This window comes from uncultured Anaerofustis sp., assembly GCF_938029165.1.
Classification (GTDB): Bacteria; Bacillota; Clostridia; order Eubacteriales; family Anaerofustaceae; genus Anaerofustis.
Genome location: NZ_CALHFB010000004.1, coordinates 1 through 55,048, shown reverse-complemented (window position 1 = coordinate 55,048; position 55,048 = coordinate 1). Strand labels below are relative to the sequence as shown.

Below are 55,048 nucleotides of genomic sequence, written 5' to 3'. Positions count from 1 at the left end.
GCGTACAAGAAGGTAAAAAATACTTCTCAGTAGCAAGCGGTGGCGGTACAGGAAGAACACTTCATCCTGACAACATGGCTGCAGGTCCTGCTTCTTACGGTATGACTGATACAATGGGAAGAATGCATTCTGATGCTCAATTTGCCGGTTCTTCATCAGTTCCTGCTCACGTAGAAATGATGGGACTTATCGGTATGGGTAACAACCCTATGGTTGGTGCTACAGTTTCAGTTTCTGTTGCAATCGAAGAAGCTCATAAATAATCATTAAAAAATCAAAGACACCTTTTGGTGTCTTTTTTATTTAAATAAAAAACCTAATTGACATCTCAACTTTTCCTAGAAAATCAATAAAATTGAGATTTTGTTTTTAATAAAAAATTGATAAATACAATAATATTAAATAAATGTTTATTTATTATAAAATGATATATTTAATATAAAATTTTAAGAAAAGGAATGCTTAATCAGAGGATACAAAGAAGTTGTAAATAACATTAGAAAAATAATAGAGAAATATACATTGATTTGTTTCAATAGCAGAAGAAAATAAATTCAAGAATTATAAAATGAAATAAAAGAGCTCCTTTTATAGGAGCTTTTATTTTTTAATGAAACAATGTAAACTATAGTGACTTTTAATATTTATCAAGAAGCCTTTTATAAATAATTATCCCTACCACATACAAAAATACTAAAAGCCCTCCGAGATATAATACTATAAGTTTACCCTCTTTTATTATTTCAAGACTTGAAAGGATAGAAAAGACCATCATAGAAAGTGCTATTACGACAAGAGCTATGACATAAGCATAACGTCCGCTTTTATCTCTGAGTTTTTCCTTTAATTCATCGTGCATATCTATTCTTTCATTTTCAAGCATTTCAGCGTATCTTTCCTTATTCTTCGGACGAGTCCAGTATATATATTTATAAATCATAGAAAATCCCATACCCGCCATAGCTCCGGTAAGTCCCCAAAGAACACCGCTTAGTTTATTATCGTTATGTGATATGGCAATAATTAAAAATACACTTCCGAGAATAGCATACAATATCCCAAGCATAAGATTATTCTTTTTCATTATCATCATCTTTCCTTTCATGTATAAAAACATCTTCTATCCTTTTATCAAAGAAATCCGCAATTTCAAAAGCCAGTTCGAGAGAAGGATTGTACTTCCCGTTTTCTATGGAACTAATCGTCTGCCTGGACACTTTTAGCTGTTTCGCAAAATTCTCTTGATTCAATCCCATTTTCTTTCTTAATTCTTCTACTTTGTTTTCCAAATACAACATCTCCTTTTTGACAATGTTCCTTTACAATATTATATGCCTTTTAATGATTTTTGTCAATGTTCCTTTACATATTAATAAGAAATAATATTATAAAGTCATATATTATGATATAATTTTAATATATTACATATAAAAAGAGGAAATTAATATGAAAAAGAATTGCTTATCAGGGCTATTGCTTCTCCTATATGTTTTATTTTATAACGGATATGTTTATGCGAATTCTTCATGGGGCTGGGTGGATAAAAGACCTTTCGATTTATTGCCTATGGTTATGATTTTGACTTTAACTATAGAGGTCATTATGACAATAAACTCCCTTGATGAAAAGAAATGGCTAGTCGTGATATCGGTAATTACTCTGGCAAACTTGGCTTCTTTTGCAGCACCATATATTTACATTCAAGGATTTGGTGCTGAAGTAGGTTACACATTTAAAGAATGCCTTGATAACATTCCAACATATAATATCTGTTTTATATATTTACTTATGACTATATTAATCGAACTTCCTATTGTATATGGGATACTCAAAAGTTATACAAAAAACAAAGCTAAATTATTTAATATGATAATACTTGCAAATACTGTTACAACTATGCTCGTCTTTATAATAGAAAGGATATTTTGCAGCGGTTCATACTAAATAAAAAAGAGTGGTTCCCCACTCTTTTTCTATTTAAGAAAATCTATTATGATTTTTGAAAATTCTTTAGCATTGGATATTATGGCAGGATGTTTTCCTATTTCAAAAATATGGATATCCCCTGCTCCGATTTCAAAGATAATTTCTTCGTATTCTGTGATAAAATCCTTTTTTATCATCTCATCTTTCATGCTTCCCGTAAGAAGAAGCGGAACGGACAATTCCTTTATAGGTCTATAGAACAAAGGAACATCTTCCTCAGCCATTTTTATAAGCACTTCGGTATCTTTATCCACTGGATTTTCCCAGTCTTCGCCATGACACCATTTATAAAAGTATTTAGTAAAAATACTTTTCTTTGCACTTATTCTCTCTTCTATCAAATCCTCTTTAAATGTATCACCGAGTTTCCTTCCGTCAAAGCTATCAGCGACAACTTTGTTTATCAGCTCGGGACAATAAAGTGCCGCATTTATAGCTGCCCATGCACCTCCGCTGGTTCCTATAAGATTTACTTTATCGTACCCCAGATACTTTATAAGTTTAGTAACTTGCTTCCCCTGATCTATCCATAAATCAGTATCGAACGTTTCTACCCTATCCGATTTACCTGAGCCTAAAAAATCTATAAGAATGACCTTAAAATTATTTTTATACAGAGATAAAATAGGCTTAAACATCTTTGAAGATACCGCATTTCCGTGAAGGAACATCACTGGCTTTCCATTACCTATTTCGCAGTAATATGCATTCTCGTTTTTATATTTAAAATATGACATAACATGCCTCCAATTCATTTTTATTCCATTAAATGACTCGCAAGGCATTATAACATAAAGCCTCGCTTACTATTCAGTCCAGATACCCATCACTTTTCTCCTTTTCTCTTTTTAATATCAATATTATATCATATCCCTTTATAAATCATAGGCGTATATATAATCCCATTTATCGTTTGTTCCTTATCGGTATCGGTAAAACCAAGCTTATGATAAAACTTGACCGCATACGGCGAAGAGTTTACCGTGATATCCTCACTAACGATACATCTTACATAATCAAAGAGCTTTCTTCCTATCCCTTTTCTATGGTATTTATCATCTACAAAAAATAAACATATATGATTTTCCCTAATAGCAATTACACCTATAACGTCTTTATCCTTAAAATAACCATATATATTAAGCCTTGATATTTCTTCAATGTTATTTAAAAAACTTTTAAATTCCTCTATCCCCTCTTTTGAATAAGAGGGTGCTTCGTATTTTAAAAATACTTTCCATACCAAATCAAGAGCGGACAACAGCTCACTTTCTTTTATACTTCTTATCTCCATATGATATTCCTTATATTTTTTTATTATAATATAACACATTAATAGTCTTATAAAACAGTTAAAATCATATATAAGACTTATTTGGGGTTTTATTTAAAAAGATATTGACAAATAAAATAAAAAATGATATTCTATCATTGTTAGCAATAGCTAACACTTGTAATGAATATATATGTGTTACATATATTTTTTACCTATACATTAACAAGGATTAATGTAATATTTATCTCTTTTTTATATTTAATAGAATGAACGGTACTGCATAGTGTGCATACCCTTAAAAAAATAGCCATAACTTCCAAATATTTGTTTTATGCGGTACCATGACCATTCTATCAGCAATGCAAGGTGTACAATTTTGTTTTAGAAATATTACCCCTTAAACGTTCCCCTACTCTTTGAACTCTAATGACTTTATTTTCTTTAACTATTCTTTTAATTATAATTCCCGCTCAAAATCAACATAAAAAAGTAGAACAGAGAATGAAACGAGAACGGAATAAGCCTTGAAATAATCAAACAAAATACTGACAATGTTCTTATATATGTTTGCAGAGTAAAGAACAAGCATAGGAATATGCTTCTTTTTTTTATTCCACCATGCGTAGAGTTATAAACCATTTATATATGGTATAATATCATTCGAGGTAATAAAATGGATAGAGAAAAAAGAAAACAGATGATATATGAATATAAAAACAGGACTCCCGAAATGGGTATTTTATCATATAAGTGTATACATACAAATGAAATATTTTTAGGTACGGCAAATGATATAAAAGCTAAAATAAACAGTAACAAAGTAAAGCTGAACAGCGGTTCATATCCAAATAAATATTTACAGGAATTATGGAATAAATACGAAGCCGATAGCTTCGAAATTAAAATTTATAAAAGACTTGAATTAAAAACCAAAGAAGATAAAGAAAAAACATTAAAAAAACTTGATGAGCTTTTGGAAAACAGCCTTAAAGAAGTCCCCGAATCAAAGAGAATGAAGAAGAAAAAAAGGAAATAGAAAATGGATAATATAAAAATAGGTAATTTAATAAAAACTCTAAGAATAAAAAAGGATATGACACAAAAAGAAATCGGAGATAAGTTAAGTGTAAGCGACAAGACGATATCAAAATGGGAAACGGGAAACGGACTTCCGGATATAAGCATTTTAAGTGCTTTAGCCGAAGTACTCGACACTCAAATAGATTATTTGCTTACGGGAGAAGTAAAAATAAATGATAATAAAGGAGGAAATATGAAAAACACCAAGTTTTATGTCTGCGATAACTGCGACAATATAATAATAAGCACAAAGGAAATAAATGCTTCATGCTGTTCTTCACAGCTGAAGGAACTTAAAGTAAGCGATACTTTGGATAAAGGACTTATCAAAGTAGACTTTATCGATAATGAATTTTATGTCCACATGGATCATGCAATGACCAAAGAAAACTATATATCATTTATTGCATATGTAACATATGACAAAGTATATCTAAATAAACTATACCCCGAAGGTCATGCAGAAGCAAGGTTCAGATACTCGGGGCATGGTATATTCTATGCATATTCAAAAGCAGAAGGTCTATATATGAAGAAGTATTAAATCAAAGGCTTAAAAAGCCTTTTTTAATGTCAATCTTAAATTGACATTTATGAAATAACTTTATATCATAGTATAAAAGACTTCAAGGGATACTACTATGCTAATAGATTTAACAAGCGGAAATATAACAAAGAAAATGATGTTGTTTGCTGTCCCTATGATAATAGGAAATCTACTTCAGCAAATATATAATATTGCAGATACGATAATCGTTGGAAAATTTATAGGCTCCGATGCACTGGCTGCTGTTGGGTCTTCTTATACATTGATGATATTTTTAACTTCCATATTACTGGGACTTTGTATGGGCAGCGGCGCGGTCTTTTCTATCAGGTACGGAGAAAATGACAAGGAAAAATTAAAGAAAAGCATCGGGATTTCTTTTGTTATCATACTTTCTGTTACTATTATTTTGAATATAGCGGTCTTTGTATTCATTGACCCAATAATGGATTTTTTAAACATCCCTCCTTCGATTTATCCGATGATGAAGAGTTATTTATGGATAATATTCTTTGGGATAACCGCAACATTTTTATACAATTTTTATTCATCTGTACTCAGGTCTGTGGGTAACTCCTTTTCTCCTCTCATTTATCTTGGAGTATCCGTGGTTTTGAATATAGTCCTTGATTTGATATTTGTTTTATCTTTTAACATGGGAGTAAAGGGCGCTGCTATAGCAACGGTTATATCTCAGTTTGTATCGGGTATAGGAATAGCCTTATACACTTTGATTAAATTTCCCGAGTTTAGATTTAGTATTGCTGAATTAAAATTTGATAGAGATATTATAAAAGATATATTCAAGTTTTCCTTTCTTACATGTATCCAGCAGTCCATAATGAACTTTGGGATACTTTTGGTTCAGGGACTTATAAACTCATTTGGTACCATAGTAATGGCAGCCTTTGCCGCCGCCGTAAAGATAGATTCTTTTGCATATATGCCCGTTCAGGATTTCGGTAATGCATTTTCTACTTTTATTGCTCAAAACTACGGTGCGAAGAAAAAGTATAGGATAAAAGAAGGGATAAAAAACGCAGTCAAATATACTATTATATTCTGTTTTATCATATCTCTCATCGTTTTTATATTCGCAAAACAATTCATGCTTATATTCGTGGACGCTTCGAAAGCTGAGATTATAAATCATGGTATAACTTATTTAAGGATAGAGGGAGCTTTTTATTTCGGTATAGGGTGTCTGTTTTTACTCTACGGATTTTTCAGAGCCGTGGAAAAGCCTTTTATATCGGTAGTACTGACGGTAGTATCGCTGGGAACGAGAGTAGTCCTTGCATATACATTATCTAAAATTCCAAGCATAGGAGTTATTGGCATATGGATAAGCGTACCTATAGGCTGGATCTTAGCGGATATAATAGGATTAGTATATTATAAATCAAAAAAGAAAGAAATAAATGAAAAACTAATGACATAAAGATGTATTTGATAATATATCTGATTTTATACATTCAAATTCAAATATACAAAAGCTATTGTAATGATATCAAATTAAATAATCCGAACTAAAATAAATTTTATACATATATAAAAAACACTAACAAATTTTACAACATTAATAAGATTATTTAGAATATACCCCATCAAGCAATGGAATTATATTTTATCTTAATAATACTTCTATGATTTATGGAATTCTCTAATTAGCAGTTTGATACATAAAAAAGACCGCTTAGCGGTCTTTTTTAATACTTTATTACAGCTCCTGCGGGACATACGCTGTAGCAGTTCCCGCACTCCAAGCAATTATCTTCAGTTATTTTATATTTTTCCTCAGCTTCTTCTATTGCATTAAATGAGCATACCTTGATACACTTACCGCAGAGGATACAATCCTCGGTTATATCATAACCTCTTTTTTCGACATTTCCCCCTCCAAATGAAAATGTCCTCTTTACCATAGGTTTAACGGAGAGGTCCACATACTCCCCGACTCCCTGATAAATTTTGAATACCGAGAGTGCCATTTTGCTCTCTTCGCTAGAATAGATTTCATTCATATATGTATTCTTCTTAAATATCTCATCAAGCTTTTCGCTGTCTATACACTCAACTTTTCCCTTCACACTAATGGCTTTTGTAGACATAGTATCATGTCCTTTCATTCCGGACAGTGAAACAAATCCTCTTTTGATAAGTCTGCCATAAAAACCTTTGCCTTTGGCTGTAATGAAATAAAGGGCCTCATCATCGTAAAGCATAACATCTATTACGCAGGTTTCGGGAAGTCCGTTATCGTCCACAGTAGCAAATGTAGCGGAATGTATTTCTTCTACTAAAAATTTGAAGTAATCTTTAGCTTCTCTCATTGATTATTTTTCTCCTTTAAGTATAGGACTTACTCCTTTATAAATAAGCATTGTGAAAACTGAGATAATAAGTCCCTTTATAATATTTGCGGGAATTGCACTGAACAAGATTACATCCAGTTTTGTTTTTATAAATGGTATTATTTCTGAAAATGCAGCAATCACCTGCTCTAAAGGCATGAATACGCTGTACATCGGAAGAAGTACAAAATAGTTAAGAAGTCCGGCGACTACCGCCATAACTACGCTTGCTAATATACAAGCAACCAAAGCTGTTTTCTTGGTCTTTCTTCGTTTGTAAATAATCCCCGCGGTGAATACAAAAGACGCTCCCATAAAAAAGTTTGCAAGTTCTCCTATACCTCCGGTATTGGTAGAAAACATCTGAAGCCCGTTTTTAATAAGCTCTATTATTACTCCAGTTATGGGACCGAAGGCAAATGAGCCTATAAGAGCGGGTAAATCAGATAGATCCATCATCGCAAATGACGGCGACAGAGGCATCGGGATTTCCAAAAATGCCAGAAGGAATGATACCGCACTAAGCATTGCGGTAACTACCATAACTCTTACATTGATTTTTGACTTTGTCTTTTGTGTTGTTTTTTCATTAATGTTCTCCATAATTCTCCTTATAAACAGATATGAGGTGAATTTAAAAAACGCCCTTTGTACTAAAACAACAGGGCGGTTTCTTATCATATCTTCTTTCATCCGGACTTTACCGTCGGTCATGGAATTTCACCATGTCAGCTTTTCGCTCGCAGACTTTACTGCCGGTCAGGAATTGCACCTTGCCCTGAAGATAACTTTTAAAGTTATTTAATTTATGTAATCACGATTTAGCATAACTGGAGGATCAAGCTAAATCTTCGATTACTTTTTTATTATACATTTTTTTTACTTGGTTGTAAATATTTTACATTGATAAAATAAGTTTATAATTATTCCAAATTAAGATATAAGTATTTATCTATACTTTTATTTCTTTTATTGATATAACTTTTATCATATTTACTTCCTATTTTATAATCAATAGGATATTTAAATATCGGTCCGTCATAAACAAAAGAGTGATATTCTCCGTTCTCGCCGCAGATATCCGCATTTGAAGGGAAACTTGAAATAAAATCATCGTCGATGATTTTTCCTATAAAATTCTCATCTACTATTTCAGCATTTAATGAAGTTATGACAGCCTTAAATCCTAAGTCTATGAATTCTCTCATGATTTCTTTTGTATTCATACCCCAAAGAGGAAATACTGCATTTATCCCTGATTTTGTGCACTTTGCTTCTCTTGACTTTTTTAGTTCTTTCAGATGTATATCTCCAAAAACAGAAGTAAAAATATCCTTATCTTTAAATTTATTTATCTCAGTTTTCATTTTAGTGTTATAAGCCCTTTCGGTTTTGTAATCCGATAAATCTATCGTTGTGAGCGGGATACCTATGGAAGTCGATTGTTCTTTTAATAAGTTTAAATTTACTTCATGCATCGGTATTTTTTTATTATTAACAACAGTAAATAAAGATTTGATATCATATTCGTTTGATTTCATCATTTTATACAATGCCAATGAAGAATCTTTTCCGCTGCTCCAATTAAAAAATGCTTTTTCCATTTTACTATTCCTATATATGTTCATTTATTTTTAAATATTATATTATTAAAAGCAATTTAAGTAAATAAAGAGAAATGAATATTTAATACATAATCGAATGGGGATTAAAAACAAAAAAACAGCACAGTTTTCCTATGCTGTTTAATTATACTAAACATAATTCTTTAAGTTCGGGAATGCATCTTTTCCGATATATTTAGCCTTTTCTCCAAGATCTTCTTCTATCCTAAGGAGCCTGTTGTATTTACAAACCCTCTCTGTTCTGGACGGTGCCCCGGTTTTTATCTGTCCCGCATTAAATCCAACGGCTAAATCGGCGATAAAGGTATCTTCTGTCTCTCCCGATCTGTGAGAAACGATAGTGGTATAACCGTGTTCTCTCGCAAGCTTCATGGTACTTAGGGTTTCCGTAAGGGAACCGATTTGGTTTACTTTCACAAGTATCGAATTTCCCGCTCCCATTTCAATACCTTTTTTAAGTCTCTTTTCATTTGTAACGAATAAATCATCTCCAACAAGCTGAACTTTATTTCCTATTTTGTCAGTGAGAACTTTCCAGTGCTCAAAGTCATCTTCGAATAATCCGTCTTCGATTGAGATTATTGGATATTTTGTCGTAAGAATTTCATAATAGGTAGTCATTTCTCCGTATCTTCTGTTCTCGGTCTCATAGAAATACGATTCCTGATTTTTATCATATATCTCACTGCTAGCAACGTCTAAGGCAAGAGAAATATCCTCTCCCGCTTTATACCCTGCATTTTCTATCGCCTTTAATATAAGCATTATAGCTTCTTCCGCACATTTAAGGTTAGGTGCAAATCCACCTTCGTCACCTACGGAAGTACATAAATTCTGAAGCTTTAAGATATCTTTCAATTTATGATAAACTTCACTGCCCATTCTAAGAGCTTCTTTAAATGAAGAAGCACCGTGAGGAACTATCATGAATTCCTGGATATCTACGTTATTATCCGCATGCTTACCGCCGTTTAAAATATTCATCATAGGTACGGGAAGTACGCATGGGTCTTTTATATCTGCAAGTCTGCCTATATATTCATAAAGCGGTATATTTAGACTCTTTGCAGCAGCTCTTGCACAGGCAAGGGAAACGCCCAAAATAGAATTCGCTCCGAGCCTTTCTTTGTTTTCTGTTCCGTCAAGTTCAAGCATAGCCTCGTCTATTCCCTTTTGGTCGCTAGCGTCTCTTCCCAATAGTATATCCCTGATATCTTTATTTACGATAGCCACGGCTTTCAAAACACCATTGCCTAAGTATCTGTTTTCATCATTATCTCTAAGTTCAACGGCTTCAAATTCTCCCGTCGAAGCCCCTGAAGGTACACTTGCAATGGCACTTACACCATTTTCCAAACATACTTCGACTTCCACTGTCGGGTTTGCTCTCGAATCAAGAATTTCTCTCGCCTTTAAACTAACAATTTTTGTATTACTCAATTTAAAATCCTCCTTTTGCAATTTAGTTTTAGCAAAAACAGGGATAATATACACTTTGAACTAATGTATGATTTAATTACGATGATCGGTTATAATAAAATTTGGCACACTTTTCGTTAGTTATCACAAATATATTGTAAAAAAAAATTGATTTGCCACTAATTCTCTACCTTTTTACTGGATTATAATACAAATAAAGAAAAATGCACTAATTTAAATTTATTTTAGGGGATAAAAAATATATATTTCAATAACAGCAAAAAAACTACCCAACAAGGTAGTTTTATTTAATAAAACGTATTTGTAAATTTAAATTTATAAAATAATCGTTATTTAACCATATTATCTATTTCTCTTTACATACCAAAACACACTCCGAAAGCAGCTTTCCTTGAAGCAGATACTTTTCTTTTATTTTAAAACCATTATCCTCAATAAAATTCATATACTCTCGGGATTTCCATTTATGAAATGTATTAAAACCTGCTTTTTCCATAAACCATAGGCGGATTTTATCTACTTTTCCGTCATAGACAAATGTAGGTGCGATCAAAAGTCCGTCTTTTTTAAGTACACGTTTTATTTCATCAAGTGCCTTATTTGGATTTGGCATTATATGAAGTGCATTGGCAATAAGTACAACATCAAAAACATCATTTTTATAACTAAGAGATGTAGCATCCTGGACTTCATAAGTGATATTTTTATTATTAAGACGCTTTTCTGTTTCATAAAGCATTTTTTCGGAAAAATCCGTCGCAGTCCAGCTATCTGCTTCATCAGCAAGCAAACGAGTAAGCTGTCCCGTACCGCATGCCAACTCAAGGACACTTTGCTCTTTACTTAATAAAGGTCTTATTTTCTCACAAAGTGTGTTATATAATCCTTCGTTCCCTTTTTCCTGAAATGATGTATAAAGCTTTGCTGTTCTTTCCCAAAATTCTTTGTTCGATTTATCAGCCATAAAGCATAGTTCTCCGTTTCATAGTAATAAGTTAAAAATATATTACTTATTTATTATGATATTAGAATAACTCTTTGTCAAATAAATAGTTATTATTTAAAAAAATGTAAACATATTTATCAAAGAATAAAAATAACATATATTAGCCTAATGATTTAAATATTTACTGTTTCCGTAACCTAAAATCAGCATAAATATATTACTTAAGAAAATAAGTCCCAAAGTAAACGATTTGCTTTTATTAAACTTCTTTCCCAGTTTTATGTACATCATGATATATAAAACCAAATCAGCTATAGGTATAAAGAAAAGGAACATATACCACCCGAAGCCGAAGGTTATTTTACATAATGTAAAAGTACCATAAAAAGGTATTAAAGCTTTCCAGCCTTTCTCTCCTGCTTTCTCAAATACTTTCCACCTTGCGAGTATCGTTAATACTATTAAAATCAAAGGGAAAACAAAAGTTATCCAAGGAGAGATCCACTGTATATCAGCAGAAGCTTCCCATCCTGTGGCTAATGTATTTGAACTTATCCAGCCAACATCAATAGTTTTAAGGTTTAACCCCACCGTTTTATTTAACATCAACGTATAAATATCCTTAAGATAAATCCATACATAATTCACCGAAATATATGAAATTTCAAGAACACTTCTTATCAAGTAATATGGGATATTAAAAGATATCATATTTACCCTCTCTTTTAAAATATTTTTTAATTTACTGAAGAAATATGCTTGTCTTTTGAAACATCAGCACATGAATATTTACTCTTCCCAAATGCCAATATAAACAAAAATATTGGCGTAAATAAAATAAGACCTATAGTAAATAACTTGCCCTTACCAAACTTTTTACCTAATTTTATATATGTAATTATATACATTATCAAATTGATATAAGGAAGAAAGAAAAATAGAAAGTACCACCCCGAGCCTAAGGTTATTTTACAAAGTGTATATATACCATAAAAGGGTATTAAAGCTTTCCAGCCTGATTCCCCCGCTTTATCAAAGATTTTCCACCTGGAAATTAAAATTATCAAAAGAATGATTAAAGGCAAGATGATTGGGATAAATATAAAATCAAAAAACTTACCAAAGCCGGTAATATCAAACATAGACTCACTGCTCCAGCCTATATCTATCGATGTAAGCCCCATATCACCGCAAAATTTTATTAGATATAAGCTATAAAGCATATCCAAATATTCAAGAACCAGATTTCTTGCAGCATAAGCGTAGTCACAAATATAATAAACTGCGTTATTGATGATATTCATATACTCAAAATACATTTTTTAACCTCTTTTATATGATTTTTATTACTTCTTTAAGTCAAATCTGCTTTTACCAAACCCTAATATAAGAATAAATATAGGATTTAAAGTGATAAGCCCCAATGCAAATAATTTTCCTCTATTGAAAGCCTTTGCTAATCTTATGGATACAATTATATGTATAGCAAAATTTATAATCGGTATATAGTATAAAATAAAGGACCATTTCGGATAACTTAACATTTTACATAAAATATACTTATTATAAACGGGAACTACTGCTTTCCAGCCTTTTTGTCCTGATTTCTCAAATACCCGCCATCTCCCTGTCATTATCAAAGGAAGTGATAATATATAAATAGGAAGTATAAGTCCCAAATAATAAATCAAAAGGATATAAAACCACCTTTGGAAAGTATCTATCAGGATTTCCCATCGCGTTGGAGCATAAGAACCTGGATCAAAAACCGTAACCTTAAAATTAAGTTCATCAACTATAAATTGAAATATCTTATTTAACATTCGATTTAACCTTAATTATCATTATCGGTAGCCATTGATAAATATTCACTCTTATTAAATCCCAGTATTATAAGGAAAAACGGAAATAAGAATATCAATCCAAAAGTAAAAGGCTTTTTCAATTCAAACTTCCTCGATAATCCGATACACATCATAATATGAACAGCTATATTTACTATTGGGATAAAAGAAAGTATACAGTATAAACCTTTATCCATCGCTATTTTATATAGGACATATCTGCTGTAAAAAGGGATAAATGCCTTATACGCTTTTTCATTTGCCTTTTCAAATACCTTATATCTTCCAATGATTATAAAAGGCAAGAGTACTAGATAAAATTTGATTGTAATATCCAGAATAAATAAAACAAGAAAAGCAATTAAAAGGATATATTCATTTGAATTTGAAGCAAGCCCTGCAAAATCAAATGGAGCAAAAAAGCTATCACTTTCTATCCAGCCTATATCAATACTCGTTAGCTGAAAACTAAAGTTATCCACTATCCTCTGCATGATTTCGGTAATCATTATATATCTCCTTTTATAGAATATTTATCGTCTGCGTCATAATAATGCTCTTTTTTATCTCTTAATAATACCAAAATAGGAATAAAGACTTCGGGAAGCAATATAAGCCCGATATTAAAAGCTGTTGACTTTTTAAAATATATTCCCGTCTTATAATCTAAATAGATATAAAAAATATCCCTCACATAAGGAACAAAGCATAATATCCAAAGCCAGCCTTTATCCTCTGAAATAACCTTTTTTATAAGTAAATATAAAGAGTAGAAAGGAACTATAAATAAAATCCCTCTATACCCGAGCTTTTCATATAATTTATAATAAACAACACCATAGAAAATCAAATAAAGAATTAAAAATAATAAAATAAAGTAGCCCCAATTCTCATTGTTGGAAATCAAGTTTTTCATGTAATCAAAACTACTATCAAAAATATCAATATCATAAAGATACTTAAATAATAATAGGATCATAACTATTCGCCTCTTTTATATATGTAATACAATCATTATACTACAAAATACGACAAAGTAAAACGAAAATGAATGAGGTTGTCTGATTTAAAGGATTTTAATTAAAATATCCTAATAAATAGATATTTATTTTTAATTGTTATTCATTACCGTCATAAAGAAGGTCAAATATAAAATCATCTTATTTCATTAAATTTTTCTAACCTTGAAAATAATAAACTATTAAAAAAGCTCCCTTTTTGGGAGCTTTTTTATATTACGCCGCGATATGACCTATCGTGACTTTTAGATTCTTTTAATAAGGCTTAAACCTTAGATAATAAGATAATTCTTTTTTAGAACTATTTTAATACAAATGACTTACCTGTCATATCTTCCGGTTGTTTTATGCCCATCAAATCAAGTACTGTAGGAGAAACATCGCATAAAGCTGCTTCTTCAACTACACCTTTGATTAGTTTGCTTTCAACTATACATTTTACTTTATTAGTCGTATGAGCTGTAAATGGTTTTCCGTCTTCAGACATAAGTTCCGCATTACCGTGGTCAGCTGTGATTATAATGCTGTAGTCATTTTTCAATGCAGCACTTTCAACTTCGCCTACACATTCATCGACTGCTTCAACGGCAGCCTTAGCGGCTTCAAATACGCCTGTATGACCGACCATATCACAGTTAGCAAAATTGACAGCAATAAAGTCGTAATCTTTATCGTTGATTGCTTCAACCAGCTTGTCCTTTACTTCATAAGCACTCATTTCAGGTTTTAAATCGTAAGTAGCTACTTTAGGAGACGGAACAAGTATCCTGTCTTCCCCTTTGTATTCTTTTTCGATACCGCCGTTGAAGAAATATGTTACATGAGCATATTTTTCGGTTTCGGCGATCCTTAGCTGAGTATATCCGTTATCGCTTAAATATTCACCTAATGTGTTTGTAATGACTTGAGGTTTGAATGCGATTAGTACATTCTTAAAGCTTGCATCATAATTTGTAAATGTAACAAATGTCAAATTCAAGTCTTCTTCCCTTTCAAATCCGTCAAAATCAGCTTCTACCAAAGCTCTTGTTATTTGTCTTGCTCTGTCGGGTCTGAAGTTGAAGAAGATAACGCTGTCATTCTTAGAAATTTTAGCGCCCTCACCAACTATCGTAGGAAGTACGAATTCGTCTGTAGTATCGGCGTCATAAGAAACCTGCATAGCATCAGCCGCACTGTCTGCTTTTTCTCCGATACCGTAAACCAAAGCGTCATATGCTTTTTTTGTTCTTTCCCATCTGGTATCTCTGTCCATTGCATAGTATCTTCCCGATACAGTAGCGATTTTACCTACACCGATTTGCTTGATTTTTTCTTCAAGTTCTTCGATATATCCTTTTCCGCTCATAGGAGGAGTATCTCTACCATCCATATAGCAGTGGATATATACATCTTTAATTCCTTGTTTTTTAGCCATTTCAAGCAAAGCATATAAATGTTCGTTAGATGAATGAACTCCGCCGTCAGATACAAGACCCATCAAATGAAGAGCCGAGTTATTCTTCTTAACATTTTCTACAGCTTTTAAGAATTCTTCATTAGTAAAGAAATCTCCGTCCTGAATTGATTTTGTGATCCTTGTAAGTTCCTGATATACGACTCTTCCCGCACCAAGGTTTAAATGTCCTACTTCACTGTTACCCATTTGTCCTTCGGGTAAACCAACGCTTAAACCGCTGCAGTTAAGGAATAAGTGAGAGTTATCTTTCCATATCCTATCCAAGTTTGGTGTTGAAGCACTATATACTGCATTACCTTCATGACTCTCAGAATAGCCATAGCCGTCTAATATCATTAATAATACTTTATTCATGTTCCACCTATTAAGCTTCTTTATAATTAACTAAAGTAACAAAATCAGCTTTTAAGCTTGCTCCGCCGACTAAAGCTCCGTCGATATCGCTCATTGACATCAATGCTTTCACATTACCCGCATTAACACTTCCGCCGTAAAGAATTCTCATTGCATCGGCAACTTCTTCACCGAGAAGTTCTTTAACAAGTTTTCTGATATATCCGCATGCTTCGTTTGCTTGTTCATCGGTAGCTGTTTTGCCTGTTCCGATAGCCCATACAGGTTCGTATGCAAGGATGATTTTCTTAGCGTCTTCTTTAGAGATACCTTCAAGCATTTTAGTAGTTTGTTCTTTTAATACATCAAAAGCTTTTCCGCTTTCTCTTTCTTCTAAAGTTTCTCCGACACAAGGGATTGGTATCAAGCCTTTTTCCAAAGCTTTTTTAGTCTTTAAGTTTACGCCTTCATCTGTTTCGTTGAAGTATTGTCTTCTTTCGCTGTGACCGATAATAACGTATTTACAGCCTGCTTCGATAATCATATCGGCTGTTACTTCTCCTGTGTAAGCACCGCTTTCTTCGAAGTACATATTTTGTGCACCGATACCAACGTTTGAACCTTTTGCTGCTTCCACAGCCGCAGGGATAGTCATATAAGTCGGGCAGATAACCACTTCAGGGTCTGCCACATTGATTTTATCTAAAAATTCATTAAAAAACTCTTTTGCTTCAGCAGCTGTTTTATTCATTTTCCAGTTGCCGGCTATTACTTTTGTTCTTGCCATTTATACTCTCCTTTTACTTATCTGTAATGTTTATTTATCGTTTGCTGCAACAACGCCCGGAAGGTCTTTTCCTTCAAGGAACTCAAGGCTGGCACCGCCGCCTGTAGAGATATGAGTCATCTTATCTCCGAAACCAAGTTGGTTAACGGCTGCTGCTGAATCTCCGCCCCCGATTATCGTTGTAGCGTCTGTTTCAGCTAATGCTTCTGCTACAGAAATAGTACCTTTTGCAAGGATAGGATTTTCAAATACACCCATAGGTCCGTTCCAAACTACTGTCTTAGCTGATTTTACTGCGTCAGCGAATAATTTTGCAGTTTCGGTACCGATATCAAGTCCCATCATATCAGCAGGGATTTCATTTGAAGGCACTACTTTGATTTCGATTTCGGCATCGATTGGATTTGGGAAATCCTTTGTGATCGTAGTATCTATAGGAAGTAAAAGTTTTTTACCAAGCTTTTCGGCTTTTTCCATCATTTCTTTACAGTAATCTAATTTTTCATCATCTACCAAAGAAGTACCGATTTCGTATCCTTTAGCTTTTAGGAATGTATAAGCCATTCCTCCGCCGATGATCAAAGTATCACATTTTTCAAGAAGGTTAGCGATAACGTTTAATTTATCCGCAACTTTAGCTCCTCCGAGGATTGCTACGAAAGGTCTTTCTGGATTATTTACCGCATTACCTAAAAAGTCGATTTCTTTTTGCATTAAATAACCTACAACGGCTGTGTCAACATATTCTGTAACACCAACGTTAGAACAGTGAGCTCTGTGAGCTGTACCGAAAGCGTCGTTAACAAAAATATCGCATAATGAAGCTAAGTCTTTGCTTAATGCTTCTCCGTTTTTAGTTTCTTCCGCTCTGTAACGTGTGTTTTGAAGAAGTACTACATCTCCTTCTTTCATGTCAGCAACTGCTTTTTTTGCATTTTCCCCTACTACGTTATCATCAGCCGCAAAAACAACTTCTTTACCTAATTTTTCAGATAATCTTTTTGCAACAGGTGCAAGTGATAATTCAGGCTTAGCTTCTCCCTTTGGTTTACCGAGATGAGAACATAAAATAACTTTACCGCCGTCTTTCATAACCTTTTCGATTGTAGGAAGAGCAGCGTTTATTCTGTTTTCATCTGTGATTTCTCCGTCCTTTAAAGGTACATTGAAGTCACATCTTATTAATACTTTTTTTCCTTTGACATTTATATCATCTACTGATTTTTTATTTAGCATCTAATATGCTCCTTTCAAAATTTTGTAAATAAAAAGGTCCGGGCCAGTAACGATCCCGGACCCATTTTGGATCTTTGTAAATTGTACTTTAAGTTGATTAAGCTAATTCTGAGAAGTATTTGATTGTTCTTACCATTTGGCTTGTGTAAGAATTTTCATTATCATACCAAGATACTACTTGAACTTGTGTATCACCGTTTTCCATTGGAGATACCATTGTTTGTGTAGCGTCGAATAATGAACCATATCTCATACCTACGATATCGCTTGATACTAATTCTTCTTCTGTGTAACCGAATGATTCAGTTTGAGCGTTCTTCATAGCTTCGTTGATTTGTTCAACTGTTACGTTACCTTTAACAACAGCTACTAAGATTGTTGTAGAACCTGTTGGTGTTGGAACTCTTTGTGCAGAACCTATTAATTTACCGTTAAGTTCAGGGATAACAAGACCGATAGCTTTTGCAGCACCTGTTGAGTTAGGAACGATGTTAACTGCAGCTGCTCTTGCTCTTCTGAAGTCACCTTTTCTTTGTGGTCCGTCAAGAGTCATTTGGTCGCCTGTGTAAGCATGAATTGTGCTCATGATACCAGATTGGATTGGAGCTAAGTCGTTAAGAGCTTTAGCCATTGGAGCTAAACAGTTTGTTGTACAAGAAGCTGCAGAGATAACTGTATCTTCAGGTGTTAATGTTTTTTCGTTTACGTTATAAACGATTGTTGGAAGGTCATTACCTGCTGGAGCAGAGATAACAACTTTTCTAGCACCTGCTTTAACGTGAGCTTCTGCTTTAGCTTTAGATGTATAGAAACCTGTACATTCTAATACTACGTCTACACCGATTTCTCCCCATGGAAGTTTTGCAGCGTCAGCTTCAGCATAGATTTTAATTTCTTTGCCGTCGATGATGATTGAATCATCTGTAGCTGAAACTTTATCAGCAAGAGCGTATGTTCCTTGTGATGAGTCATATTTTAATAAATGTGCTAACATGTCCGGAGATGTAAGGTCATTGATTGCAACTACTTCATAGCCTTCTGCACCAAACATTTGTCTGAATGCTAACCTCCCAATTCTACCAAATCCGTTAATAGCTACTTTTACTGCCATAATAAAATTCCTCCTAATATTATAATTATTTTATTTTTTTGAAGTCTTGATTTATTTTATTTTCAGACCTCATTACGTAGCAAGTTTAAATTAGCCCCAATATTCGAGCATAAATTGAACTTTATCAGTATTATATATAAATTAATCAGTAAAATCAATAATTTAAATGAAAAAATGAAACAACTTTTTTATAAATTTATCGTTGTTTCATTTTATTTTTGATAATCTGTTACAAATGCCCGCTTTTTTTCGTTTTTACATTATGAAAAAAGCTTACAATATATAACAAAACTATTTTTAAGCATTCTCTTTTTCAAATTTTTTCATGAATTCCACTAATTTTTCAACGCCTTCTATCGGCATAGCGTTATAAATGGAAGCTCGCATTCCTCCGACGGTCCTATGTCCTTTTAAGTTGACAAATCCTGCTTTTGCAGCTTCGGCTACAAATTTAGCGTCTAAATCTTTATCTCCAGTAACGAAAGGAACATTCATAAGAGAACGGTCTTCTTTTACAACCGTACCCTTAAACATATTGCTTTCATCCAAATAATCGTAAAGTATCTTAGCTTTCTTTTCATTGTGTTCTTTCATTGCCTCTAAGCCGCCTTTACCTTTAAGCCACTTGAATACTTTTCCGCAGATATAAATTCCATATGCGGGAGGAGTGTTAAATAAAGAGTCATTATCAGAATGAGTTTTATATCTAAGCATTGTAGGGACTTTTTCATCAATTTCTTCATCTGACGGAATAAGGTCTTCTCTGATTATTACTATAACAACACCAGCGGGACCGATATTCTTTTGTACCCCTCCGTAGATAATGCCATATTTTTCAACGTCTACAGGTTCAGATAAGAAACATGAAGATACATCGGAAACCAATGTTTTTCCTTTTGTATTTGGAAGTGTATGATATTTTGTTCCGTAGATAGTATTGTTTTCACATATGTATACATAGTCCGCATCATCGTCAATATCCAAATCACTAACATCAGGGATATATGAATAAGTCTTATCTTCGCTTGAAGCGACTGCTTTTGCATTACCGTATTTTTTAGCTTCGTTAAAAGCTTTTTTAGCCCACTGTCCGGTTATTATGTAATCGGCTACCCCATTTTTCATAAGGTTCATAGGTATCATTGCAAATTGCTGACTTGCACCGCCTTGTAAAAACAATACCTTATAATTATCGGGAATGTTCATTAAATCTCTTAAATCCTGTTCTGCTGTCTTGATGATTTCATCGAACCATTTTGAACGGTGGCTCATTTCCATTACAGACATACCGCTTCCGTTATAATCAAGCATTTCTGCCGCTGCTTCTTTTAATACTTCTTCCGGTAATACCGCCGGACCTGCTGAAAAGTTATATACTCTGCCCATTTAATTTTATCTCCTTTTTCTACTATTATTACTATTATTGTATTTTATATTTTATGTATAAATAAACCGCTTCTTAATTTTGGCTCGAACCATGTTGACTTTGGAGGCATTACCATATTTGCGTCAGCAACTCCGAATAAATCATCCATAGTTACCGGATAAACGGCAAAAGCTGCTCCCCCGAATTTATCCGCTCTTTCCTGTAATTCTTTCAAACCTCTTATCCCTCCGACAAATTCAATATTATCATTGGTCCTTGGGTCATCTATACCAAGAATTGGACCTAAAAGATTTTCCTGAAGTATATCCGCATCAAGGCTCTTGACAGGATTACTTTCATCAAAAGTACCTTTTTTAGCGGTAATAAGATACCACTTACCCTCTACGTACATTGAAAAGTCATGCTTCTTACTTGGTTTTATTATTTCATCACTCGGTTCACTTATTTCGAATTTTTCTTTCATTTTACTAAAGAATTCATCTTTATCAAGTCCGTTAAGACTTTTTACTACTCTGTTGTAATCCATTATAGAAAGCTCATCGCTGTCAAACACTACGGATAATATATAGTTATATTCTCTGTCTTTATCATCCCCCGCTTTTTCTCTGAGTCTCTTACCCACTTCGTAAGATGAAGCTGTTCTGTGATGACCGTCCGCTATATATAAGTAATCTATATCATTATAATATCCTCTTACTTTTTCTACGTCTTCTTCATTGTCAACGACCCATAATATATGGCTTATACCGTCATCGGAAACAAAGTCGTATACCGGTTTATTGTTCTTGGTGAAATCTTCTATGAAACTATGTACATTTTCATTATGTCTGTGAGCGAAGAACACCGGTTCGGTATGAGCCGAACACGCAAGGAAGTTATTTATCCTGTCCACTTCCTTTTCGGGTCTTGTAAACTCATGTTTCTTGATTATCCCCTGTTCGTATTCGAATGTGGAACAGCATCCGCAGATACCTGTCTGCACTCTGCCGTCCATGATCTGTCTATATATGTAGTAAACTTCTTTATCTTCTTGTTTCAAGTATCCTTTTTGCAAAAACTTATCGAAGTTTTCTCTTGCTTTTTCATATACTTTTTCATCATGAATATCTACACTGTCGTCTAGATCTATATCGGAGCGTACAATATGTAAAAAGGACTTTTCATTTTTGCCCATTTCCCTTGCTTCATCCCTGTTCATTACATCATAAGGCAGACAGGACACATCTTCTACATATTTTTCATCGGGTCTTATCCCCTTAAATGGTTTTAATACTGCCATAAACTCCTCCTAAAATTTTTATTAAACTAAATGATATCATCACTTAAAGATAACTTCAAGAATTTTGAGAAAATTTTCATAAAAAGTTGATTAATTTCATTTTTTATTACAATAATGTAAATAGGATCTATATTTTTATATACCATTATTTACAAATACTTATAAAGACATTATTTGACAAAAAGATATGGTATTGATATAATTTATTAAATATTTGTAAAGTTTTTGAGTCTTTGTAATTATTAATAAAATTAAATGTTTATGAGGGGATATTTAATAATTATGATTTTAAAAACAAAAAATATAAATCTATAAAACTAAATTAGGAGAAAAAAGAAAATGAATGTTGCAATTTTGCCGGCTGCAGGAATTGGTACAAGAATGGGAGAAGTTTGCAAAGAGACTCCCAAACAATTTCTAAAAGTATTTAAGAAACCTATTATGGTTTATACTTTGGAAGTTTTCGAAAGATGTAAAGATGTAGATGCAATAGTTGTAGTTTGTCATAAAGATTGGATTGACTTTTTAAATAAAGAAATAGGAAAAGTCGGACTGGAAAAAGTAAAAGCAGTTGTTCCGGGAGGAGCTACAGGACAGGAATCAATTAATATAGGTATAAATGAAGCAAAAAAGCTTATATCTAAGGATGATGATGTTATAATTATTCAAGACGCAGTAAGAGCACTCGTAAGCGAAGACTTGATTTCAAGGGCTATAAATGGTGCAAAAAAATATGGTGCTGCAGCAACCGCAGTTGAAAATTCATCTATTCTTTACAAGCTGGATGAAGATAAATTACCTTATGAGTACGTTGGAAAAGCCAAAATATTCTTAAGCCAAACACCACAAGCCATTCAGTATAAAAAAATGACTGATGCTCATAAATTGGCAAAAGATAAAGGTATAACCGATACGAGCGCCACATGTCAGTTATTATTTAACTTGGGTGAAAAAATACAATTTGTTCAAGGAGATCCTATGAACATTAAGATTACCGCAAAAGAAGATTTAAACTTCTTTAAAGAAGTAATCAGGGGTAGAATGGCAAAAGAATGGTTAAATAAAATGGATGAAGAGGATTATTTACAAGAAATATAATTATTTAAAAATAATACAATGTAACATCTGTATATCTGATGTTACATTTCTATTTTATAGATTAGAGGAGAAAAATGGGTAATATAAATAATAGTGATTATATAAAAACAAATAAAGACAGAGTATTAAACGGACTTAAAATTATTCAATTCAATGCACTCAAAGAAATAGATAGGATATGTAAAAAATATGATATAACATACTCCTTATCCGGAGGAACCTGTCTTGGTGCAATAAGAGATAAAGGCATTATCCCCTGGGATGATGACATTGATATCGAAATGATGAGAGATCAATATGAAAAATTTATGGAAGTTGCACCAAAAGAGTTGGATCCCGATACTTATTATATGCTGGGATATGATGTTGATAAATCTTATCATAGCGCAACTCCGAAACTAATGATAAAAGATACTCAACTCAGAACAAGATTTTATGTAAAAAATAATTATGATAACCCTATTTGTGTAGACTTCTTCGTATATGACTACATGCCTAACGATGAAAAAAAGAGAAAGAAATTAACTACTAAAATATATTATTTAAGAGTTTTAATGCTTTTTAAATGGTTCGGAGTAACACCGAGACTTCCAAAAAAATATAAATCATTAATTAAATTATTATTAAAATTTGTACCTTTCAGTGTACTTCATAATATGCATGACAAAGCTGTTGCTACATGCAGAAACAATCCTACAGACTGGATACTTGAAACTGCTGTTATAAACGGAAACTACGGAGGAATGCCGGTAGAAGAAAGAAAAGAACATGTTTTAGTTGAGTTTGAAGATCAAATGTTTCCTGTAATGAAAGGATATGATACTTATCTTAGAAGATTTTTCGGAAACAGTTATATGAAATGGCTCCCGCCTGAAAAGAGAGTTTCGCATCACAAATGGGCTGAAGCAGATTTTGGTAGATTTGTTAGAGAATATAATTTGGATATACCAAAAGATTATGAAAAATATCTTGTCATGAAATTAAATGATGAAAGACTGGAACATGTAAAGAAATTAAATCTTGAAATGTGCGACGAGATAAAACGAATTTGTGAAAAACATAATATTGAATATTATATTGTCGGAGAAGACGCATTAGCAAAATCATACGGTGTAGAAGAATATGGGAAATTCTGGCGCAATGATATGTCATTTGCAATGAAGAGACCTGAATTTGAGAAGTTTGAAAAAATAGTTATGGACGAGCTGGATAAAAAATATATTTATCAGTCTAGAGAAACCGAAGAAGACTATAAATTTATTTATCCGAAGATAAGACTTGATAATTCAATATTCAGAGATAACAAAACTGTACCGGCTGATATTCATATTGGACTTTGGATGAACATATTAATCCTTGAAAAAACTTCCAATAACAAGGACCAAAGAAAAAAACATTATACACAGTTAAGAAGAATAAATAACTTGATCAGAAATAAATGGTTATATAAAAATTTAAGAATACTAAAAATAAAATCATTTAAAGGTAAAGTTATGAGACTTTTACTAACACCAATTTCAATGAATACTCTTTATAAAAAACAACAAGCTCTTATAAATAAATACAAAGACAGTAATACGGATTATTATATTGAATCCACATGTACTAAATTAAGCTGCTATGGAGTGAATAAGTCATTTTTCCAAGGAGGAGACAAACTTGAATACCTTGGACATGAATATAATTTCCCTAATAAAATAGAAAATTTCAAAGATCTTTTTCATTATGAAAATAGTAATATATATTTTATGAAAACTTTAAAAGAATTAAAAGCGGAAAACTTAAATGAATACTATAATATTACAAATAGCTTAACAGAAGAACAGTTAATGAAAATAAATAATAGAATTGTCGTATTTTCCTTAGGAATATATGACCATCCGGACTATATGTTATCTGCAATATTTGCAACAAGACCGGATGTTGAATCGGCTACGCTGGATGATTTTGAACAACCGGAACATAGGTCATTCTAATAAAAAGGAACTATGAAAATCATAGTTCCTTTTTATTATATTAATTAAAAATATATAATCAAATTATTCTAAGTTGAGTCTGTTTTCCATCATATACTTGGTTATAAAGAAATATACAGCGTTAAGTATCAATATATATAAGATTATCCCGATGAATAATAAATGGAACGCCGCAGTGTTGTTTAATGAATTCATCATTGATGTCAAAGGATTTGAAAATATCATTCCAACAATAGTCGTGATTACAGTTAAAATCAATGATAAGACCATATATGCTCCGAATGAACATAATATCTTATTCTTTTTAGCCGAAAAACCTATTGCCATAGACGCATATACATTGAGTATCTTTGATGAACATCCAAGTATCATAATGATAACGAAATATATAAGTCCCATAAATACCAGTCCGCCTTCTTTGGTAAATACAGCATTGATCACTTCTTTGAAAGAAGCCCAGTCTATATCCGTGATATTAAGAGAGCCCGAAACCATCACTACTACAAAGATAGAAAACAATACTACTATCCCCGTTACTATAATCCAAAATGTGCTTATTATAATTTTGCTCAATATTTCTTTAGCTACTGTTATAGGAAGTGTATGAGTCAAATATCCCTCGTTTGATAAATCAGATTTATAAAATCTGAAAATACCAAGTAAAGCCGATAATATAAATATGCCTATGATACCTAAAATATATGCTGTCATTCCTACACCGCCGAAAAGATTGATAAAAATATTGTTTTCGCTTATATGAGGTTCGATAACCCCGAAGAATACTCCGTTAAATATTGATATAAGTAATAAAACAATAATTGCAGGAAGCATCAACCTTTTTGTCGCTTTAAATTCATATTTCATTAATTTTCTTAACATCTGAATTCCTCCCTAAATAGATTGTCGATAGACATTCCTTTTTCTTCCCTTATTTTATCTGCGTCACCATTTAAAACTACCTGTCCGTTTTTTAGAAAAATAACTTCATCCAATACCTTTTCTATATCGGAAATCAAATGAGTTGAAATAATCACCGTAGAATCTTCCGAGTAGTTATTTATAATGGTATTTAATATATAATCTCTGCTTGCGGGATCGACTCCCCCGATAGGTTCGTCTAAAAGATAAACTCTGGCTTCTCTGCTCATTACCAAAATAAGCTGAACCTTTTCTTTTGTACCCTTCGACATGGTCTTAAGTTTGTCGGTAGGATTTATTTTAAGACTTTCAAGCATTTTGTAAGCTTTCTTTTTATTGAAATCATTATAAAAGTCTTCAAAGAAGTCCATTAGTTCATCTACTCTCATCCATTCATTTAAATAGCTTTTGTCGGGAAGATAAGAAATTATCTCTTTTGTTTCTATCCCCGGTTTCATACCGTCTATCATGATCTCTCCCCCGGAAGGAACAAGAAGTTTGTTCATTAACTTTATAAGAGTAGTCTTACCGCTCCCGTTAGGACCGAGCAGACCTACTATCTTACCCTTCGGGATACTTAAAGTAACATTATTTAGAGCAAGTATTTCGTTGTATTCCTTGAATAAGTTTTTAATTTCAATCAAATTACTCATCTGTTTTTCCTCCCACAGCCTCTTTTATTACAGATATGATATCTTCGTCTTTAAAACCGATCTCTCTCATCTTAAGTAAAAAATCATCTACATATTCTCTGGCTAACAATTTTCTTCTCTCCTTAATTACATTTTCGTCTTCCGTCACAAATCTTCCGCTGGTCCTTGAAGAAAAAACTATGTTGTTTTTTTCAAGTTCACTGAAGGCTTTCTGAACAGTATTTGGATTTACATTTGCTATACTTGCAAATTCTCTGACCGATGCAAGTTTGTCAGATGCCTTGTATTTTCCTTTTAGTATATCTCTTTCTATATATGAAGCTAATTGCAGATATATAGGTCTGTCACTTTTAAATTCCCATTCCATATTTGTCCGTCCTTTCTTGTATTATTGTATTAATTAACTAATACAATAATACAATGGTATTTATATTTTGTCAATACCTTTTTGAAAAATATTAAATTTTAAATATGAATAATAATTTAAAATGAAAATATAATGAAATTAAGAAATAATATATTTAAATAATTACATAAATATGGTAAAATGATTTGAATATAAAAAGGAAGTATAGATAATGAAAAGAAATAAAAAAATCACTTTAATATCAATTATTCTAATGACTTTATTATTAATACCATCAATTACTTTTGCAAAGCCCGACACAACCGATGAAGAAACCACAAGAGAAGTCGGTGACAGTATAACGAACGTAACCCAGGGAAAAGAAAACGGATATACGTATAGAATAAAAAATAAAAAAGCATATATAATGTCATACAATACAACAGAGGAAAGTATAAAAAGTCTTGTTATTCCCGATAAGATAAAAGACTGTCCGGTTGTAAGTATACAAGATGAAGCATTTAAAAATGTACCTGCAAAAAGTATCGTGATCCCAAAATCGGTAGAAACGATAGGAGATTTTGCTTTTTATAATTGCAGTGAACTTGAAGATCTAACAATAAAGGGATGTAAAAAAATAAATACTTATGCATTTTCCAGCTGTTTGAATTTAGAAAATGTAATTATCGAAGAAGGATGCAAAAAAATAGAAGAGAGTGCATTTTTAAACAGTACAATGAGTACAGTTACACTTCCCTCAACCCTTAAGGAAATAGGGAGCAATGCATTTACAAATTGTTTAAATCTTACATCGTTTACCGTAGCTGATAACAATAAATATTTTAAGAGCATAGACGGAGTATTATATAGTAAAGATGAAAAAACATTAATAGCGTATCCTTCCGGTAAAGATTTAGCTAGCTATACTGTCAATGAAAAAACTACGACTATACAAAATTCTGCTTTTTATGGGAATAAAAATCTCGAAACGATAACACTTCCTAAAAAACTGAAAAAAATAGGTGCTTTGTCTTTTTATAATACAAAAAGTTTAAAAAGTATTGAAATACCAAAGAAAGTATCTACTATAGGAAGTGAAGCTTTTTATGGCAGCGTAAGCTTATCAAATGTTACGTTAAAGGGAACAAATACCATAAGCAAAAATGCATTCGCAGAATGCGAAAGTTTAACCGATGTAAAATTATCCGACAGCTTAACGGAAATAAAAGCAAACGCTTTTGAAAATTGTACTATGCTTAAAAACATTAGCCTTCCCGATTCAATTCAAACCATTGGAGCATCGGTATTCAGAGGTTGTATAAGCTTAAATAAAGTAACTATGCCCAAAGGTGTAAATTACATCAGAGACTATGCTTTTGCGGACTGTACTAACCTTACAGAGGTTAATTTGGGTACAGGAGTGACAAATATAAATAAAAAAGCATTCAGCAACTGTCCTAAACTCACTAAATTTATTGCACCGTCATATAATTTAGGTTTCATAGGAAAGACCGTTTTTGATGACAGCAAAAATGTAGTTATATATGCTCCATATAATTCTTATGCATTAAGATATGCGGATGAAAATAAAATTAATACTAAAAATATTGATGCAGAATATTAAAAAAAGGAAGATATATATCTTCCTTTTTTATTACATTTCATCAAAACCAAATAATCTCGCCTGACCTTTAGGTTTAGCACATCCTATATCGCAGTACATTTCAAGGACTGCCTGATACACCGGAGTATTATCCACTCGATGTAATATACCTCCGTCTTTTTGCATCCAGTCAAAATCGTCTAATTGGAATAGAGAAAAATCTTTGGTTGAAATAAAGTCCATTGTCCCCTCTTTCAGATATCTTTCTTTAAAAATAGGTATACCCGCAAAAGACATCGTCTTATATCCGCCTTTGATATCCGTATATTCGATATTTCTTTTATAAGACTGGTATAGGTTTTGGAATGCTCTGGCACCTCCATAGGTAGTATGGATATAATCTATAGTGGAACCCATTTGTTCTTCACATAAATCAATAGCGTACTGCATATCCATTTCCGTTAAAGGATGAGCACCGTCTGCTTCCTCCGCTGCAATTTTATTTGCGTTAAACCATGAATTTGCGGTCCTGTCTATACCGTAAAGATTAGGGCTGTTGAATACCGAGTCGATACCCGTTAGTTCCATATCTTTGTTTCCGGTAAAGACGATATAATCCGCTGATACAGTTCCCGATGCATTGGACTCAACAGTCAAATCGGAAGGTAAATTCAATATAATGGTATTTGCTTTATAATCTACATCCTTGATTTCCAAAGCTTCCATATCCGCAAATTCCTTATTTTCACTGTTATCGATTATATCAATAAATTGACCGGGATAAAAATATTTGCTGTTTTCGACATTTACGGTCGCTTCACCTTTTTTATATACCCATGTACTGTCATTCTTCTTTATGCATGTCACTTTACCCGAACCGTCTGACAAATACTGTCTTCTGATATTATCCTTTGCGTCTGTAAGCAGATCCTGCATTTGTGCGGTAAGCATATTTGCAAAGCTCCCTTTATCCGTTCTGGAAGCTTTGATAAGTTTAGACGAAATACTTAAAACCGCAAACAGGTTCTTTGTTTCCCAAGTAGCCTGTATATATTTTCTTGCATTTGCGGTAGGAAGAAGCCCATCTTCGCTTCTGTTTCCTATCCCGCCGTGTCTTCCGTACTGAAGGGCCATTTTGATATTTCCCCCTTCGACATCTTCGCTGTTACGGGTAATCATTGCAAAAAACGGACCCGAGTCTTCATTCAAAGATGCTCTTACAGGGGATAAAAAATAAGATTTAAGTGCCTGATCTGCACTTTTAGTTGTTGTAACTGACATATAATCACACTCCTTTTATATTTATTCAAGGGATTTTAAAAATAATTTTGCTGCGTCTGCAAAGTTTTTTGGTTCTTCCTTTTTGGTATAAGATGTATAACCGTCTTCATCTTTAAAGACCAGAGGCATTTTCATTTCATCCAAATCTTTAAGATAGTTTTCTATTACCACATTCTTTACCATTTCATTTTGTGCTATCTTATCTATATTCTTTTCGATATAATCTTCTATATCCGGAAGTTCTTCCACAGAATACTTGCACATGTTATACGCCGCAATCAAACCGTCATATCCGCTTTCATATAAGTACTTAACCTTTTCGCCGTCAATATTTATGACTTCGGTATCGATTTTCTTTAAAATGCTGCTTTCCAGACTCTTAAAATCCTCATATTTTTCTCTTAACTTCGCTATATTTTCTTTAAATATATAACCTTTTTCAATTTCGGATTTTTCTTTACTTAACTTGTTATTTTCTTCTTCAAGCTCTCTTATCCTAAATTTCAAGCTCACTACTTCGGGATTTTCCTTAGATGAATACTCACTCTCTTCATCGATGTCTTTCTCTTGTTCAACATTTTCTTCCAAAGACTTTTTAACTTTTGTACTGTCTATATTTTTTTCATTATTTTTTATATTTTCGTCTTTGGTATTTTCTTTTGTAGGTTTGACATCCTCTTTCTTTTTATCATTTTCTTTGTTATCAGTTTCACCCTGAAAATCCTTACTGTTTTTTTGATTTATGGGATTTTTGATTTTTTTCTTATCATCTGCAAACAGCTGCATATTTGAAATATTATAATCAATCATTTCTCCACCTCCTCTCAGTTAAATACTTCTATCTAAATATAATCAAAAATAAATGAATTAAATCAGTATTAAATTGTTACAATTGTGAATAAGTGATAAAAAATTGATTAAAAATGAATTAAACTTGTATTTTACAAGTTTACACGGATTTATTATTGTGATATATTTATATTAAATTGTGTATGTGGGATATATAATAAATTTAAATTTTTAGGGGGATAGTGAGGATGAAATATATCGTTGAAAGAGATTTATTTATGAGCAAACTGCAAAATTACCTTAATGAGATGGACGAAAAAGGATATGATCTGGTGGATGTTTTTGTATCAGAGCAGGATATAAAAGACGGTAAAGAGAACAAATATCAACGTGCAAGCAAAGTTACCGTTATCATGAGTAAATAATTTATACCAATATGTAGAAAAATATAAAAAAGATTTGACTATATATGCTAAAATAGAGTATTATTAGACCGAAGATAGAACAAGAAAAATGCTAAATTTTTTTGAAAATATTTTCGGTTTTATTTTATTATTAAAATAAAATAGATATAAAATATTTATATGGAGGAAATATAATGTTTAAACAATGGGATGGATTTAAAGAAGGTTTATGGAATGATAATATCAACGTTGATGATTTTATTAAGATAAACTATACCCCATATGACGGAGACGAAAGTTTTCTTAAAGGACCTACAAAAAGGACCACGGAATGTAACGAAAGAGTTAAAGAACTCTTAGTCGAAGAAAGAAAAAATGGCGGTACTTTAAAAGTTGATGCATCTAAGATCATGAGAGTAAATGCTTTTGATCCGGGATATATAATAGAAGGAAAAGATATAATAGTAGGACTTCAAACAGATGAACCTTTAAAGAGAGGTATTTGTCCGTTCGGAGGGATAAGAATGGTAAAATCCGAGCTTAAAGAATACGGCGCAGAGCTTCCAAAAGAAATAGATGATATGTTTAATTATATCACTACACATAATGACGGCGTATTCAAGGCTTACTCTCCGGATATCAAAAAAGCTCGTCACTTGGGCTATTTGACAGGTCTTCCCGACGCTTACGGAAGAGGAAGGATAATCGGAGACTACAGAAGATGTGCCTTATATGGTATAGACAGACTTATCGAAGAAAAGAAAAAAGACCACGACGAAGTTTCTTCAAGACCGGTAATGCTTGAAGAAAATATAAGAGTTGCGGAAGAGATTTCACACGAAATAGACGCATTGAAAGAAATCAAAAAAATGGCAGAAAAATACGGTTATGATATTTCAAAACCTGCCAAAGATTTCAAAGAAGCGGTTCAGTGGACATACTTTGCTTACCTTGCAGGTATCAAAGAAGAAAACGGAGCAGCTATGTCAATAGGAAGGATTTCTACTTTCCTTGATATCTACGCTGAAAGAGATTTGGCCGAAGGAAACTACAATGAAGAACAGATTCAGGAAATCATGGATGACTTCATTTTAAAACTAAGAGTTGCAAGACACCTTAGAACAAACGAATACAACGAACTCTTCGGAGGAGACCCAATGTGGATAACGGAAGGTATCGCAGGGGTCGGCGAAGACGGAAGACACAGAGTAACAAAGAACTCTTATAGGATATTAAATACTCTATATAACCTCGGAGCCGCACCTGAACCTAACTTGACTGTATTATGGTCTGAAAAACTTCCTGAACCGTTCAAAAAATTCTGTGCACAGGTTTCAATAGATACAGACTCAATACAATATGAAAATGACGATGTAATGAGACCTCACTGCGGTGATGACTACTCTATCGCATGCTGTGTATCAGCTATTCAAATGGGACAGCAGATACAGTTCTTCGGAGCAAGATGTAACCTTGCAAAGATACTTTTACTTTCTCTAAACGGAGGTAAAGAAGAAAGGACAGGAGACAGCATGGGACCTCAAATGGAACCTGTGGGAGACGGTCCTATAGACTTTGACGATGCATGGAAGAGATATATGGAATACATAGAATTCTTCATGGGATTATATGTAAATACAATGAATATAATCCACTACATGCATGATAAATACGACTTTGAAAAGAGCCAAATGGCATTCCTCGACTCCGAAGTTAAAAGACTTATTGCTTTCGGTGTTGCGGGATTATCCGTTGCAACAGATTCATTATCAGCAATCAAATATGCAAAAGTAACTCCAATCAGAGACGAAAACGGACTTATAGTAGATTACAAAACAGAAGGCGACTTCCCTAAATACGGGAATGACGATGACAGAGTAGATGAAATAGCAGTTAAAATAACAGAAAAAGTTATCGAAGAGCTTAGAAAACACCCTTCATACAGAAATGCGGTTCATACTCTATCTATCTTAACAATCACTTCAAACGTAATGTATGGTAAGAAGACTGGTAACACTCCTGACGGAAGAAGAGCGGGAACACCTTTTGCACCGGGAGCCAATCCTATGAACTGCAGAGATAACACAGGAGCGATAGCTTCACTTAACTCGGTATCAAAAATCAAATGGGATACATGTCAGGACGGTATTTCAAATACATTCAGCATCACTCCCGATTCACTGGGCAAGGATAAAAAGTCAAGAAATGAAACATTGGTTAAATTACTAAGCGGATATTTCAATCAAGGTGCTCATCACTTAAACGTAAATGTTCTAAATAAAGAATTATTGATGGACGCTTATGAAAACCCTGATAAATATCCAAGCTTAACGGTCAGAGTTTCCGGTTATGCGGTAAGATTTAACGCACTGTCAAAAGCTCACCAAAAAGAAGTTATAGAAAGAACTTTCCACGAAAGTTTATAATTTGAATTAAATGGTACCGGTCTTATGTCCGGTATCATTTCTTAATTAAGAATTATTATAAGAGGATAGAAAAATGGTTAAAGGCAGATTACATTCCATAGAAACATTCGGAGCCGTAGACGGTCCGGGAATAAGGACGGTTTTTTTCCTGCAGGGGTGTCCGGCGAGATGTCTTTACTGTCACAATCCCGACAGCTGGAAAATAGGAGCCGGAAGTGAAGTAGATGCAGCAACTTTAGTTAAAAGAGCTAAAAGAGGCATCCCCTACTACGGTGACGACGGCGGAGTAACATTCTCGGGAGGAGAACCTTTACTTCAAGGCGAATTCCTTATCGAAGCAATAAAAGCACTTAAAAAGGAAAACATAAACTGTGCCATAGATATAAGCGGGACGTATTACGATGAATTCTCACATGAGGCAATAAACCAATCGGACTTGATACTTTTGGATATAAAACACACAAATCCCAAGCAGTTTACTAAAATAACCAGCAGAAGTCAGGAAACACTGTTTAAAATCATCGAAGATATAAATGAACTTGGTAAAAAAGTTTGGATAAGACAAGTAATAATCCCGGGTATAAACGATAACGAAGAATACATCGAGAGTTTGAATGAATTTATAAAACAAATAAAAAATGTAGAAAAAGTGGAACTTTTGGGATATCATAACATGGCAATAAACAAATACGAAAAACTGGGAATGGACTATAAATTAAAAGACGTAAAACCTATGGATAAAGCTAAACTGGATAGATTAAATAGCATGGTAAAATATTAAATAAAAAAAAGCTTTCAAAATTTGAAAGCTTTTTATTTTTTATACCTAGCTTGAATAATCGAGTATATTCTTTCTTGCTTTTACAAGTTCGATTTGATTTTCAAGAAGTTTATTTTGAAGTTCGCTTATAGACCTTCTGTTGAGTTCTATTTCACTTCTCATAGATGTGAACTTTTCCTTATACTCTTCAAGTAAATCTTTCAATTCTTCATTCTCGATTTCAAGTTTTTCATACTTATACTGCATGGAAAGTCTTTTTGCTTCGTTTGCTTCGGCTTCTTCCAAAGCTGACATCAATTTTTCCTTGTAATCGGTAAGTATTTCATATTCTTCCTTGTCTTTTCTGAGGTCTTCCACCTCATCCTTTAAGGAGAATAATTCTTCGCATAAGTTAAGTGAAGATAACACTGCAGCCGTATAAGGATTCATATAAGGATTGTTTTTCTTTACTTCCTTGATGAGTTCATCTACAAAGCCTGCAACTTTCTTTAAGCTGTCTTCATCATTATCTGTTATTATAGTGTAATTAGTACCTAGAATATTAACAACGACTCTATTCTTTGGTGTGTTTTTTTCTTCCATCTCTATCACCCATTCACTTTACAAAAATATATAAATTTATCAAAATACAATATATAAATATATAATACCACAAAGTTTACTATAAAAAAAAGAAAAAATTAGAAAATTGCATAATTTTTTCTCTTTTAATCGTATATATAACATATAATAACATTTATTACGTATTATATATACTATTACGTTTGTTAGTGTAATATTTTTATCAAATTTACTTTAAATATTTTATATTAAAGTTTACTTTTAAATCAATATTTATACTTCACTCAAGATACTGTCAAGTATTTCAATGCATTTATCAATGTCCTCTTTGGAAATAATAAGAGGCGGTACAAACCTTATTATGTTCGTTCCGGAATTAAGCAGCAGAAGTCCTTTTTCAAGAGCTTTATTTATAATATCCGAAACAGGGAAATCAAGTTCCATACCAAGCATAAGACCTACTCCCCTTACATCTGATATGAAAGGATATTTTTCTTTTAGACCCTCAAGCTTTGATTTCAAATATTTACCTTGTTCTTTTACATTATCAAGGATACCCTCGTTTAAGATTTTGTTTATAACGTATTTGCTTGCGGTGGAAGCAAGTGTATTCCCTCCGAAGGTAGAAGCGTGATTTCCTGGCTCAAACCCTTTAGCTTTATCTTCGCTTACTAAAATCGCACCTATAGGAAAACCTCCCCCGAGACCTTTAGCCATTGCCACGACATCGGGAACGACATCGAAGTATTCATAAGCAAATAAATATCCGCTCCTTCCGATACCGCACTGGACTTCGTCAAATATAAGGAGTATATCAAGTTCATCACATAAGTTTCTTACCTTTTGTAAAAACTCTTTCGTTGCGGGTCTTATTCCCCCTTCACCCTGAACCGGTTCAAGGATTATACCGCAGGCACCGCTTCTCGCTTCCTTTTCAAGGGCTTCAAAGTCCATAAAATCAACATGAGTGACATCGGGCAAAATAGGTCCGAGCCCCTTTTGATACTTAAGCTGTCCCGTTGCGGTTATGGAACCGAAAGTCCTGCCGTGAAAAGAATTTTTCATTGCTATTATTTTGGTTTCTTTATTCTTGAATTTATAAGCATAAAGTCTTGATAACTTTAAAGCAGCTTCGGTAGCCTCAGCTCCCGAGTTACAGAAAAATACTCTGTCCAGCTTGCTGTTATCCACTAAAAGTTTTGCAGCTTCTACGTTCGGCTTTGTATAATAAAGGTTTGAAACATGGTAGAATTTCTTCATCTGCTCATTCAAAGCATTATTAAGTCCCTCGTCGTTATATCCGAGAGCATTGACGGCTATCCCGGCTACAAAATCAAGATACTTATTCCCTTTATCGTCATATAGATAAACTCCTTCTCCTTTGTCGAAGACTACAGGGATCCTTCCATATGTATTCATTAAAACTTCACTTCCGGTCTTAATTATATCTTCCATTTCTTACTCCTTGATCATCGTTCCTATCCCATAGTTTGTAAATAATTCTATTAATAAACTATGTTCAACTCTTCCGTCTATTATATGTACGCCTTCAACGCCGTTTTCAACGCTTTCTTTGGCACCTTTTATCTTCGGTATCATTCCTCCGTCTATTGTGCCGTCGTCGATTAGACCTTGTACATCACCTATATTTATCTGTCTAATAAGATTTTTATCCTTATCGAGGACTCCTTCTATATCAGACATGAATAATAATTTCTTTGCACTCAGTGCACTCGCCACATGACAGGCAACAAAATCCGCATTTATATTATAGCTGTGTCCCGTCTCATCAACACCAACAGGCGCTATGATAGGAATGAAATCATCATCGATAAGTTTTGCTATAAGCATAGGGTTTACGCTTTTTATCTTACCTACATATCCTATATCGTCTCCTCCCGGAGTATGTTTTTCGACTTCCAGTATATGACCGTCCTGTCCCGAAATACCTATGGCATTCATTCCCTGATTTGTAAAGAGGGAAACCAAGTCTTTATTTACCCCTCCGGCAAGGACCATCTGCACTATATCCATAGTTTCATTGTCGGTATACCTAAGTCCGTTTATAAACTTATGTTCTTTACCGACCCTGTCTAACATCTTATTTATATCTTTACCGCCGCCGTGAACTATCACAGGCATTATACCGACAAGCTTCATAAGAGCGATATCATTTATCACGCTGGCTTCCATTTCTTTATCTACCAGTGCCGCTCCGCCGTATTTGATTACCACTATCTCACCGTAAAACTCTTTTATGTAAGGAAGAGCTTCTATTAAAATATTGGCTTTTTCCATATATTTATCGTCCATCAGCTTCTGTACTCTCCGTTTATTTTTACATATTCGTAGCTTAAATCACAGCCCCATGCAGTCGCTTTTTCATTTCCCGCATTCATGTTTATATCTATTTCTATTTCAACCTGCTGCAGTATCTCAAGGGCTTTTTCTTCATCAAAATCAAGGGCTATCCCGTCCTTATAAAGTTCAATTTCCCCTTTTGCACTTTTAAATGAAAGAGTTACTATATTAGGATTGAACTTTACCCCCGAGTATCCTGCGGCACAAAGTACCCTGCCCCAGTTCGCGTCTTCTCCGAAGAACGCCGTCTTAACAAGGGAAGAACCTATGATGCTCTTGGCTATCTTCTTAGCATTTTCTTTTGTATCGGCATTTAATACATTGACCGCCATGAACTTCGTAGCACCCTCGCCGTCTTTTACGATTTGAGTTGCAAGATGTTTGCATACAAAAGTAAATGCGTCTTTGAACACATTATAATCCTTATGTTCTTTTGTAAGAAGTTCGTTTCCCGCCATACCGTTGGCTAGAGCGATGACGCTGTCGTTTGTGGAAGTATCACCGTCGACGGAAATCATGTTATATGTATCGTCGGCTATTTCTTTTAAAAGTTCTTTAAAAGTAGCGTCGTCTATGTTTACATCTGTAGTGATAAAGGAAAGCATAGTCGCCATATTCGGATGTATCATTCCAGACCCCTTGGCGATGCCTCCTATTTTGACTTTCTTATCATCTATTATTATTTCAACGGCTTTATCTTTTATAAAAGTATCCGTCGTAAGGATACCTTCCGCACAGTTTATCCCTGAAACTATATCATCATCAAGAGCAAGAGAAACTTCTCTTATCCCCATAATAATAGTATCCATAGGAAGCTGTACTCCAATAACTCCCGTAGAATTGACATATACGTCTTCAGGTTTCAAAGCAAGACAAGCTGCCGTCTCTTCAGCCATTTTATATGTATTGTTAAGTCCTTCTTCTCCCGTGCAGGCATTTGCATTCCCGCTGTTTATTATTATGGCTCTGGCTTTTTTGCCTTTATTATATAATTCCATATTGTGAAGTACGCTTGAAGCCTTTACCTCATTGGTGGTAAATACTGCCGCGACATTGCATGGTTTCTCGGAATATATAAGAGACATATCTTTTCTCTTTCTCTTAAGTCCCGTAGATTTGCCGGCAGCATAAAATCCTTTTGGTGCAACAACGCATCCTTTTTCTGTTTTCATTGTTATACTCCTTACTATTATTTGTAAGGCTGAGCCTTACAATTCCTACAAGGGACTCCGTCCCTTACACCCTGCTTAAACTTTGCTCGCCCAAAGTTTAAGAATAAAGGGCTTCACTCAATCGCCGTGATGGCTCTTAACGCGGTCGAATTTGACTATTCACTGTTCGTTAGAACAGATAAATTTAACAAAAGTTAAATTTATTCAAGCTTTAGCTTTATGAATAACACGAGCGGATTTCCGAAGGAATATTTGCGAGTTTCCTTATTTAATCTCTGCCCGAGATTTTTGAAACGACCGCTACCCCGTCCTTTAAATTTACCATTACATCTAATAAATCATTTATATCAAAAGTTAAATCCTAATTATTTGGATGAGATAGTTCTTTAACAAAAAAATCTTGCTTGAGATTTTAAAACGACCTCTGCCCCTACCATTTCAAAAAAATATATCATATATTAAAGGTAATAACTTTTTCAGGTAATATGCGGGTGAATGACTTCAGTAAGTTAAAGATCCCTTTTGCCGAAGGCTTAGCACCACGCAGTGGAAGAATTTTTACCCCTTTTTTGTTTCTTCGGACAAAAAAGGGCAGGGTTCCTAAGGGACAGCGTCCCTTAAGGGATTTTAGGGGCAGAGCCCCTTGAAGTTTGTTTCTTCCAAAAGAAACTATATATACATAGGAACAAAATCAATCCCTTCTTTTTCATCAAAGCCGAACATTATGTTCATATTTTGTACTGCCTGTGATGAAGCACCTTTCATAAGGTTATCTATAACGCTTGATACTATGACTCTGTTCACTCTCTTATCCAAAACAAAGCCGGTATCAAAGATATTCGTTCCCTTTACATAGTTAGTCACCGGAAGGTCTCCCGTTTCTCTGAGCCTTATGAAATATTCGTCTTTATAATATTTTTCATAAGCTTCTTTTATATCGCTTTCCTCTACACCATCATTTATATTAGCATAAATAGTAGTCAAAATACCTTTGTTCATCGGTACCAAATGAGGAGTGAAAGATAAAGTTATATCGTCTCCAAGCTTGGATAACTGCTCTTCAATTTCGGGGGTATGTCTGTGAGTCCCTACACCGTAGGCTTTTATGCTTTCGTTGCACTCGCAGAATAAAGAACCCGTCGAAGCTTTTCTTCCCGCTCCGCTTACTCCCGACTTTGCGTCTATGATTATCGATTTTGTATCTATTAATTTTTCTTTTACAAGCGGATAAAGGGATAATATCGAACACGTAGTATAACATCCCGGGTTTGCGAGAAGTCTCGTATTTTTGATATTTTCTCTTTCTATTTCACACAGGCCGTAAACACTCTCACCGAGTACACTTTCACCGTAGTGTTTAGTCTTATACCACTCTTCATATATATCTATATCACTGAGCCTGAAATCCGCCCCCAGGTCTATTACTTTAGTTTTTTCCAAGACTTCCTTTGTTACGACTTTTGAAGCAACTCCGTGAGGAAGAGCCATGAACACAACGTCGCATTCATCTGCAAATTCATTCATATCGCTATCCAGACATTTACTGTCCTCTATATCTTTAAAAGCCTTGTATACATCGCTGAAATCCTGCCCTACATAACTATGAGAGCCCAGCTTTATATTTCCTACTTCTTTATGTTTTTTAAGTATACTTACAAGGATTGCTCCGGTATAACCCGTAGCCCCCAAAATACCAACATTTATCATCTCATTACCTCCACAATATGATACATTATACATATTAATGTATATTTATGCAAGTATTATTTTTAGAAAATTTACCCTGATATACTTTTTTTATGTTCTCTTTTAAATCAGAGTAATTTCCGTTATTATCAACTACAATATCTGCATATTTGATTTTCTCTTCAGGACTCATTTGAACTTCAATACGTTTTACTGCATCTTCCTTACTTATCTTATCTCTAAGCATTACTCTACTTAACTGGATATCAAAAGAAGTATAAATAAGCATTACGACATCTACAAAGCCCGTAAGCTTTTCTTCTATTAGCAAAGGACAGTCGTAAACGACATAAGGCTTATTTTCATTTCTATATTTATTTACAAGTTCATTGAACCTATTAGTCACTTCGGGATGAACTATATCATTTAACTTAAGCCTTGCTTTCTCATCGGAAAAAACCAGAGCCCCCATTTTTATCCTGTTGAGTTCTCCGTTTTCCGTGATAAATTCTTTGCCGAATTCATTTTCTATTTTGCTTAGTCCCCTGCTGCCTTTTTCGACGGCTTCTCTGCTGATTTTGTCTGCGTCGATTATCGGGATATCAAATTCTTTATTGAGTATTTCGCTTGCGGAACTTTTTCCCGTTCCTATTGAACCGGTAAGACCTATTATTTTCATTACTTCGCCTCGAACCAAGTTTTCCCTACGGATATATCAGCCTTAAGCGGACAAGACATATCTACTACGTTTTCCATTTTATCTTTTAAAAGAGCTTTTACTTCCTCTACTTCTTCCATAGGTGTATCGATTATAAGCTCATCATGTACCTGAAGTATTAGTTTTGCTTTTAATTTCCTTGTCTTTAGTTCGTTTTGAACATTTACCATTGCAAGCTTTATTATATCCGCCGCACTTCCCTGAATAGGAGTGTTTAGAGCCGTCCTCTCTCCGAACGACCTCACGTTAAAATTCTTTGAATATATTTCATTTATATATCTTCTTCTGTTGAACATGGTAGTAACATATCCCTGTTCTTTTGCTGTAACTACTATATCTTCCATGTATTTACATACTCCCGGATATTTTGCCAGGTAAGTATCTATATATTCTTTTGCGTTTTTTCTGGAAATAGACAGTCCCTTTGATAGCCCGAAATCACTTATCCCGTAAACTATACCGAAGTTGACGGCTTTTGCACTGCTTCTCATTTCGGATGTTACTTCATCTATAGGTACGTTAAATACTTCGCTTGCGGTCCTGGTATGGATATCTTCATTATTTTTAAATGAGTTTATAAGTTTCTCGTCATTTGAAATATGAGCAAGCACTCTAAGTTCGATTTGGGAATAATCCGCATCCACGAGCACATTGTTTTCACTGCTTGAAATAAATACTTTCCTTATTATCCTGCCTTCTTCCGTCCTTACGGGGATATTTTGAAGGTTGGGATTTGATGAAGAGATCCTCCCTGTAGTGGTTATCGTTTGATTGAATGTGGAATGTATCTTATTCGTATCCTTATCTATGAGGCTCACAAGCCCTTTTACATAAGTGGAATTGAGCTTGCTTATTTGTCTTAAGTCTATTATCATCGGTATGATAGGATGATGATCCCTTAATTTTTCGAGGACTTCTATATTTGTGGAATATCCCGTCTTTGTCTTTTTAAGTGCGGGAAGCCCCATTTTATCGAATAAGACATGACCGAGCTGTTTCGTGGAATTCACATTAAAATCCTCGTCTTCTCCAGCAGCTCCTCTTATCCTTTTTGTAAGATCCTCTACCCTTCTGTCAAAATCGACACCGAGCTCTTCAAGAGTATTCAAATCTACTTTAAACCCTTCAAGTTCCATATCACCTAAAACATACATCAGTTTATGCTCTATATTTTGGTATAGATCTTCCATTTCCTCTTCTTTGATTTTTTCTTTAAAAATCCTTGCGAGAGAATAAATGCATTTAGCTTTTTTCATCTGCATATTGTATTTATTGTTGTCTTCCATATCAAGAAAGCTTTGCTGAACAGCTTCGCCTTTTTCTTCTTCCAAATCTATATCAAGATATTTCTTGCTCATTACTTCGAGAGAATATCTTTCATCGCTTGGATTTAAAACATATCCTCCGAGATATATATCAAATCTGCAGTGGATATTATCATATCCATTTGAAACAAATACCTTATATACATCTTTGAAATTATGAGTGACTATATCGGGACCTAAGTTCATTATTTTAATAAGTTCACTTATATCTGAAACACTCCCGTCATAAAGATAAAAATTATCTTTATCAAAAATCATGGCACTTTTTATCTTTTTATAATCGTCGCTTAAAACAAAATAAACACTAAGGGACTTTTTATCCTTTATGTTTCTTAATACTTCATCTAAGGAAATATCTTTTGAAATAGTTTTATATTCTTCTTTTATATGAGAGAAATCGTCCTTTTCGTTCTCTGTGCTGTCTTCACTGGTGTCACCTACTTTAACACCAAGCTTTTTGATTATTGATTTTAAATCAAGCTCCTGAAGTATGGAAATAAATTCTTCGTTTTCAAAATTAAAGTTACATTCCTCATTTAAATCGAGGTCGATATCCATATTTACTTCAATGGTACCCAGTTCTCTGCTTAAAAAAGCATTGTCTTTATCATTTATAAGCTTTTCCTGTAATTTTCCTTTTACTTCGTCTATATGTTCATAAACTCCGTCCAAGGTAGAATACTTTTCAAGCAAATTAAGAGCTGTCTTTTCACCAACGCCTTTTACCCCCGGGATATTATCCGACTTATCTCCCATCAAAGCCTTAAGGTCTATCATTTGCTTAGGAGTGAGATTATACTTTTCTTTTAAATAATCTTCATTGATAACTTCGATATCGCTTATACCCCTTTTTGAATAGAGTATCTTGGTATGCTCTGATACAAGCTGGAATGAATCTCTGTCCCCCGTGATCACTACTGTATCTATACCTTCTTTATCAGCTACCTCACTGACGCTTCCTATGATATCGTCCGCTTCATAATCGTCTACTTTCAAAGAGATGATATTTGCGGCGTCAAGAAGCTTTTCTATATAAGGTATCTGTTCTCTCAGCTCTTCGGGCATACTTTGTCTGCCTGCTTTATAGTCGGCGTATTTATCATGTCTGAAATTCTTATGTCCCTTATCGAACGCCGCATATAAATAATTTGGTTTTTCATCGTTTATCAATTTTAAGATTATATTTAAAAATCCGTAAACCGCATTGGTTGAAATACCTTTCGGAGAATGCATTGGTCTTACCCCGAAAAAGCATTTATAAATAATCGAATATGCGTCTATAATAACAAGTTTTTTCTTCATTGTGTCCTCTCAGTCTGTTTAAAAATCTTCTTATAAAGGATAACATAAATACAAGGAAAAATAAACATGTTACACCTTTTTCTTGAAGCGTAATTCTGTTATACTATTTTTGACATTAACTAAGGAGAATATTATGGATTTAAGAGAATATTTAAAAGCGGGACTAAAAAAATCCGATATAGAAATAGAAGATAACAAGGCAGAAAAACTATTAAAGTTCATGGAAATAGTCTTAAGAGAAAATAAAAAATTCAATCTGACGGCTATAACCGATGAAAAAGAGTTCATCGAAAAACATATCATCGACAGCGCTGTATCCGTTAAATATATAAATAAGGAAGGCAGACTTATAGATATAGGTTCGGGAGCGGGAATGCCGGGGATAATAATAAAAATATTAAACGATGATATGGATATACTTCTCCTTGACAGTTTAAACAAAAGAGTAAATTATTTGAACGAAACAATAAAAGAACTTGGGCTAAATAATATAGAAGCCATACATGCAAGAGCCGAAGAACTCTCTCACGATAAAGAATACAGAGAAAGTTTTGATTATGTGACCGCAAGAGCGGTAGCTAAGTTAAATGTACTTACCGAGTACACTACTCCCTTTATAAAAGTAGGAGGAAAATTCATAGCCCTAAAAGGAAGCAAAGGAGCGGAAGAGCTGGATACAAGTAAAAATGCTATAGGTACACTTTCCTGCAAACTAAACGGTAACCATGAAATAACTCTTCCCTATTCAAATTCTAAAAGGGATATAATCGTAATAGAAAAGATAAAACCCACATTAGACAGATATCCGAGAAAGCAGGCGAAAATTAAAAAATCTCCTCTATAAGGGACCGTGTCCCTTAAACCACAATGTAGGGTTCCACCCTACAACCCAACATTCTGTAAGGCAGAGCCTTACAATCCGCCGACCTGTAGGGCGTTGCCCTACAACCCACTAATCTTTGCTCGCCCAAAGATTAGATAAAGGGCTCCACTCATTCGCCGTGGTGGCTTTTAACGCTTCTCGATTTCCTAAGAAATGCTACCCGCATTTCTTGGAAGAGAAGCTATCCCACTCCTCTTACATAAAAAGTTTTATCATAATTTAAAGGTAGAAACTTTTTTTAAACATTAGGCAGGGAAAGCGACTGTTTCACAAAATGCGGGCAGCATTTTATGAAAGAACCGATATCCCAAAGCCTTTGTACAAAAGCTATCTCTTATATTAAAATCAATAACTCTTTTAGGTAAATAGCGGGTGATTTACATCAGTAAGTTAAAGATCTCTTTTGCCGAAGGCTCTGGCACCACGCAGTGGAAGAATTTTTCTCAAAGTTTTTTTTCTTCGGAAAAAACTTTGCGGGGTTTTAAAGGGGTGGAACCCCTTTGGCCTTTGTTTCTTTGAAAAAGAAAACCGAAGTATAAATATAAATAAAAATGCATAAAAATAAAAAAGTGCTTGATTTTTATACAAAATCATAGTAAACTTTTATTAATTTCAAAGGGAATAAACGGAGGATTGATTATGAAATTAAAAAAAGTCATGGCAGTTACAATGGCTGCACTAATGAGCCTTGCTCTATTTGCGGGATGCGGTTCTAAAGAAGAAGCAAGCAAAGACGTAAAACTTGTAAAAGAAGGAACTCTTACGGTAGGTCTTGAAGCTTCTTATCCGCCAATGGAATACATAGACGAAAAAACAGGAGAACTTGCGGGATTCGATATCGAACTTGCCAAAGCTATAGCTAAAGATATGGGACTTGAAGTTGAATTCGTTCAAGTTGGTTTCGACGCTATATTCGCAGGTCTTGACGCAGACAAATACGATGTTGCTATCTCTGCTATCAGCGTAAACAAAGAAAGACAGGAAACTCTTGCTTTATCGGATACTTACCTTGCTAATCAGCAGGTAGTTATTTCAGCTAAAGACGGAAAACAAATCAAATCAGTAAAAGAACTAAGCGGTAAAAAAGTTGCCGTTCAAGTAGGTACTACAGCTGACGAAGCTTGCCAGTACTATCAGGAAAAAGAAGGTCTTGAATTTGACTTACAGCAATTAGATGATATGACAGCTGCTTTCCTTGCTCTTAAGAGCGGAAATGTTGACTGTGTAGTAACAGATTTGGTAGTTGGTGATTATTATGTTAACAACTTCCCTAAAGACTATGTAAAATCTTGCGATAAACTTACAAACGAACCTATCGCTATAGCAGCTAAAAAATCAAACACTGCTTTGATCGCACAGGTCAACAAATCTTTAAAATCACTTATCGACAGCGGTAAAACATCCGAAATCTCAAAAAAACTGTTCGGTGAAGATTTAACAAAAGATATCGATGCTAACTTAAAGAATTACGACGAATAATATCAAACTTTTAAAAGAGCCTTTTAGGCTCTTTTTTATTTATTAAAATAATATTAAGATTATTATCCAAATATTAAAATAGTATAAATATGCATAAATATTTATAAAAATTAACAAAAACTATTGCTTTTTTTCTTATTCTATAGTATATTTAGATGTAAATTTTTTACTTATTTTGGAGGAAATATTATATGAAAAAAGGAAAGAAAATCGCGGCACTCGCTTTGACATCTATTTTGGGATTTAGCTTACTAAGCGGCTGCGGTTCTAAAGATACAGTTTCTACGGAAGCTCAATTTACAAAAGATAAAACATTGGTTGTCGGAATAGACAATACATATCCGCCTATGGAATACGTAGATAAAAACGGCAAGACAGTCGGATTTGACATCGAACTTGCAAAAGCCATAGGTGAAAAAATAGGAAGGAAAGTCGAATTCGTAAACAGCTCATGGGACGCTATTTTCGCAGGCCTTGACGCAGATAAATACGACCTTGTAATCTCCTCTGTTGGAGTAAATAAAGACAGACAGGAACAGCTTGCTCTTTCAAATCCTTATCTTGCAAATCAGCAGGTGATAATCTCATCTAAAAGCGGAAAACAAATAAAATCCGTGGAAGAACTTGCAGGTAAAAAAGTCGGAGTACAGGTAAGCACGACATCGGATAGTACCTGTCAATATTACCTTTCTAAAGGGATAGATTTTGATTTAAGACAGTTCGACGGTATGACCGAAGCATTCGTAGCTCTTGAGGGCGGAAGTGTCGACTGCGTAGTGACAGACCTTGTGGTAGGAGAATATTATGTTCATAAAAATACAAATAAATTCGTAAAGACATGCGATAAACTTACAAACGAACCTATCGCGGTTGCGGCTAAAAAAAGCAATCAGGCTCTTATAGATAAAATCAACCCTATACTCGAAGAACTAAGCAAAGACGGAACGATGACAAAAATATCAAAGAAAGTATTTGGTAAAGATTTAACACAAAATATAGATACGACTTTAAAAGGATATGACGAATAACCGTATATATTGTGGCATTTAAACGAAAAAGTAAGAGGTCTGCTTGCCAGGCTTCTTGTTTTATTATATAATGTAAAAGATTAAACGTAAAATAGGAGAAAATATTATGACTAGTGTGCAGATTTCAAAACTGGCAGCCGGAACAGTTTCTACCATAGAACTTACGCTTATAAGTATAGTGCTCGGTATGATACTCGCTCTTGTGATCGCATTCATGAGCATCGGCAGAAATAAAATACTGAAGGGGATCGCATGGGTTTATACTTGGGTGTTCAGAGGGACTCCACTGCTTCTTCAAATCATGGTAGTATACTTTGCTATACCATTGATGTTTAAGCAAATGTTCGGTTCACCTTTGAATTTTGAACCTTTCACGGCGGCTATCATAGCCCTTACCTTAAATACCGCAGCTTATACTTCGGAAATATTCAGAGCAGGTATCCAGTCCATAGACAAAGGACAGATGGAAGCGGCTAAAGCCCTTGGTATGACTTACTCTCAGGCGATGTTTAAAGTAATAATACCTCAGACGGTTTCAAGGATAATACCACCTTTCGCAAATGAATTCATAATGATATTAAAAGATACATCTCTCGTTTCCACTATCGGTATGGCGGACTTAATGAGAGTTTCAAAGCAGTTTGCGGCAAGCGGTGACTGGAGCTACTACTTCGTAGCGGGCGGGATATATTTGGTACTTACATCGGTATGTATAGTATTATTCCAAAGACTTGAAAAGAAAACCAGCAGGTACATTTAGGAGGATATCATGAGCAGTGTAAAAGTAGAAAATGTAAAAAAAGATTTTGGTGAACTAAGTGTACTTAAAGATATAAATTTAACCATTGAAAAAGGCGAAGTAGTTTGTATAATCGGTCCTTCGGGTTCTGGCAAGAGTACATTCCTAAGATGTCTGAACCACCTAGAAAAACTGACTTCAGGCAAGATATACATAGACGATGAACTTGTTTTTCACAGAGAAAACGATAAAAGCGTAGTAAAGACAGAAAAGGAAAAATTAGTTGAGATACGTACAAAGATAGGCATGGTATTCCAAAGATTCAACTTATTCCCTCATAAGACGGTTCTTGAAAATGTAACACTTTCTCCAATGGTAGTTAAAAAAGTGGGAAAAGAAGAAATAGAAAAGAAAGCATATGAACTATTGGATATGGTCGGGCTCAGAGACAAAGCGGACGAATATCCGAACAGGTTATCGGGAGGGCAGCAGCAAAGAGTCGCCATAGCAAGAGCTCTTGCTATGGATCCGGAAATAATGCTTTTCGATGAAGCCACTTCGGCTCTTGACCCTGAACTTGTAGGAGAAGTTTTGGAAGTTATGAAAAACTTGGCTAAAAAACATTCTATGACTATGATAGTTGTCACTCATGAAATGGGCTTTGCAAAAGAAGTAGCTGACAGAGTAATATTCATGGCTGACGGTGTGGTGGTGGAAGAAGGTCCCGCAAGAGAACTTATCGATAATCCAAAACATGAAAGAACAAAAAAATTCTTAAACAAAGTTTTATAAAAATCAAAGAAGTAAGTTTTCTTGCTTCTTTTTTAATGCCATTTAATTTATAATCTAACAATAAATTTATTTATCTTATATAGATTTGCTTTATTACAAAATAAAAAAGACCGAACTAAGTCGGTCTTTTGATTTATTATTATTTTACCTTAGGAGTCCTTATAGGTTTTGTGAATGAACTCTTAACACATCCTCTAACCGTTCTTACTTTGTAGTAATATCTTTTTCCCTTTTTTAGTTTCTTGTTTGTAAATTTGTTGGACGTAGTTGTCTTTACTTTTTTATATCCTTTTGTCTTTTTAGTGGAACGATAAATTTCGTATTTTTTACCGCCTGTCGCTTTTTTGAATGATAATGTTACTTTTCTTTTTCCTGCTTTTGTTTTTAATTTTGCAGGGGCTTTTAGTTTTGCAATATTCACCTTTACTTGTTTAACCGACATTTCCTCTTCTGCATCTATAGACCCCATAGTTATTACCACAAAAACATAATTAGTCCCGATTTTTGCTTTTTTAGTATCGAGAGTAGTATTATATGTATACGCTCCTTTTAACGGTACCAAAGAACCTATAGAAGAATAAATACTACTGGAAATAAAAAGTTTGGAAGATAGTTTTTTTGAAGTCAAACCTCCGTAAACAAAAACAGGTTCACATTCATCGTCCGGAGTGTCGGCAGAATCGATGCCGATAACATCAGCTTTTAATTTGATTTTTTCACCCTTATAATATGTCTTATTGTTTTTAATATAGATTTTTTTTACTGTCCCATCATAAGATTTCTCTTTTGCACCCACAGCGGAAAAACAGGTAAGCACTAAAAACAAAGATAAAAACATACATACGATTTTCTTTAAATTTTTCATGTTCATTCCCTCCTTGCCTCTATGATACCACTGTTAACGTTTAAATTCAATTAATTTTCAAATAATATTCACTGTATGTTCAATAAAAAAGACCGATTTAAATCGGTCTTTTGATTTATTATTATTTTACCTTAGGAGTTCTTATAGGTTTAGTAAATGAACTCTTAACGCTTCCTCTCACTGTTCTTACTTTGTAGTAATATCTCTTACCTTTTTTAAGTTTCTTATTCGTAAATTTGCTGGACGTGGTTGTCTTTACTTTTTTGTAGCCTTTATTTTTCTTCGTAGAACGATAGATCTCATACTTTTTACCGCCCGTCGCTTTTTTGAATGATAGTGTTACTTTTCTTTTTCCCGCTTTTGCTTTTAGTTTTGTCGGAGCTTTTAAAGTTGCAACTTTTATTTCAGTTAATGCTAACTCCATACTGCTTCCGGTTTCGTCGGTAGCATCAGCTATTCCTACAACTACATAATTTGAACCGTTAGGTGCCTTCTTTGTATTGAGTGTTGTTTTATATGTATAAGTTCCTTTAAAAAATTTCGTACTTCCTTCGGATAAAGTTTGACCTTTAGTACCCATTAAAAAACTAACTACTCCGGTATACCCGTTACCGAAGGGATCCTTCACCGTCGCCTTTACACTTATTTTTTCACCTTTGTAATATACTTTCTTATGAGTAGGTGAAGAAATTTTCACATACTTATTTGTAACAACTTCTCTCGGTGACTTTACATTTAACGATTTTTTCGGAGTAGCGGCGCTTACAGCCGACACACAGGAAAACATAAATAAAGACGCAACCAAACCGCATAATATTTTTTTAGAATTTTTCATATTCAAATTCCCTCCTTATCTTAATCACAATTTTATCACATATTATCCTACTTTGCAATTCGTTTTCATAAAAAACAAATAAAAAATAACTGCTCCTAAGTTAGAACAGTTATTTTATAAATTCTTTATACCAAGGCTGTATCAAAGATTTTTTCCAAATCTTTGGAAGATAAATCTTCTTTTTTATATAAAAGTTTTGCAAGCTTGTTGATAGCTTCCACATTAGACTTTATAATCTCTTTCGCTCTCAAATAAGTCGTATCGAGAATTTTAGTTACTTCTTCATCTATTTCATCTTTAAAAATAGTATCATTTTTTATATCGAACGTCTTATTTTTATATTTGCTCATCCCATATTCGCATACCATGGAATTGGCAAGCTCGTTTGCCTTTGCTATATCATTTTGAGCACCGGTGCTTATTTCTCCGAATATTATCTCTTCGCTGGCTCTTCCCGCAAGGAGCATACATATTTTTTCTTCGAGTTCTTTCTTTGTGAGTATCAAATTATCTTCTCCGCTCCCGGTTAGGACAAAACCGAGAGATACTCCATATGGAACTATAGTTACCTTATCGGGAAGTACTCCAGTCAGAATGAAGCTCACAAGGGCATGTCCCGCCTCATGGAAAGATACTATCCTTTTTTCTTTGTTATTTAAAATCATGCTCTTATTTTTAAGCCCTGCCATGGTCTTTATGATAGCTTTATCGAATTCATCATTAGTGATCACTTTTCGTCCTTGTCTTATTGCCATCAAAGCTGACTCGTTTACTATATTGGCAAGATGTGCTCCGCTGAGTCCGTTTGTCTTTTCAACCACTTTATTGATATCAAGATTTTTTGAAACAGGTTTACCCTGCATATGATGATTTAAAATTTCTTTTCTTGTGATACTTGAAGGATTCCCCACATAAATATGTCTGTCAAATCTACCGGGTCTGAGTAATGCACTGTCAAGCATATCCATCCTGTTTGTCGCCGCCATTACAACGACTCCTGTGTTTTCGCTGAAACCGTCAAGCTCTATTAAAAATTGATTTAATGTCTGGTCTCTCTCGGAATTATTATCTGTACTCCTGCTTACTCCTATCGCATCAAGTTCATCTATAAAAATTATCGCAGGAGCCTTCTTCCTCGCTTTATCGAATAAAGCTCTTATCCTGCTTGCACCTATACCTACGAACTTTTCTATAAATTCACTTCCCGAAGCATACATGAACGTAGCTCCGCATTCCCCCGCCAAAGCCTTTGCTATAAGAGTTTTGCCTGTTCCGGGAGGTCCGTAAAGAAGTACTCCGCTCGGGATCTTTGCTCCGAATTTTTTGTACTTTGCGGGTTTTGTAAGAAAATCGCTTATTTCCAAAAGTTCTTCCTTTATTTCGTCTAAACCTGCAACGTTTGTAAAGTTTATATCGCTTTTTATGACCGCAGGATCTTCCGGTCTGTTTCCCATAAATTTTATATATGAATTCTTCATCTTTGTCCCCCAATTTCATGTGCTAATGATATTATTGTTAACATTTTTGATTTTTATACTACTATGAAAAAAAATATTTTTTATTTATATTATGTGGTATAATAATATAAAAGCAGGAGGTTTTAATATGAACAAAGACGATTTATTAAACAAGGCAAGTGAATTTTTGGGAGAAGCAACGGAAAAAGCAAGACAATTTTCTTCGGAAGCTTTAGAAGCATCTAAGAGCTTTGCGGAAAGTGCAAAAAAAACAATTCAAGCAGAAAAACTGGATTATGAAATTTCAAGAAAATACAGAGAAATAGGTAAACTGGTATATTCCGCATATGAAGAAGAAGGTTCTTACGAGCATGTGGCAGACGAACTATGCGAAGAAATCAACGCTTTATTCGATCAAATCATAGCAATCAAACTTGGAGAAGATGCCGACGTGAGCGACGAAGAAAAAGAAGGTATCATCGAAGAAGTAAATGATATAATCGATGAAGACGACGAAGAAATCATAAGCGAATAAAAATTAAAAGACGAGAAAATCTCGTCTTTTTTTATTTTAATAAAGCGTTTCATCTGCCTTTATAAGGTTAGGACATTTATAGTCTCCCCTGTTCATATGGCATTTCGGCTTGCAGTGGTAACAATAATTTATAGGTATATGGTTCTTTGCCTTATATGCCCACCGGTAATCCGCAATAAGCTCTCTTCCTATAGCGGTAAAATCCGCATATTCGTTTTTTAAAAGATACTCTGCCCTTTTTGGAGTAGAAATCATATTGACGGCGATGACAGGAACATCAACGGCTTCTTTGATGAGCTTTGCGGAGTATACGCTGTAGTTAAAATCAGGGTTATCGGTTTCAAGAATTACGTCTTCTTTGTTTGCATATGAAATATCAAGTACATCTACCCCGGCGTCTATGAGCATCTTCGCTCCTTTTATCCCGCTTTCGATATCGGGAACGCACGGTCCGTATCTATAGTATATAGGCATATCTTCTCCGACAGCTTCTCTTACCGCTTTTATCACCTCTATAGGAAATCTAAATCTGTTCTCTAAACTTCCTCCGTATTCATCTGTCCTTTTGTTGTAATTAGGTGCGGTAAATTCACATAACAAATATCCGTGAGCTCCGTGTAGTTCTACGGCTTTAAAGCCTGCTTTCTTCGCTCTGACAGCAGCATTCACAAAATATTCTTTTACCTTGGGAAGTTCTTCCTTTGTAACTTCTCTGCTTCCCTCGTAGTCGGGGTGAGCACTGGCGCCGTAAGGATGTTCACTCAGTTTACCCGCCGCTCTTACTCCCGGATTATGAAGCTGTATCACGGAAAAGCAGTCGTTGTCGTTTATGACCTTTGCTATTTTTGACAGTCCCTCTACGAATTTATCGTCCCATATACCAAGCTGATAGAACGGTCTTTGTGATTTATCCGTAGCGGTCGCTTCAACGATTATAGTTCCGACTTCGCTTTTTGCTCTTTTTTCATAATACGATATATGATTATCCGTGACATATCCGTCTTCCTTAGCCAGCATGAAAGTGACCATGGGCGGCATCACTATCCTGTTTTTTATCTTATTCCCTTTTACTTCATATCCATCAAATAACATTTTTATTCTCCTTTGAATATTTAATAATAACTATTTTAAAATACCAAATTTCTATGTTTGATAATCGATTTATGTCAGCTAAAATTTGTATCTTAATTAAAGTTAATTTTGATTTGGTTTTATTTTTATTAACAGATTTCGATCATTATCAAAATCATATTTGTGATTTCCACAACACAAAATACATGATTTTTTATGTTTTAATATTTTTATATGAAACCAAGTAAGTATTGTTTAAATCTATATCCAATCAAAATTTTAAACATGGATTACTTTAAAATACCAAAAACTCTAACGATATAATCTTACATGCAGTTTATATCAGCTATATCAAAGTTCTATTATATTAAGTTCTTGTAATAGCAAAGTTTAATACAAAGTATCCCCCGTCTTTATAAGATTAGGGCATTTATTGTCTCCGCCGTTCAAGCGACATTTAGGCTTGCAGTGATAACAATAGTTTATAGGTATACCGTTCTTCGCCTTATATGCCCACTGATAATCCGAAAGAAGTTCTCTGCCTATGGCGGTAAAATCCCCATAACCTTCCTTTAAAAGCTTCTCCGCTCTCTTTGGAGTAGATATCCTGTTTACGCATATAACGGGTACATTGACGTTTTCCTTTATTATCTTTGCACTTGTCGTGACGGAGTTGAATTCATGTTCTTTGTCTTCCAGAGAAGTTGAAGCATCGAAAGCCGAAGATATATTTAATACATCAACCCCCGCATTTACAAGCATATCCGCTCCCTTGATGACATCATCTATATCTTCCATATTAACTCCCATTCTGTAATAAATAGGATAATCATCTCCCACGGCTTTCCTTACTGCCTTTGTGACCTCGATAGGAAAACGGTACCTGTCTTCCAAGTTTTCAAATCCGTATTCGTCGTTCCTTTTGTTGTATTTTCTTAGAGTAAATTCACATAAAAGATATCCGTGAGCTCCGTGAAGCTCTACCGCTTTAAAGCCTGCTTTTTTCGCTCTTACAGCCGCGTTAACAAAATCTTTTATGGATTTTTCGATATCTTCCTTTGACATCTCCCTGCCGTACCCGTCCAAGGGGCTCGGACCGTAAGGACATTCTTCTATCTTTGCTTTTATCCCCGCATTATGAAGCTGGATAACTGAAAAAGCTCCGTTATCGTTTATGGCACCTGCAAGTTTTTTAAGCCCCGGGATAAACTTATCGTCCCATACTCCGATTTGGTTCCATGCTTTTTGATTACCGTCGATACCGCTTGCCTCCACAATAATGGTCCCTACTTCATTCTTTGCTCTCTTTTCATAGTAGGATATGTGCTTATCCTCTATAAAACCGTCCTCCCTAACGAGAGAATATGTAACCATCGGAGACATAACTATCCTGTTTCTTATAAGGTTTCCTTTAAGTGTAAAACTATCAAATAACATTTTAACACCTCCTGATATAAAGATTATATCATAATAATCTTTATATTGAACATTTAAGGCTTATTCAATAATATATATTTAAACCATGGAAAAAACGATTTTATATTTTATGCTAATAAAACATATAAGAGAAATAACTATTAGGTTTATTGATTATTAAATAATATTTACTGATAAAGTCATAATAAAAAATCAAATAAAATATACATTTAGCTTTCTATAAATAAAGACAAATACATCAAACTTTATAGAATAAGTTTAATGATTTGAGAATTCTATAAACAAAAATTTTTGTTTATTAAAAATAAAACTGATTTACTTAAAATAAATAATTGCACGACATACATCACTTTGCTGATTTTTATTTAAGTTCATCTTACTAAATCCAAAACCATTTATGGATCAATATATATAATAAAGCTAAAAACCTCACTGTCTTATTCTATACATATCAATAAATCCTACTTTATCCGATAAAATGCTTGACTTTTGTTCAACGCGATATTATTATTAAATTAGACAAAAGGAAGGAGGATTGTTATTTAATGTCTAAAAAAATGGGTAGACCGACAGAAAATCCCAGAGTTTACAGAATTGGAATCCGACTGGACGAAAAACACAAAAAGATACTCGATGAGTACATAAAGAAGAACAATTCTACCATTACGAACGCTGTTTCAAGAGCGATAGAATTATTGGAAGCGGAGACAAAAAAATAAAAAGACAGCCCACCCTACCTTGACAAGTAATCATGTGGACTGTCACCCCAAACGGAGTATGTAAATATTATACACTGCATACTTCTGTTTGGCAAGGAT

55 protein-coding genes and 1 riboswitch are annotated in these 55,048 nt (G+C 33.9%); of the genes, 18 read left to right on the top strand and 37 right to left on the bottom strand.

The window, feature by feature from the left end:
• A partial coding sequence (locus Q0516_RS01135; protein ID WP_294468006.1) for a GGGtGRT protein occupies positions 1-263 on the top strand: 263 nt, incomplete at its 5' end.
• A 374-nt stretch (positions 264-637) separates the two neighbouring features.
• On the opposite strand, the gene Q0516_RS01130 is transcribed toward Q0516_RS01135, so the two are convergent.
• Positions 638-1,084 carry a hypothetical protein gene (locus tag Q0516_RS01130; RefSeq protein ID WP_294468003.1) on the bottom strand — a complete coding sequence of 149 codons (447 nt, stop codon included), beginning with the start codon at positions 1,082-1,084 and terminating at the stop codon, positions 638-640.
• The gene (locus tag Q0516_RS01125) at positions 1,071-1,289 is read right to left on the bottom strand and encodes a helix-turn-helix transcriptional regulator (protein WP_257481009.1); all 219 of its coding nucleotides are present in this window, start codon (positions 1,287-1,289) and stop codon (positions 1,071-1,073) included. Before Q0516_RS01125 ends, Q0516_RS01130 begins: the two co-directional genes overlap by 14 nt.
• 157 nt (positions 1,290-1,446) lie before the next feature.
• Here Q0516_RS01125 and Q0516_RS01120 point away from each other — a divergent pair, with 157 nt between their 5' ends.
• On the top strand, positions 1,447-1,944 hold the full coding sequence (locus Q0516_RS01120) for a hypothetical protein (protein WP_294467999.1): 498 nt from the start codon (positions 1,447-1,449) through the stop codon (positions 1,942-1,944).
• Positions 1,945-1,973: 29 nt separating this feature from the next.
• Here Q0516_RS01120 and Q0516_RS01115 read toward each other — a convergent pair whose 3' ends face one another.
• A complete protein-coding gene (locus Q0516_RS01115; RefSeq protein WP_294467996.1) occupies positions 1,974-2,723 on the bottom strand; it encodes an alpha/beta hydrolase in 750 nt (249 codons plus the stop codon).
• A 128-nt stretch (positions 2,724-2,851) separates the two neighbouring features.
• The gene (locus tag Q0516_RS01110; protein ID WP_294467992.1) at positions 2,852-3,280 is read right to left on the bottom strand and encodes a GNAT family N-acetyltransferase; all 429 of its coding nucleotides are present in this window, start codon (positions 3,278-3,280) and stop codon (positions 2,852-2,854) included.
• A gap of 655 nt (positions 3,281-3,935) precedes the next feature.
• Here Q0516_RS01110 and Q0516_RS01105 point away from each other — a divergent pair.
• From Q0516_RS01105 to Q0516_RS01095, 3 genes are all read left to right on the top strand, one after another.
• On the top strand, positions 3,936-4,298 hold the full coding sequence (locus Q0516_RS01105; protein WP_294467989.1) for a GIY-YIG nuclease family protein: 363 nt from the start codon (positions 3,936-3,938) through the stop codon (positions 4,296-4,298).
• Positions 4,299-4,301: 3 nt separating this feature from the next.
• Positions 4,302-4,886 (top strand): helix-turn-helix domain-containing protein, encoded by a 585-nt coding sequence (locus Q0516_RS01100; RefSeq protein WP_294467986.1) that lies wholly within the window; start codon positions 4,302-4,304, stop codon positions 4,884-4,886.
• Positions 4,887-4,983: 97 nt separating this feature from the next.
• Complete coding sequence (locus tag Q0516_RS01095) at positions 4,984-6,330, top strand: MATE family efflux transporter (protein WP_294467984.1); 1,347 nt, start codon at positions 4,984-4,986, stop codon at positions 6,328-6,330.
• Between the two features lie 268 nt (positions 6,331-6,598).
• Here the strand turns inward: Q0516_RS01095 and Q0516_RS01090 are convergent, their stop codons facing one another.
• From Q0516_RS01090 to Q0516_RS01015, 16 genes are all read right to left on the bottom strand, one after another.
• Positions 6,599-7,222 (bottom strand): 4Fe-4S binding protein, encoded by a 624-nt coding sequence (locus Q0516_RS01090; protein WP_294467981.1) that lies wholly within the window; start codon positions 7,220-7,222, stop codon positions 6,599-6,601.
• Positions 7,223-7,225: 3 nt separating this feature from the next.
• A complete protein-coding gene (locus Q0516_RS01085; RefSeq protein ID WP_294467978.1) occupies positions 7,226-7,846 on the bottom strand; it encodes an ECF transporter S component in 621 nt (206 codons plus the stop codon).
• 74 nt (positions 7,847-7,920) lie between these two features.
• Positions 7,921-8,033, bottom strand: a riboswitch (FMN riboswitch).
• Positions 8,034-8,166: 133 nt separating this feature from the next.
• Positions 8,167-8,847: a diphthine--ammonia ligase gene (locus Q0516_RS01080; RefSeq protein ID WP_294467976.1), complete on the bottom strand. Its 681-nt coding sequence runs from the start codon at positions 8,845-8,847 to the stop codon at positions 8,167-8,169.
• Positions 8,848-8,997: 150 nt separating this feature from the next.
• Positions 8,998-10,308, bottom strand: coding sequence for a phosphopyruvate hydratase (gene eno, locus Q0516_RS01075; protein WP_294467973.1), 1,311 nt, complete (start codon positions 10,306-10,308; stop codon positions 8,998-9,000).
• 346 nt (positions 10,309-10,654) lie between these two features.
• Positions 10,655-11,272, bottom strand: coding sequence for a class I SAM-dependent methyltransferase (locus Q0516_RS01070; protein WP_294467970.1), 618 nt, complete (start codon positions 11,270-11,272; stop codon positions 10,655-10,657).
• Positions 11,273-11,419: 147 nt separating this feature from the next.
• Positions 11,420-11,965 carry a DUF5684 domain-containing protein gene (locus Q0516_RS01065; protein ID WP_294467965.1) on the bottom strand — a complete coding sequence of 182 codons (546 nt, stop codon included), beginning with the start codon at positions 11,963-11,965 and terminating at the stop codon, positions 11,420-11,422.
• Between the two features lie 26 nt (positions 11,966-11,991).
• Entirely contained in the window at positions 11,992-12,573 is a 582-nt protein-coding gene (locus tag Q0516_RS01060; RefSeq protein WP_294467962.1) for a DUF5684 domain-containing protein, read from the bottom strand.
• 27 nt (positions 12,574-12,600) lie between these two features.
• Positions 12,601-13,077: a DUF5684 domain-containing protein gene (locus tag Q0516_RS01055; protein ID WP_294467959.1), complete on the bottom strand. Its 477-nt coding sequence runs from the start codon at positions 13,075-13,077 to the stop codon at positions 12,601-12,603.
• 11 nt (positions 13,078-13,088) lie between these two features.
• Positions 13,089-13,607: a DUF5684 domain-containing protein gene (locus Q0516_RS01050; protein ID WP_294467956.1), complete on the bottom strand. Its 519-nt coding sequence runs from the start codon at positions 13,605-13,607 to the stop codon at positions 13,089-13,091.
• Complete coding sequence (locus Q0516_RS01045) at positions 13,607-14,077, bottom strand: DUF5684 domain-containing protein (RefSeq protein WP_294467953.1); 471 nt, start codon at positions 14,075-14,077, stop codon at positions 13,607-13,609. Before Q0516_RS01045 ends, Q0516_RS01050 begins: the two co-directional genes overlap by 1 nt.
• Positions 14,078-14,418: 341 nt before the next feature.
• Positions 14,419-15,930 carry a 2,3-bisphosphoglycerate-independent phosphoglycerate mutase gene (gpmI, locus tag Q0516_RS01040; protein WP_294467950.1) on the bottom strand — a complete coding sequence of 504 codons (1,512 nt, stop codon included), beginning with the start codon at positions 15,928-15,930 and terminating at the stop codon, positions 14,419-14,421.
• Positions 15,931-15,940: 10 nt separating this feature from the next.
• A complete protein-coding gene (tpiA, locus tag Q0516_RS01035) occupies positions 15,941-16,696 on the bottom strand; it encodes a triose-phosphate isomerase (RefSeq protein WP_294467947.1) in 756 nt (251 codons plus the stop codon).
• Positions 16,697-16,726: 30 nt separating this feature from the next.
• Positions 16,727-17,932 carry a phosphoglycerate kinase gene (locus Q0516_RS01030; protein ID WP_117532061.1) on the bottom strand — a complete coding sequence of 402 codons (1,206 nt, stop codon included), beginning with the start codon at positions 17,930-17,932 and terminating at the stop codon, positions 16,727-16,729.
• Between the two features lie 97 nt (positions 17,933-18,029).
• Positions 18,030-19,043, bottom strand: a complete 1,014-nt coding sequence (gap, locus tag Q0516_RS01025; protein ID WP_257480990.1) for a type I glyceraldehyde-3-phosphate dehydrogenase — start codon at positions 19,041-19,043, stop codon at positions 18,030-18,032.
• Positions 19,044-19,340: 297 nt separating this feature from the next.
• The gene (gene serC, locus Q0516_RS01020; RefSeq protein WP_294467936.1) at positions 19,341-20,429 is read right to left on the bottom strand and encodes a 3-phosphoserine/phosphohydroxythreonine transaminase; all 1,089 of its coding nucleotides are present in this window, start codon (positions 20,427-20,429) and stop codon (positions 19,341-19,343) included.
• A gap of 44 nt (positions 20,430-20,473) precedes the next feature.
• Positions 20,474-21,709, bottom strand: coding sequence for a DUF1015 family protein (locus Q0516_RS01015; RefSeq protein WP_294467934.1), 1,236 nt, complete (start codon positions 21,707-21,709; stop codon positions 20,474-20,476).
• 339 nt (positions 21,710-22,048) lie between these two features.
• Between Q0516_RS01015 and Q0516_RS01010 the strand changes: the two genes are divergently transcribed.
• Entirely contained in the window at positions 22,049-22,807 is a 759-nt protein-coding gene (locus Q0516_RS01010; RefSeq protein WP_294467932.1) for an IspD/TarI family cytidylyltransferase, read from the top strand.
• A 74-nt stretch (positions 22,808-22,881) separates the two neighbouring features.
• Complete coding sequence (locus Q0516_RS01005; protein ID WP_294467931.1) at positions 22,882-24,783, top strand: LicD family protein; 1,902 nt, start codon at positions 22,882-22,884, stop codon at positions 24,781-24,783.
• A 63-nt stretch (positions 24,784-24,846) separates the two neighbouring features.
• On the opposite strand, the gene Q0516_RS01000 is transcribed toward Q0516_RS01005, so the two are convergent.
• The 3 genes from Q0516_RS01000 to Q0516_RS00990 are packed head-to-tail and all read right to left on the bottom strand — an operon-like array spanning position 24,847 to position 26,721.
• Complete coding sequence (locus Q0516_RS01000) at positions 24,847-25,662, bottom strand: hypothetical protein (RefSeq protein WP_294467929.1); 816 nt, start codon at positions 25,660-25,662, stop codon at positions 24,847-24,849.
• Positions 25,656-26,354, bottom strand: coding sequence for an ABC transporter ATP-binding protein (locus tag Q0516_RS00995; RefSeq protein WP_257480986.1), 699 nt, complete (start codon positions 26,352-26,354; stop codon positions 25,656-25,658). The genes Q0516_RS01000 and Q0516_RS00995 overlap by 7 nt, the downstream gene beginning before the upstream one ends.
• Positions 26,347-26,721 (bottom strand): GntR family transcriptional regulator, encoded by a 375-nt coding sequence (locus Q0516_RS00990; protein WP_294467926.1) that lies wholly within the window; start codon positions 26,719-26,721, stop codon positions 26,347-26,349. The genes Q0516_RS00995 and Q0516_RS00990 overlap by 8 nt, the downstream gene beginning before the upstream one ends.
• A 211-nt stretch (positions 26,722-26,932) precedes the next feature.
• On the opposite strand from Q0516_RS00990, the gene Q0516_RS00985 reads away from it, so the two are divergent.
• Positions 26,933-28,324 carry a leucine-rich repeat domain-containing protein gene (locus Q0516_RS00985; RefSeq protein WP_294467923.1) on the top strand — a complete coding sequence of 464 codons (1,392 nt, stop codon included), beginning with the start codon at positions 26,933-26,935 and terminating at the stop codon, positions 28,322-28,324.
• A gap of 30 nt (positions 28,325-28,354) precedes the next feature.
• Here the strand turns inward: Q0516_RS00985 and Q0516_RS00980 are convergent, their stop codons facing one another.
• On the bottom strand, positions 28,355-29,584 hold the full coding sequence (locus Q0516_RS00980) for a phage major capsid protein (protein WP_294467920.1): 1,230 nt from the start codon (positions 29,582-29,584) through the stop codon (positions 28,355-28,357).
• Between the two features lie 21 nt (positions 29,585-29,605).
• The gene (locus Q0516_RS00975; RefSeq protein ID WP_294467918.1) at positions 29,606-30,394 is read right to left on the bottom strand and encodes a hypothetical protein; all 789 of its coding nucleotides are present in this window, start codon (positions 30,392-30,394) and stop codon (positions 29,606-29,608) included.
• 227 nt (positions 30,395-30,621) lie between these two features.
• Here Q0516_RS00975 and Q0516_RS00970 point away from each other — a divergent pair, with 227 nt between their 5' ends.
• The 3 genes from Q0516_RS00970 to pflA all read left to right on the top strand — a co-directional run bounded on the left by Q0516_RS00970 (position 30,622) and on the right by pflA (position 33,984).
• Positions 30,622-30,798 (top strand): hypothetical protein, encoded by a 177-nt coding sequence (locus Q0516_RS00970; protein ID WP_007049347.1) that lies wholly within the window; start codon positions 30,622-30,624, stop codon positions 30,796-30,798.
• Between the two features lie 173 nt (positions 30,799-30,971).
• Positions 30,972-33,203, top strand: coding sequence for a formate C-acetyltransferase (pflB, locus tag Q0516_RS00965; RefSeq protein WP_294467913.1), 2,232 nt, complete (start codon positions 30,972-30,974; stop codon positions 33,201-33,203).
• Between the two features lie 73 nt (positions 33,204-33,276).
• Positions 33,277-33,984, top strand: coding sequence for a pyruvate formate-lyase-activating protein (pflA, locus tag Q0516_RS00960; protein ID WP_294467910.1), 708 nt, complete (start codon positions 33,277-33,279; stop codon positions 33,982-33,984).
• 45 nt (positions 33,985-34,029) lie between these two features.
• Here the strand turns inward: pflA and zapA are convergent, their stop codons facing one another.
• The 7 genes from zapA to polA form a co-directional block, all read right to left on the bottom strand.
• Positions 34,030-34,566 carry a cell division protein ZapA gene (gene zapA / locus Q0516_RS00955; RefSeq protein ID WP_007049350.1) on the bottom strand — a complete coding sequence of 179 codons (537 nt, stop codon included), beginning with the start codon at positions 34,564-34,566 and terminating at the stop codon, positions 34,030-34,032.
• 252 nt (positions 34,567-34,818) lie between these two features.
• Positions 34,819-36,000 (bottom strand): aspartate aminotransferase family protein, encoded by a 1,182-nt coding sequence (locus Q0516_RS00950; protein ID WP_294467903.1) that lies wholly within the window; start codon positions 35,998-36,000, stop codon positions 34,819-34,821.
• A gap of 3 nt (positions 36,001-36,003) precedes the next feature.
• Positions 36,004-36,858, bottom strand: coding sequence for an acetylglutamate kinase (gene argB, locus Q0516_RS00945; protein WP_117532039.1), 855 nt, complete (start codon positions 36,856-36,858; stop codon positions 36,004-36,006).
• Positions 36,858-38,078, bottom strand: coding sequence for a bifunctional ornithine acetyltransferase/N-acetylglutamate synthase (gene argJ / locus Q0516_RS00940; protein WP_294467896.1), 1,221 nt, complete (start codon positions 38,076-38,078; stop codon positions 36,858-36,860). Before argJ ends, argB begins: the two co-directional genes overlap by 1 nt.
• Before the next feature lie 669 nt (positions 38,079-38,747).
• Complete coding sequence (argC, locus tag Q0516_RS00935) at positions 38,748-39,785, bottom strand: N-acetyl-gamma-glutamyl-phosphate reductase (RefSeq protein ID WP_294467894.1); 1,038 nt, start codon at positions 39,783-39,785, stop codon at positions 38,748-38,750.
• Positions 39,786-39,819: 34 nt separating this feature from the next.
• Positions 39,820-40,443, bottom strand: a complete 624-nt coding sequence (gene coaE, locus Q0516_RS00930; RefSeq protein ID WP_294467892.1) for a dephospho-CoA kinase — start codon at positions 40,441-40,443, stop codon at positions 39,820-39,822.
• Positions 40,443-43,109 carry a DNA polymerase I gene (polA, locus tag Q0516_RS00925; RefSeq protein WP_294467889.1) on the bottom strand — a complete coding sequence of 889 codons (2,667 nt, stop codon included), beginning with the start codon at positions 43,107-43,109 and terminating at the stop codon, positions 40,443-40,445. Before polA ends, coaE begins: the two co-directional genes overlap by 1 nt.
• Positions 43,110-43,242: 133 nt before the next feature.
• Here polA and rsmG point away from each other — a divergent pair, with 133 nt between their 5' ends.
• The 5 genes from rsmG (at position 43,243) to ehuA (ending at position 48,030) form a co-directional block, all read left to right on the top strand.
• Positions 43,243-43,953, top strand: coding sequence for a 16S rRNA (guanine(527)-N(7))-methyltransferase RsmG (rsmG, locus tag Q0516_RS00920; RefSeq protein WP_294467886.1), 711 nt, complete (start codon positions 43,243-43,245; stop codon positions 43,951-43,953).
• A gap of 678 nt (positions 43,954-44,631) precedes the next feature.
• Positions 44,632-45,471 carry a transporter substrate-binding domain-containing protein gene (locus tag Q0516_RS00915; protein WP_294467880.1) on the top strand — a complete coding sequence of 280 codons (840 nt, stop codon included), beginning with the start codon at positions 44,632-44,634 and terminating at the stop codon, positions 45,469-45,471.
• A 191-nt stretch (positions 45,472-45,662) separates the two neighbouring features.
• Positions 45,663-46,499, top strand: a complete 837-nt coding sequence (locus Q0516_RS00910; protein ID WP_294467877.1) for an ABC transporter substrate-binding protein — start codon at positions 45,663-45,665, stop codon at positions 46,497-46,499.
• A 106-nt stretch (positions 46,500-46,605) separates the two neighbouring features.
• Entirely contained in the window at positions 46,606-47,259 is a 654-nt protein-coding gene (locus Q0516_RS00905) for an amino acid ABC transporter permease (RefSeq protein WP_257481052.1), read from the top strand.
• 9 nt (positions 47,260-47,268) lie between these two features.
• Positions 47,269-48,030: an ectoine/hydroxyectoine ABC transporter ATP-binding protein EhuA gene (ehuA, locus tag Q0516_RS00900; protein WP_007049368.1), complete on the top strand. Its 762-nt coding sequence runs from the start codon at positions 47,269-47,271 to the stop codon at positions 48,028-48,030.
• Between the two features lie 139 nt (positions 48,031-48,169).
• Here ehuA and Q0516_RS00895 read toward each other — a convergent pair whose 3' ends face one another.
• The 3 genes from Q0516_RS00895 to Q0516_RS00885 all read right to left on the bottom strand — a co-directional run bounded on the left by Q0516_RS00895 (position 48,170) and on the right by Q0516_RS00885 (position 51,208).
• A complete protein-coding gene (locus tag Q0516_RS00895) occupies positions 48,170-48,895 on the bottom strand; it encodes a hypothetical protein (RefSeq protein WP_294467875.1) in 726 nt (241 codons plus the stop codon).
• Positions 48,896-49,016: 121 nt separating this feature from the next.
• A complete protein-coding gene (locus Q0516_RS00890; protein WP_294467869.1) occupies positions 49,017-49,730 on the bottom strand; it encodes a hypothetical protein in 714 nt (237 codons plus the stop codon).
• 125 nt (positions 49,731-49,855) lie between these two features.
• Complete coding sequence (locus tag Q0516_RS00885) at positions 49,856-51,208, bottom strand: AAA family ATPase (RefSeq protein WP_294467866.1); 1,353 nt, start codon at positions 51,206-51,208, stop codon at positions 49,856-49,858.
• A 127-nt stretch (positions 51,209-51,335) separates the two neighbouring features.
• Here Q0516_RS00885 and Q0516_RS00880 point away from each other — a divergent pair, with 127 nt between their 5' ends.
• Entirely contained in the window at positions 51,336-51,722 is a 387-nt protein-coding gene (locus Q0516_RS00880) for a hypothetical protein (RefSeq protein WP_294467864.1), read from the top strand.
• Positions 51,723-51,758: 36 nt separating this feature from the next.
• Here the strand turns inward: Q0516_RS00880 and Q0516_RS00875 are convergent, their stop codons facing one another.
• Entirely contained in the window at positions 51,759-52,814 is a 1,056-nt protein-coding gene (locus Q0516_RS00875) for an NADH:flavin oxidoreductase (RefSeq protein WP_294467861.1), read from the bottom strand.
• A 369-nt stretch (positions 52,815-53,183) separates the two neighbouring features.
• Positions 53,184-54,230: an NADH:flavin oxidoreductase gene (locus tag Q0516_RS00870; RefSeq protein WP_294467859.1), complete on the bottom strand. Its 1,047-nt coding sequence runs from the start codon at positions 54,228-54,230 to the stop codon at positions 53,184-53,186.
• Positions 54,231-54,775: 545 nt separating this feature from the next.
• Here Q0516_RS00870 and Q0516_RS00865 point away from each other — a divergent pair.
• Positions 54,776-54,949, top strand: coding sequence for a hypothetical protein (locus tag Q0516_RS00865; RefSeq protein WP_294467856.1), 174 nt, complete (start codon positions 54,776-54,778; stop codon positions 54,947-54,949).
• Positions 54,950-55,048 lie beyond the last annotated feature (99 nt).

What these genes read in the sequence shown, in the direction of transcription:
- Q0516_RS01130 (WP_294468003.1), bottom strand. Translation starts at nt 1,084, where the DNA reads ATGAAAAAGAATAATCTTATGCTTGGGATATTGTATGCTATTCTCGGA.
- Q0516_RS01120 (WP_294467999.1), top strand. Translation starts at nt 1,447, where the DNA reads ATGAAAAAGAATTGCTTATCAGGGCTATTGCTTCTCCTATATGTTTTA.
- Q0516_RS01115 (WP_294467996.1), bottom strand. Translation starts at nt 2,723, where the DNA reads ATGTCATATTTTAAATATAAAAACGAGAATGCATATTACTGCGAAATA.
- Q0516_RS01110 (WP_294467992.1), bottom strand. Translation starts at nt 3,280, where the DNA reads ATGGAGATAAGAAGTATAAAAGAAAGTGAGCTGTTGTCCGCTCTTGAT.
- Q0516_RS01105 (WP_294467989.1), top strand. Translation starts at nt 3,936, where the DNA reads ATGGATAGAGAAAAAAGAAAACAGATGATATATGAATATAAAAACAGG.
- Q0516_RS01100 (WP_294467986.1), top strand. Translation starts at nt 4,302, where the DNA reads ATGGATAATATAAAAATAGGTAATTTAATAAAAACTCTAAGAATAAAA.
- Q0516_RS01095 (WP_294467984.1), top strand. Translation starts at nt 4,984, where the DNA reads ATGCTAATAGATTTAACAAGCGGAAATATAACAAAGAAAATGATGTTG.
- Q0516_RS01090 (WP_294467981.1), bottom strand. Translation starts at nt 7,222, where the DNA reads ATGAGAGAAGCTAAAGATTACTTCAAATTTTTAGTAGAAGAAATACAT.
- Q0516_RS01085 (WP_294467978.1), bottom strand. Translation starts at nt 7,846, where the DNA reads ATGGAGAACATTAATGAAAAAACAACACAAAAGACAAAGTCAAAAATC.
- Q0516_RS01080 (WP_294467976.1), bottom strand. Translation starts at nt 8,847, where the DNA reads ATGGAAAAAGCATTTTTTAATTGGAGCAGCGGAAAAGATTCTTCATTG.
- Q0516_RS01070 (WP_294467970.1), bottom strand. Translation starts at nt 11,272, where the DNA reads ATGGCTGATAAATCGAACAAAGAATTTTGGGAAAGAACAGCAAAGCTT.
- Q0516_RS01065 (WP_294467965.1), bottom strand. Translation starts at nt 11,965, where the DNA reads ATGATATCTTTTAATATCCCATATTACTTGATAAGAAGTGTTCTTGAA.
- Q0516_RS01060 (WP_294467962.1), bottom strand. Translation starts at nt 12,573, where the DNA reads ATGTATTTTGAGTATATGAATATCATCAATAACGCAGTTTATTATATT.
- Q0516_RS01055 (WP_294467959.1), bottom strand. Translation starts at nt 13,077, where the DNA reads ATGTTAAATAAGATATTTCAATTTATAGTTGATGAACTTAATTTTAAG.
- Q0516_RS01050 (WP_294467956.1), bottom strand. Translation starts at nt 13,607, where the DNA reads ATGATTACCGAAATCATGCAGAGGATAGTGGATAACTTTAGTTTTCAG.
- Q0516_RS01045 (WP_294467953.1), bottom strand. Translation starts at nt 14,077, where the DNA reads ATGATCCTATTATTATTTAAGTATCTTTATGATATTGATATTTTTGAT.
- gpmI (WP_294467950.1), bottom strand. Translation starts at nt 15,930, where the DNA reads ATGAATAAAGTATTATTAATGATATTAGACGGCTATGGCTATTCTGAG.
- tpiA (WP_294467947.1), bottom strand. Translation starts at nt 16,696, where the DNA reads ATGGCAAGAACAAAAGTAATAGCCGGCAACTGGAAAATGAATAAAACA.
- Q0516_RS01030 (WP_117532061.1), bottom strand. Translation starts at nt 17,932, where the DNA reads ATGCTAAATAAAAAATCAGTAGATGATATAAATGTCAAAGGAAAAAAA.
- gap (WP_257480990.1), bottom strand. Translation starts at nt 19,043, where the DNA reads ATGGCAGTAAAAGTAGCTATTAACGGATTTGGTAGAATTGGGAGGTTA.
- serC (WP_294467936.1), bottom strand. Translation starts at nt 20,429, where the DNA reads ATGGGCAGAGTATATAACTTTTCAGCAGGTCCGGCGGTATTACCGGAA.
- Q0516_RS01015 (WP_294467934.1), bottom strand. Translation starts at nt 21,709, where the DNA reads ATGGCAGTATTAAAACCATTTAAGGGGATAAGACCCGATGAAAAATAT.
- Q0516_RS01010 (WP_294467932.1), top strand. Translation starts at nt 22,049, where the DNA reads ATGAATGTTGCAATTTTGCCGGCTGCAGGAATTGGTACAAGAATGGGA.
- Q0516_RS01005 (WP_294467931.1), top strand. Translation starts at nt 22,882, where the DNA reads ATGGGTAATATAAATAATAGTGATTATATAAAAACAAATAAAGACAGA.
- Q0516_RS01000 (WP_294467929.1), bottom strand. Translation starts at nt 25,662, where the DNA reads ATGTTAAGAAAATTAATGAAATATGAATTTAAAGCGACAAAAAGGTTG.
- Q0516_RS00995 (WP_257480986.1), bottom strand. Translation starts at nt 26,354, where the DNA reads ATGAGTAATTTGATTGAAATTAAAAACTTATTCAAGGAATACAACGAA.
- Q0516_RS00990 (WP_294467926.1), bottom strand. Translation starts at nt 26,721, where the DNA reads ATGGAATGGGAATTTAAAAGTGACAGACCTATATATCTGCAATTAGCT.
- Q0516_RS00985 (WP_294467923.1), top strand. Translation starts at nt 26,933, where the DNA reads ATGAAAAGAAATAAAAAAATCACTTTAATATCAATTATTCTAATGACT.
- Q0516_RS00980 (WP_294467920.1), bottom strand. Translation starts at nt 29,584, where the DNA reads ATGTCAGTTACAACAACTAAAAGTGCAGATCAGGCACTTAAATCTTAT.
- Q0516_RS00975 (WP_294467918.1), bottom strand. Translation starts at nt 30,394, where the DNA reads ATGATTGATTATAATATTTCAAATATGCAGCTGTTTGCAGATGATAAG.
- Q0516_RS00970 (WP_007049347.1), top strand. Translation starts at nt 30,622, where the DNA reads ATGAAATATATCGTTGAAAGAGATTTATTTATGAGCAAACTGCAAAAT.
- pflB (WP_294467913.1), top strand. Translation starts at nt 30,972, where the DNA reads ATGTTTAAACAATGGGATGGATTTAAAGAAGGTTTATGGAATGATAAT.
- pflA (WP_294467910.1), top strand. Translation starts at nt 33,277, where the DNA reads ATGGTTAAAGGCAGATTACATTCCATAGAAACATTCGGAGCCGTAGAC.
- zapA (WP_007049350.1), bottom strand. Translation starts at nt 34,566, where the DNA reads ATGGAAGAAAAAAACACACCAAAGAATAGAGTCGTTGTTAATATTCTA.
- Q0516_RS00950 (WP_294467903.1), bottom strand. Translation starts at nt 36,000, where the DNA reads ATGGAAGATATAATTAAGACCGGAAGTGAAGTTTTAATGAATACATAT.
- argB (WP_117532039.1), bottom strand. Translation starts at nt 36,858, where the DNA reads ATGGACGATAAATATATGGAAAAAGCCAATATTTTAATAGAAGCTCTT.
- argJ (WP_294467896.1), bottom strand. Translation starts at nt 38,078, where the DNA reads ATGAAAACAGAAAAAGGATGCGTTGTTGCACCAAAAGGATTTTATGCT.
- argC (WP_294467894.1), bottom strand. Translation starts at nt 39,785, where the DNA reads ATGATAAATGTTGGTATTTTGGGGGCTACGGGTTATACCGGAGCAATC.
- coaE (WP_294467892.1), bottom strand. Translation starts at nt 40,443, where the DNA reads ATGAAAATAATAGGTCTTACCGGTTCAATAGGAACGGGAAAAAGTTCC.
- polA (WP_294467889.1), bottom strand. Translation starts at nt 43,109, where the DNA reads ATGAAGAAAAAACTTGTTATTATAGACGCATATTCGATTATTTATAAA.
- rsmG (WP_294467886.1), top strand. Translation starts at nt 43,243, where the DNA reads ATGGATTTAAGAGAATATTTAAAAGCGGGACTAAAAAAATCCGATATA.
- Q0516_RS00915 (WP_294467880.1), top strand. Translation starts at nt 44,632, where the DNA reads ATGAAATTAAAAAAAGTCATGGCAGTTACAATGGCTGCACTAATGAGC.
- Q0516_RS00910 (WP_294467877.1), top strand. Translation starts at nt 45,663, where the DNA reads ATGAAAAAAGGAAAGAAAATCGCGGCACTCGCTTTGACATCTATTTTG.
- Q0516_RS00905 (WP_257481052.1), top strand. Translation starts at nt 46,606, where the DNA reads ATGACTAGTGTGCAGATTTCAAAACTGGCAGCCGGAACAGTTTCTACC.
- ehuA (WP_007049368.1), top strand. Translation starts at nt 47,269, where the DNA reads ATGAGCAGTGTAAAAGTAGAAAATGTAAAAAAAGATTTTGGTGAACTA.
- Q0516_RS00895 (WP_294467875.1), bottom strand. Translation starts at nt 48,895, where the DNA reads ATGAAAAATTTAAAGAAAATCGTATGTATGTTTTTATCTTTGTTTTTA.
- Q0516_RS00890 (WP_294467869.1), bottom strand. Translation starts at nt 49,730, where the DNA reads ATGAAAAATTCTAAAAAAATATTATGCGGTTTGGTTGCGTCTTTATTT.
- Q0516_RS00885 (WP_294467866.1), bottom strand. Translation starts at nt 51,208, where the DNA reads ATGAAGAATTCATATATAAAATTTATGGGAAACAGACCGGAAGATCCT.
- Q0516_RS00880 (WP_294467864.1), top strand. Translation starts at nt 51,336, where the DNA reads ATGAACAAAGACGATTTATTAAACAAGGCAAGTGAATTTTTGGGAGAA.
- Q0516_RS00875 (WP_294467861.1), bottom strand. Translation starts at nt 52,814, where the DNA reads ATGTTATTTGATGGATATGAAGTAAAAGGGAATAAGATAAAAAACAGG.
- Q0516_RS00870 (WP_294467859.1), bottom strand. Translation starts at nt 54,230, where the DNA reads ATGTTATTTGATAGTTTTACACTTAAAGGAAACCTTATAAGAAACAGG.
- Q0516_RS00865 (WP_294467856.1), top strand. Translation starts at nt 54,776, where the DNA reads ATGTCTAAAAAAATGGGTAGACCGACAGAAAATCCCAGAGTTTACAGA.